52 protein-coding genes and 2 pseudogenes (2 of these 54 cut by a window edge) are annotated in these 57,671 nt (G+C 32.1%); 39 read left to right on the top strand and 15 right to left on the bottom strand.

What is annotated here, in order from left to right:
* The 4 genes from HNP35_RS20800 to HNP35_RS20815 form a co-directional block, all read left to right on the top strand.
* A protein-coding gene (locus tag HNP35_RS20800) for an alpha/beta hydrolase (protein WP_184167054.1) crosses the window boundary here: on the top strand, positions 1-173 show its 3' end. The gene continues 625 nt to the left of window position 1, outside the view; 173 of the gene's 798 nt are visible here — the last part of the coding sequence; its start codon lies off the left edge, out of view; it ends in the stop codon at positions 171-173.
* Between the two features lie 26 nt (positions 174-199).
* On the top strand, positions 200-1,210 hold the full coding sequence (locus tag HNP35_RS20805) for a dipeptide epimerase (protein ID WP_184166756.1): 1,011 nt from the start codon (positions 200-202) through the stop codon (positions 1,208-1,210).
* A 2-nt stretch (positions 1,211-1,212) separates the two neighbouring features.
* On the top strand, positions 1,213-2,235 hold the full coding sequence (locus HNP35_RS20810) for an aminotransferase class I/II-fold pyridoxal phosphate-dependent enzyme (RefSeq protein ID WP_184166759.1): 1,023 nt from the start codon (positions 1,213-1,215) through the stop codon (positions 2,233-2,235).
* Positions 2,236-2,425: 190 nt separating this feature from the next.
* Entirely contained in the window at positions 2,426-2,893 is a 468-nt protein-coding gene (locus tag HNP35_RS20815) for a DUF1456 family protein (protein ID WP_184166762.1), read from the top strand.
* Between the two features lie 154 nt (positions 2,894-3,047).
* On the opposite strand, the gene HNP35_RS20820 is transcribed toward HNP35_RS20815, so the two are convergent.
* Complete coding sequence (locus tag HNP35_RS20820; protein ID WP_184166765.1) at positions 3,048-3,755, bottom strand: LytR/AlgR family response regulator transcription factor; 708 nt, start codon at positions 3,753-3,755, stop codon at positions 3,048-3,050.
* Between the two features lie 3 nt (positions 3,756-3,758).
* Positions 3,759-4,799 (bottom strand): sensor histidine kinase, encoded by a 1,041-nt coding sequence (locus HNP35_RS20825; protein WP_184166768.1) that lies wholly within the window; start codon positions 4,797-4,799, stop codon positions 3,759-3,761.
* A 221-nt stretch (positions 4,800-5,020) separates the two neighbouring features.
* Between HNP35_RS20825 and HNP35_RS20830 the strand changes: the two genes are divergently transcribed.
* Positions 5,021-5,818 carry a DUF5694 domain-containing protein gene (locus HNP35_RS20830; RefSeq protein WP_184166771.1) on the top strand — a complete coding sequence of 266 codons (798 nt, stop codon included), beginning with the start codon at positions 5,021-5,023 and terminating at the stop codon, positions 5,816-5,818.
* A 218-nt stretch (positions 5,819-6,036) separates the two neighbouring features.
* Here the strand turns inward: HNP35_RS20830 and sucC are convergent, their stop codons facing one another.
* Positions 6,037-7,230 carry an ADP-forming succinate--CoA ligase subunit beta gene (sucC, locus tag HNP35_RS20835; protein ID WP_184166773.1) on the bottom strand — a complete coding sequence of 398 codons (1,194 nt, stop codon included), beginning with the start codon at positions 7,228-7,230 and terminating at the stop codon, positions 6,037-6,039.
* A 416-nt stretch (positions 7,231-7,646) separates the two neighbouring features.
* On the opposite strand from sucC, the gene gltB reads away from it, so the two are divergent.
* The 21 genes from gltB to HNP35_RS20940 all read left to right on the top strand — a co-directional run bounded on the left by gltB (position 7,647) and on the right by HNP35_RS20940 (position 29,045).
* The gene (gene gltB, locus HNP35_RS20840; protein ID WP_184166776.1) at positions 7,647-12,164 is read left to right on the top strand and encodes a glutamate synthase large subunit; all 4,518 of its coding nucleotides are present in this window, start codon (positions 7,647-7,649) and stop codon (positions 12,162-12,164) included.
* A 122-nt stretch (positions 12,165-12,286) separates the two neighbouring features.
* Complete coding sequence (locus tag HNP35_RS20845) at positions 12,287-13,741, top strand: glutamate synthase subunit beta (protein WP_184166779.1); 1,455 nt, start codon at positions 12,287-12,289, stop codon at positions 13,739-13,741.
* A gap of 628 nt (positions 13,742-14,369) precedes the next feature.
* Positions 14,370-15,593: a diaminopimelate decarboxylase gene (gene lysA / locus HNP35_RS20850; protein WP_184166782.1), complete on the top strand. Its 1,224-nt coding sequence runs from the start codon at positions 14,370-14,372 to the stop codon at positions 15,591-15,593.
* A 200-nt stretch (positions 15,594-15,793) separates the two neighbouring features.
* Positions 15,794-16,333 carry a hypothetical protein gene (locus HNP35_RS20855; RefSeq protein ID WP_184166785.1) on the top strand — a complete coding sequence of 180 codons (540 nt, stop codon included), beginning with the start codon at positions 15,794-15,796 and terminating at the stop codon, positions 16,331-16,333.
* A 29-nt stretch (positions 16,334-16,362) separates the two neighbouring features.
* The gene (locus tag HNP35_RS20860; RefSeq protein WP_184166788.1) at positions 16,363-17,151 is read left to right on the top strand and encodes a hypothetical protein; all 789 of its coding nucleotides are present in this window, start codon (positions 16,363-16,365) and stop codon (positions 17,149-17,151) included.
* Positions 17,152-17,494: 343 nt separating this feature from the next.
* Positions 17,495-18,451, top strand: a complete 957-nt coding sequence (locus tag HNP35_RS20865) for a hypothetical protein (protein WP_184166791.1) — start codon at positions 17,495-17,497, stop codon at positions 18,449-18,451.
* A gap of 52 nt (positions 18,452-18,503) precedes the next feature.
* Positions 18,504-18,884, top strand: coding sequence for a DUF5071 domain-containing protein (locus tag HNP35_RS20870; RefSeq protein ID WP_184166794.1), 381 nt, complete (start codon positions 18,504-18,506; stop codon positions 18,882-18,884).
* A 53-nt stretch (positions 18,885-18,937) separates the two neighbouring features.
* On the top strand, positions 18,938-19,387 hold the full coding sequence (locus HNP35_RS20875) for a hypothetical protein (RefSeq protein WP_184166797.1): 450 nt from the start codon (positions 18,938-18,940) through the stop codon (positions 19,385-19,387).
* A 56-nt stretch (positions 19,388-19,443) separates the two neighbouring features.
* Complete coding sequence (locus HNP35_RS20880) at positions 19,444-19,806, top strand: hypothetical protein (protein ID WP_184166800.1); 363 nt, start codon at positions 19,444-19,446, stop codon at positions 19,804-19,806.
* Positions 19,807-20,044: 238 nt separating this feature from the next.
* A complete protein-coding gene (locus HNP35_RS20885) occupies positions 20,045-21,205 on the top strand; it encodes a DUF1624 domain-containing protein (RefSeq protein WP_184166803.1) in 1,161 nt (386 codons plus the stop codon).
* A gap of 93 nt (positions 21,206-21,298) precedes the next feature.
* Complete coding sequence (locus HNP35_RS20890) at positions 21,299-21,862, top strand: hypothetical protein (RefSeq protein WP_184166805.1); 564 nt, start codon at positions 21,299-21,301, stop codon at positions 21,860-21,862.
* A 70-nt stretch (positions 21,863-21,932) separates the two neighbouring features.
* Positions 21,933-23,123: a hypothetical protein gene (locus HNP35_RS20895; protein WP_184166808.1), complete on the top strand. Its 1,191-nt coding sequence runs from the start codon at positions 21,933-21,935 to the stop codon at positions 23,121-23,123.
* A gap of 27 nt (positions 23,124-23,150) precedes the next feature.
* Positions 23,151-23,618, top strand: a complete 468-nt coding sequence (locus tag HNP35_RS20900) for a DUF1572 domain-containing protein (RefSeq protein WP_184166811.1) — start codon at positions 23,151-23,153, stop codon at positions 23,616-23,618.
* Between the two features lie 191 nt (positions 23,619-23,809).
* Complete coding sequence (locus HNP35_RS20905) at positions 23,810-24,175, top strand: hypothetical protein (RefSeq protein WP_184166814.1); 366 nt, start codon at positions 23,810-23,812, stop codon at positions 24,173-24,175.
* Positions 24,176-24,398: 223 nt separating this feature from the next.
* Positions 24,399-25,586, top strand: coding sequence for a hypothetical protein (locus HNP35_RS20910; protein ID WP_184166817.1), 1,188 nt, complete (start codon positions 24,399-24,401; stop codon positions 25,584-25,586).
* Between the two features lie 153 nt (positions 25,587-25,739).
* Complete coding sequence (locus HNP35_RS20915) at positions 25,740-26,066, top strand: ArsR/SmtB family transcription factor (RefSeq protein ID WP_184166820.1); 327 nt, start codon at positions 25,740-25,742, stop codon at positions 26,064-26,066.
* A complete protein-coding gene (locus HNP35_RS20920) occupies positions 26,056-26,556 on the top strand; it encodes an SRPBCC family protein (RefSeq protein WP_184166823.1) in 501 nt (166 codons plus the stop codon). The genes HNP35_RS20915 and HNP35_RS20920 overlap by 11 nt, the downstream gene beginning before the upstream one ends.
* Positions 26,557-26,603: 47 nt before the next feature.
* Positions 26,604-27,107, top strand: coding sequence for an SRPBCC family protein (locus HNP35_RS20925; protein ID WP_184166826.1), 504 nt, complete (start codon positions 26,604-26,606; stop codon positions 27,105-27,107).
* A 105-nt stretch (positions 27,108-27,212) separates the two neighbouring features.
* Entirely contained in the window at positions 27,213-27,572 is a 360-nt protein-coding gene (locus HNP35_RS20930) for a hypothetical protein (RefSeq protein WP_184166829.1), read from the top strand.
* Positions 27,573-27,595: 23 nt separating this feature from the next.
* Positions 27,596-28,465 carry an alpha/beta hydrolase gene (locus HNP35_RS20935; RefSeq protein WP_184166833.1) on the top strand — a complete coding sequence of 290 codons (870 nt, stop codon included), beginning with the start codon at positions 27,596-27,598 and terminating at the stop codon, positions 28,463-28,465.
* Positions 28,466-28,496: 31 nt separating this feature from the next.
* Complete coding sequence (locus HNP35_RS20940; protein WP_184166837.1) at positions 28,497-29,045, top strand: hypothetical protein; 549 nt, start codon at positions 28,497-28,499, stop codon at positions 29,043-29,045.
* Between the two features lie 69 nt (positions 29,046-29,114).
* Here HNP35_RS20940 and HNP35_RS20945 read toward each other — a convergent pair.
* A pseudogene (locus tag HNP35_RS20945) lies at positions 29,115-29,825 on the bottom strand (YifB family Mg chelatase-like AAA ATPase); the annotation flags it as partial.
* Between the two features lie 609 nt (positions 29,826-30,434).
* Here HNP35_RS20945 and HNP35_RS20950 point away from each other — a divergent pair.
* Genes HNP35_RS20950 through HNP35_RS20970 form a run of 5 tightly spaced genes read left to right on the top strand, consistent with a single transcriptional unit; the run spans position 30,435 to position 34,157 of the window.
* The gene (locus HNP35_RS20950) at positions 30,435-31,664 is read left to right on the top strand and encodes a tetratricopeptide repeat-containing protein (protein ID WP_184166840.1); all 1,230 of its coding nucleotides are present in this window, start codon (positions 30,435-30,437) and stop codon (positions 31,662-31,664) included.
* Positions 31,665-31,666: 2 nt separating this feature from the next.
* The gene (locus tag HNP35_RS20955; protein ID WP_184166842.1) at positions 31,667-32,071 is read left to right on the top strand and encodes a TIR domain-containing protein; all 405 of its coding nucleotides are present in this window, start codon (positions 31,667-31,669) and stop codon (positions 32,069-32,071) included.
* Between the two features lie 7 nt (positions 32,072-32,078).
* Complete coding sequence (locus tag HNP35_RS20960) at positions 32,079-32,663, top strand: TIR domain-containing protein (protein WP_184166845.1); 585 nt, start codon at positions 32,079-32,081, stop codon at positions 32,661-32,663.
* On the top strand, positions 32,663-33,547 hold the full coding sequence (locus HNP35_RS20965; RefSeq protein ID WP_184166848.1) for a DUF4231 domain-containing protein: 885 nt from the start codon (positions 32,663-32,665) through the stop codon (positions 33,545-33,547). The genes HNP35_RS20960 and HNP35_RS20965 overlap by 1 nt, the downstream gene beginning before the upstream one ends.
* A gap of 4 nt (positions 33,548-33,551) precedes the next feature.
* Positions 33,552-34,157, top strand: coding sequence for a toll/interleukin-1 receptor domain-containing protein (locus HNP35_RS20970; RefSeq protein ID WP_184166851.1), 606 nt, complete (start codon positions 33,552-33,554; stop codon positions 34,155-34,157).
* Positions 34,158-34,178: 21 nt separating this feature from the next.
* Here the strand turns inward: HNP35_RS20970 and HNP35_RS20975 are convergent, their stop codons facing one another.
* Positions 34,179-35,345 (bottom strand): TIR domain-containing protein, encoded by a 1,167-nt coding sequence (locus tag HNP35_RS20975; protein WP_184166854.1) that lies wholly within the window; start codon positions 35,343-35,345, stop codon positions 34,179-34,181.
* A gap of 101 nt (positions 35,346-35,446) precedes the next feature.
* Positions 35,447-36,859: a hypothetical protein gene (locus HNP35_RS20980; RefSeq protein WP_184166857.1), complete on the bottom strand. Its 1,413-nt coding sequence runs from the start codon at positions 36,857-36,859 to the stop codon at positions 35,447-35,449.
* A 216-nt stretch (positions 36,860-37,075) separates the two neighbouring features.
* Between HNP35_RS20980 and HNP35_RS20985 the strand changes: the two genes are divergently transcribed.
* Positions 37,076-38,164, top strand: coding sequence for a hypothetical protein (locus HNP35_RS20985; RefSeq protein WP_184166860.1), 1,089 nt, complete (start codon positions 37,076-37,078; stop codon positions 38,162-38,164).
* Positions 38,165-38,203: 39 nt separating this feature from the next.
* Here HNP35_RS20985 and HNP35_RS20990 read toward each other — a convergent pair whose 3' ends face one another.
* On the bottom strand, positions 38,204-38,479 hold the full coding sequence (locus HNP35_RS20990) for a helix-turn-helix transcriptional regulator (protein WP_184166863.1): 276 nt from the start codon (positions 38,477-38,479) through the stop codon (positions 38,204-38,206).
* A 119-nt stretch (positions 38,480-38,598) separates the two neighbouring features.
* On the opposite strand from HNP35_RS20990, the gene HNP35_RS20995 reads away from it, so the two are divergent.
* Together HNP35_RS20995 and HNP35_RS21000 are read left to right on the top strand one after the other, a co-directional pair.
* Positions 38,599-39,327, top strand: coding sequence for a hypothetical protein (locus HNP35_RS20995; protein ID WP_184166865.1), 729 nt, complete (start codon positions 38,599-38,601; stop codon positions 39,325-39,327).
* Positions 39,328-39,338: 11 nt separating this feature from the next.
* Complete coding sequence (locus HNP35_RS21000) at positions 39,339-40,004, top strand: hypothetical protein (RefSeq protein ID WP_184166867.1); 666 nt, start codon at positions 39,339-39,341, stop codon at positions 40,002-40,004.
* Between the two features lie 55 nt (positions 40,005-40,059).
* Here the strand turns inward: HNP35_RS21000 and HNP35_RS21005 are convergent, their stop codons facing one another.
* Together HNP35_RS21005 and HNP35_RS21010 are read right to left on the bottom strand one after the other, a co-directional pair.
* On the bottom strand, positions 40,060-40,587 hold the full coding sequence (locus HNP35_RS21005) for a tyrosine-type recombinase/integrase (protein ID WP_184166871.1): 528 nt from the start codon (positions 40,585-40,587) through the stop codon (positions 40,060-40,062).
* Positions 40,588-40,728: 141 nt separating this feature from the next.
* Entirely contained in the window at positions 40,729-42,045 is a 1,317-nt protein-coding gene (locus HNP35_RS21010; RefSeq protein ID WP_184166874.1) for a BT4734/BF3469 family protein, read from the bottom strand.
* Between the two features lie 438 nt (positions 42,046-42,483).
* Here HNP35_RS21010 and HNP35_RS21015 point away from each other — a divergent pair, with 438 nt between their 5' ends.
* Together HNP35_RS21015 and HNP35_RS21020 are read left to right on the top strand one after the other, a co-directional pair.
* Positions 42,484-43,296 (top strand): hypothetical protein, encoded by an 813-nt coding sequence (locus HNP35_RS21015; protein ID WP_184166877.1) that lies wholly within the window; start codon positions 42,484-42,486, stop codon positions 43,294-43,296.
* A 14-nt stretch (positions 43,297-43,310) separates the two neighbouring features.
* The gene (locus tag HNP35_RS21020) at positions 43,311-43,880 is read left to right on the top strand and encodes a hypothetical protein (RefSeq protein ID WP_184166880.1); all 570 of its coding nucleotides are present in this window, start codon (positions 43,311-43,313) and stop codon (positions 43,878-43,880) included.
* 589 nt (positions 43,881-44,469) lie between these two features.
* Here the strand turns inward: HNP35_RS21020 and HNP35_RS21025 are convergent.
* The 5 genes and pseudogenes from HNP35_RS21025 to HNP35_RS21045 form a co-directional block, all read right to left on the bottom strand.
* On the bottom strand, positions 44,470-45,636 hold the full coding sequence (locus tag HNP35_RS21025) for an IS3 family transposase (protein ID WP_184166883.1): 1,167 nt from the start codon (positions 45,634-45,636) through the stop codon (positions 44,470-44,472).
* Positions 45,637-45,711: 75 nt separating this feature from the next.
* Positions 45,712-46,812 (bottom strand): IS3 family transposase, encoded by a 1,101-nt coding sequence (locus HNP35_RS21030; RefSeq protein ID WP_184166886.1) that lies wholly within the window; start codon positions 46,810-46,812, stop codon positions 45,712-45,714.
* Positions 46,813-47,275: 463 nt separating this feature from the next.
* Positions 47,276-49,078 carry a recombinase family protein gene (locus tag HNP35_RS21035; RefSeq protein ID WP_184166889.1) on the bottom strand — a complete coding sequence of 601 codons (1,803 nt, stop codon included), beginning with the start codon at positions 49,076-49,078 and terminating at the stop codon, positions 47,276-47,278.
* A gap of 51 nt (positions 49,079-49,129) precedes the next feature.
* Positions 49,130-49,978: pseudogene (locus HNP35_RS21040) on the bottom strand (YifB family Mg chelatase-like AAA ATPase); the annotation flags it as partial.
* A gap of 72 nt (positions 49,979-50,050) precedes the next feature.
* Positions 50,051-51,028 carry a Gfo/Idh/MocA family protein gene (locus HNP35_RS21045; RefSeq protein WP_184166892.1) on the bottom strand — a complete coding sequence of 326 codons (978 nt, stop codon included), beginning with the start codon at positions 51,026-51,028 and terminating at the stop codon, positions 50,051-50,053.
* Positions 51,029-51,164: 136 nt separating this feature from the next.
* Here HNP35_RS21045 and HNP35_RS21050 point away from each other — a divergent pair, with 136 nt between their 5' ends.
* From HNP35_RS21050 to HNP35_RS21060, 3 genes are all read left to right on the top strand, one after another.
* Positions 51,165-54,164 (top strand): amidohydrolase family protein, encoded by a 3,000-nt coding sequence (locus HNP35_RS21050; protein ID WP_184166904.1) that lies wholly within the window; start codon positions 51,165-51,167, stop codon positions 54,162-54,164.
* A 37-nt stretch (positions 54,165-54,201) separates the two neighbouring features.
* A complete protein-coding gene (locus tag HNP35_RS21055) occupies positions 54,202-55,509 on the top strand; it encodes an amidohydrolase family protein (RefSeq protein ID WP_184166918.1) in 1,308 nt (435 codons plus the stop codon).
* 340 nt (positions 55,510-55,849) lie between these two features.
* Positions 55,850-57,166: an ammonium transporter gene (locus HNP35_RS21060; RefSeq protein ID WP_184166921.1), complete on the top strand. Its 1,317-nt coding sequence runs from the start codon at positions 55,850-55,852 to the stop codon at positions 57,164-57,166.
* 397 nt (positions 57,167-57,563) lie between these two features.
* Here the strand turns inward: HNP35_RS21060 and HNP35_RS21065 are convergent, their stop codons facing one another.
* Positions 57,564-57,671 carry the end of a protein-disulfide reductase DsbD family protein gene (locus HNP35_RS21065; protein WP_184166924.1) on the bottom strand. Its footprint extends 1,974 nt past the window's final position, so the window shows 108 of its 2,082 coding nt (coding positions 1,975-2,082); its start codon lies off the right edge, out of view — the gene reads right to left on this strand; it ends in the stop codon at positions 57,564-57,566.

The following is a 57,671-nucleotide window of genomic DNA, read 5'->3' on the forward strand; positions in this document are numbered from 1 at the left end:
ATAAAGAAAGTGACGATATGGTAAACGATTTAAACAAAATGAAACGTTTATTAGATACCAAACGCTGTTATTGCCTTCATTTAGACAAAACCAAAATTGTAAAAGGCGGAGAACATAACGAAAAACTTTGGCGTGATCATTTTGCTGAAGCTTTAATTTGGTTAGGTTATTAATAAGAAATAAAAAAACATCACTATAAATGAAACTAATTTTAAGAGAATACAATCTCAAATTAAAACACACTTTTACAATTTCACGAGAATCTATTGATTTTCAGCCTTCCTTAATTGTCGAATTACAAAGTGAGGGTTTCTCTGGTTATGGAGAAGCTACTTCTAATCCGTATTATAATATCACAGTTCCAATGATGATGCAGGATTTAGAAAAAATCAGAAGCATTATCGAAAATACCGAAGACGAAACTCCTGAGATATTCTGGGCAAAAATTCATCCGTATTTAAAAGAGGATATGTTTGCTTTGTGCGCTTTGGATCTTGCTTACAATGATTTATACGCTCGCAAAAAAGGCAAGAAATTATACGAATTATGGAACTATACGACTGAAAGAAATCCGATGACGGATTATACTATCGGAATTGCTTCTATAGATAAAATGGTTTCTAAAATGCAGGAACTTCCTTGGCCTATTTATAAAATCAAACTGGGAACCAAAGAAGATATTGAAATTGTAAAAGCACTTCGAAAACATACCAACGCTGTTTTTAGAATTGATGCGAACTGTGGCTGGGGCGTTGAGGAAACCATCAATAATGCCGTTGAATTAAAAAAACTCGGAGTTGAATTCTTAGAACAGCCTATGAAAGCGGATAATTGGGAAGGTCATAAAGAAGTATTCAAACATTCTGTTCTTCCTGTCATTGCAGATGAAAGCTGTATTATTGAAGAAGATGTTCAAAAATGTCACAATCATTTTCATGGCGTGAATGTAAAATTGGTAAAATGCGGAGGCTTAACTCCAGGAAAACGCATGATTGAAGAAGCTAAAAAATTAGGATTAAGAACGATGGTAGGCTGTATGACAGAATCTACAGTTGGAATTTCTGCAATCGCTCATTTACTTCCTCAATTGGATTATGTTGACATGGATGGCGCACTTCTTTTAGCAGAAGATATTGCAACGGGAGTAACCATTAAAGACGGTGTCGTGAGTTATTCTAATTTAAATGGAACAGGAGTTACACTTTTATAAAAATGATAGTCGATAAATTTCCTGACCGAATTATTGAAATTAACCAAAAACAGTATTTGTATTTCGGTGGAACTGCCTATTTGGGCCTTTCAACAAATAAAGCATTTCAAGATTTAGTCGTTCAGAATATTTTGAATTGGGGAACGACTTACGGAAGCTCCAGAACAGCTAATATTCAATTAAAAGCTTATGATGAAGGTGAAAGTTTTTTGGCTTCTCATATTGGCTCAGAAAAAGCTGTTACGGTTTCTTCGGGAATGCTCGCCGGAAAATTGGTTATTGATTTAATGAAAAAACAGACGGATTGTTTTTTTCATTTGAATGATACACACAATGCTATTCAAACCGAAAACAGTTTTCCTATATTTTTAAATGGAAATTTAAACGAACGTTTATTAAATTCAAAACCAGAAAAAATAGCGATTTTAACTGACGGCGTTCCTTCTTTTGAAACAAAACCTGTCGACTTATCATTTCTAGAAAAGATTTCAAAAAACAAAGAAATCACTTTAGTTATCGATGAATCTCATTCTTTAGGAATTACAAATAAAAACGGTTCTGGAATATACTCTTCCGTTTCTTTTCCTATAAAAAGAAAAATCATGGTTTCCTCTTTAGGAAAAGCTTTTGGACTAACAGGCGGTGTTATTGCAGGTGATTCTGAATTCATTAATCAAATAAAAGAATTGGAAACTTTTACCAGCGCAGCCGGAATGAATCCAGCTTTTGTGCAGACACTTTCTGATGCTAAAGAAATTTATAAAGTACAGCATCAAAAACTGTTAGATAATTTAAATTACATTGACTCTATTTTAAACAAAAATGACAGTATTAAATTTGACAAAACTTATCCGCTGATTTATTTATTATCCAATGAATTAGTAGAGAAACTAGAACAGGAAAATATTATTATCGCCAGTTTTAGATACAAAAAAGAAGCTGAACCATTAAATAGAATTGTAATTACAGCCAATCATTTAAAAGAAGATTTAGATAAATTAGTTGACGTTTTCAATAAAAGATAGCCACAAATTCACGAATTATTTTTTGATAATCTTTGAGAATAATAATTCGTGAATTGTTTCACCTATTCGCTATCACTCGAGCCATGGCTGAAAAATAAACCGTACATTTGCAAAAAAGTAATGAGCTTTGGCTTCAAGTAAAGATTGGAAAACTTGAAACCTGAAACAAAAAAACTTGAAACAAAAAACAATGACAAATAACGATATACTTAAAAAACTTCGCGTGGCTTTGATGCTCCGTGATGATCAAATAGTTGAAATTTTAGAATTAGTAGATTTTAGAATTTCGAAATCAGAATTGGGTGCTTTTTTCAGAGCTGAAGATCATCCGAATTATATGGAATGCGGTGATCAGGTTTTACGTAATTTCTTAAACGGATTGGTAATTCATTTAAGAGGAACGAAAGAAAACCCTAAAAACCCAAACGAAGTTTTAGCCAAACATAAAGCTGAAATCCCAAAAAGAGAAACTTCTAAGGAAAGACCGGAATTCAAAGCGAGTCCAAAAGATTCTGAAAAATACAGAGGCGATAAAAGTCCGTCAAAATCTGGTTCAGCTACTGGGAAACCTAAAAAGAAATCATTCCCAAAAGGAAATGGAAAACCGGTTGTGGTAGAAAAAGTGGTTTTTAAAAACGGCAATAAGAAAAAATCGTAACCGGGGATTTAACCGCAAAGAACGCAAGGATTTTTACTTAAAAGACTAAATATAAACGCAAAGTTCGCAAAGCTTTATCCATTATAGCTTTGCGAACTTTGCGCTTATATTCTCAATCCTAAATAAAAAATCCTTGCGTTCTTTGCGGTTAAAATCAAATCTTATTCTCTTCTATTTTATAAAAAAAAGCATCTTTAAACGTTGCTCCAATCGGCAATTCTTTTCCATTTACAAAAACAGAAAAATTATCAGTTGATTCAATGTGCTTCAAAGAAACAACATACGATTTATGAGTCTGGATAAATTCATTTTCAGGAAGAGATTCAATTACATTTTTCAACGAAGAATGTGTAATAATCTGCTGTTTTTCGGTATGAATGCAAACATAATTCTGAAGACTTTCTACATACAGAATGTCACTTAAAAAAATCTTTTGAAACTTATTCTTTCCATCGGTTTTAACGAACAGAAAATCAGGCAGATTACTTTGATTGGAAACCACTGTTTTAGGTTCTGAATTCAGTTTCGAAACAGCTTGATAAAAACGTTCAAACGAAATAGGTTTTAACAAATAATCAACTGCATTGAGTTCAAAACCTTCTAAAGCAAAATCAGGATAAGCAGTTGTAAAAATGACTTTTATATTTTTCGAAATAATTCTGGAAAGCTGCAAACCTGTTAATTGAGGCATTTGAATATCTAAAAAAATAACATCGACCGTTTGGGTATTCAAAAATTCTAATGCTTTTAAGGAATCATTAAAAACTCCCGCTTTTTCAAGAAAATTTACTTTTCCGATATAGTTTTCCAATATTCTCGTTGCAGGCGGTTCATCATCTACAATAATGCATTTAAAAGCCATAGATTAGTTTTTTAGTGGTATTTTCAAGTAAGTTTTAAAGGTATTATTTTCTTCTGTTTTTTCAAGGATAAATTGATCCTTATACATGTATTCCAGTCTTTTCGTCAAGTTCTCAAAACCGATTCCGGTAGAAGAATAATTTTCTCCGTTGACATTATAATTAAAAGTAGAAATCTCTAAAAGCCCTTTTTTGATCTGAATGGAAATCAAAGCTTTCTCTTCTTTATCATTCAGTTTTCCATGTTTAAAAACATTCTCCACAAAATGAATTAAAGCCGACGAAAGAATTCTTTCATTTGAATATTCTCCTTCAACAGAAAAATCCAGATATAACTGATCTTCAAAACGTTTTTTCTGCAAATGAATATAATTCTGAATAAACTGAATTTCCTTTGAAAGAACTGCTTCATCCTTATCTGTTTCGGTAATAACATATCGAAGCAAATCGGAAAGCACTAAAATATCATCAGCCATTTCATCTTCTTTTAAAACCAACTGACTGTAAAAAGAATTCAGCGTATTAAACAGAAAATGCGGACTAACCTGTGCTTTCAGCATTTGAAACTCTGCTTTTTTGTTTTCCAAAAGCAATTCCTGATTTTGTTTTTGAGAATATTGAGACTGCCAAAATAAATAGCTTAAGGCACTCAGAATGATAGCCGGCAATCCAAAGAAAAAATTGTCTTTTATATAATATTTTATTTCTCTTGCTTCTTCATAATAATTATGTTCTCCTGTAATTTCAAACATAATTACTTCCTGAAAAAAATACCTCACACCAGCGAAAATCAGTAAAGAAACTGGAATACTTAAAAAGTAAAAATGGATTTTCTTTTTATTTAAAAACCGATCACAAACCGTATAAAAGTTCAATATATAAACTACAAAAACAGACAGCATAAAAGTGCACATAACCCATAAATAAAGACTCGTCTGCTGCACCATTGCAATTCGGTTATTTATTCCGTAATCCCAAAGGATGTAAGTTAAAAACAATCCGAGAAAGAGAATAATGTGATAGTAAAAAGGTATTTTAAGTTTCATAGAAATCAGTTATAAGATCAAAAATACGATTATGACTTTAAAAGAAAATGGTATTTGTATGAAACCTCATTTTTTATAGGATGAACGGCCAAAAACTTTACATGAACATTTTTAAAGTAAGTTTTTAATCGTTGGTCAACTGAAATTCAGTCTTCATCAAAAATGAAAATAAAGCCCAAAATCTGCTGATACATTTGCAATGAATTTAAACACAAAACGTCATGCAAAAAATCATTTTATTACTAGCAATTATTACATTAAACTTAACGTCTGCACAAACTAAGAAAAAACAGATTTTATTGGTCGGAACATTTCATTATGCAAATCCAGGTTATGATGTTACTCAACTAAACAGCTTCAATATCATGTCTGAAAAAAGCCAAAAGGAACTCGAAATAATGAGTGAAAAAATCAAAAAATTTGGCCCAGATAAAATATTTGTAGAATGGGAATTTAGCAAACAAGCTGACTTAGATAAATTGTACAATAAAAATACCGACAGCCTTTTTAAGAACAACAAAAATGAAATAACACAACTGGCACTTAGAACTGCTAAAAAACTGAATCACAAAAAATTATACGGAATGAATCTCTATACTTCTTTTCCATATGACAGTTTAATGATGTCAATGGAAAAAGCAAACCAGAAAGATTTAATGGAGAAAAACAAATTGATTACTCAAAATTTTGAAAAACAACATAACGAAAGAATTAGAAAAAGCTCATTACAAGAAATGATGTTATATTATAACACCAAACAAGCCGAAAATGAAAATCTGCAATGGTATTTGGAAATAGCCAATAGAGCTGGAAATCCGGACGATTTTACAGGGCCATCTTTAGTATCAAATTGGTACAAGAGAAATTTATATATGTATTCTTTAATTCAGAAATTAACCGAAAGTACAGATAACAAAATAATGGTTTTAGTCGGCGCAGGTCATGCTTCAATCATTAGAGGTTTTATAGAAAATGATCCTACATTTGAAATTGTGGATTTGGCAACTGTTTTGAAATAGTGTTTTTTTAACCGCAAAGCACGCTAAGATTTCTTGAGTATTAGAATCTACAAAAACGCAAAGTTCGCAAAGCTATATAGATGAAGCTTTGCGAACTTTGCGTTTTTATCTAGTCTTAAGAATAAAAATCTTAGCGTACTTTGCGGTTAAATTGACTGCAAAAAAAATCCCTCCAAAACATGAAGGGATTTTCTATATAAATTGATTTCTTATTTTAATTAAGAAAGAGCAGCTTTAACTTGGTCAGCAGCTTCTTGGAATTGAACTGCAGATAAGATTGGCATACCAGAGTTGTCAATTAATTCTTTTGCAATTTCAGCATTAGTTCCTTGCAAACGAACGATAATTGGCACATTGATAGCGTCTCCCATGTTTTTGTAAGCGTCAACAACACCTTGAGCAACACGGTCACAACGAACAATACCTCCGAAGATGTTAATCAAGATAGCTTTTACGTTTGGATCTTTCAAGATAATTCTGAAAGCAGTTTCAACACGTTTTGCATCAGCAGTTCCTCCTACGTCAAGGAAGTTAGCAGGCTCAAAACCAGCGTATTTAATTAAGTCCATAGTTGCCATTGCAAGACCAGCTCCGTTTACCATACATCCTACAGTACCGTCAAGGTCAACATAGTTAAGACCAACTTCTTTAGCTTCAACTTCGATTGGATTCTCCTCACGGATATCTCTCATTTCAGCATATTTAGCTTGTCTGTATAAAGCGTTATCGTCGATATTTACTTTAGCATCAACAGCTAAGATTTTGTTATCAGATGTTTTTAAAACTGGGTTGATTTCGAACATAGAAGCATCAGAACCAATGTAAGCATTGTATAATGCGTCGATGAATTTAATCATTTCTTTGAAAGCGTTTCCAGAAAGACCTAAATTGAAAGCAATTCTTCTAGCTTGGAAACCTTGTAATCCTACAGAAGGATCAATTTCTTCAGTAAAGATTAAGTGTGGAGTGTGTTCAGCAACTTCTTCAATATCCATTCCACCTTCAGTAGAATACATAATCATGTTGCGTCCTGTACCTCTATTCAATAAAACAGAAACATAAAATTCAGACGTTTCGCTTTCTCCAGGATAGTAAACATCTTCAGCAACTAATACTTTGTTTACTTTTTTACCTTCTGGCGGAGTTTGAGGCGTAATCAATTGCATTCCGATGATTTGTTCTGCTAACTCTTCAACTTGTTGTAAGTTTTTTGCCAGCTTAACTCCACCACCTTTTCCACGACCACCTGCGTGAATTTGTGCTTTTATTACGTGCCATCCTGTACCAGTTTCGGCAGTTAATTGTTTTGCAGCAGCTACAGCTTCAACCGCATTGTTAGCCACAATTCCGCGTTGTACGCGTACTCCGTAACTCGCTAAAATTTCTTTTCCTTGATATTCGTGTATGTTCATAATATTGAATTTGTCTGGTTCTGAATTTATTTCAGAATAAAAGTGCGACAAAAGTAACAAATAACAACTTAATAGGAAAATCTTTTTCAATTAAATAAATGTTATATATAGGTACTAAGCGTTGATAATTTTTCAAAGCAAACAAATTGTTAACGGAATAATTTGTTAATGTTAACACAAATCATAGAAAACGTTTGATATTTAACAAAAAATTCACTGGTTTTATTGGCCTCCCGACGATTTTTCCTAATATATTTTAAGAGTAATTATATTTTTAGCAATTCGGGATGCTTTATATAATATTATTAATAATTAAGAACCCATTTTCTAATATTACAACAAAAATGAAAGCAAAAGCACAATTCTAATACATTATGTTTAACGAAATCTTTATTTTTGTAAAAAAAATATCAAGAATGAGAGTTAAAGAACAAGGGCTTTATCTGCCTGAATTTGAACACGACAATTGTGGTGCAGGATTTATTTGTAATTTGAATGGTATTAAGTCAAATGATATTATTCACAAAGCATTAGACATCTTAATTAAATTAGAACATCGTGGTGCCGTTAGTTCTGATGGAAGAACTGGAGACGGAGCCGGAATTTTATTCGACATTCCTCATGATTTTTTTAAGAAAGTTTGTGACTTTGAAATCCCTGAAGCGCGTGAGTATGCAGTAGGAATGGTTTTTTTACCAAAAAGCAAAAACCAAGTTTCTTTTTGCATCAATGCATTTGAAGCAACTATCAAAGACCAGAACTTAAAAGTTTTAGGTTGGAGAGATGTGCCAGTTGACGTTGAAAATTTAGGTGAAATTGCCGCAGAAAAAGAACCAACAGTTAAACAGGTTTTCGTTTCTAAAAACGGACAGGATTTAACTGAACAAGAATTTAATGCAAAACTTTTTGCAGCTAGAAAAATTGCAGAACATGCCGTAAGAGGATCTAAAACTTCTGAAAGCCATATGTTTTATTTTACTAGTTTATCGACAACTACTATTATATATAAAGGTCTATTGATGCCAGAAGACATCAGCCGTTATTATATAGATTTGAAAGATCCAGACTTGGTGACTCGTCTTGCACTTGTACACCAACGTTTCTCTACTAATACATTCCCATCTTGGGATCTTGCTCAACCATTTAGATACATGTGTCACAATGGTGAGATCAACACGCTTCGTGGAAACGTAAGCCGTATGCGTGCTCGTGAAGAGCTTATGCAGAGTGCAGTTTTTGGCGATGATATCAAAAAATTATTCCCAATTATCTTAGAAGGAAAATCAGATTCTGCTTCTATGGATATGGTGGTTGAACTTTTATTAATGACTGGCCGCTCACTTCCAGAAGCAATGATGATGGTAGTTCCTGAAGCTTGGGAAAAACACCAGACTATGTCTCCAGAAAAAAGAGCTTTCTATGAGTACAACGCTTGTATCATGGAGCCTTGGGATGGTCCTGCTTCTATTCCGTTTACAGATGGTAACGTAATTGGAGCTTTACTAGACAGAAATGGTTTACGTCCTTCTCGTTATACTTTAACGAAGAGTGGATTTGTAATTATGTCATCTGAAATTGGTGTATTAGACATCGATCCAGAAGATGTAATTCAACATGGACGTTTGGAGCCAGGAAAAATGTTCTTAGTTGATATGAATGAAGGTCGTATCATCGAAGACGAAGAAGTTAAGAAAGCGATAGTTACAAAACGTCCTTACCAGCAATGGGTTGACGAAAATTTATTACCATTAGCAAGCGTACCTTATACAAACAACCCTACTCCTGTTGAAAAATTAGATTTCTTAACAAGACAACGTTTGTTTGGTTATACTATTGAAGATTTAAAAACAATCATCAACCCAATGGGAAGCGATGGAGCTGAAGCAATTAGTTCTATGGGTAACGATACGCCTTTGGCAGTTCTTTCAGATCAGCCACAGTTGTTGTACAACTACTTCAAACAATTGTTTGCTCAGGTTACAAACCCACCTTTGGATGGTATTCGTGAAGAAATCATCACTGACATCAGTTTAGCAATTGGTGGAGATTTCAATATTTTCGAAATTGAATCTAAACAATGTAAAAAACTAAAAATCCAAAATCCGGTTATCTCTAACGAGGATTTGGATAAAATTAGAAATATCGATCACGCAGATTTCAAATCGGCTACTATTTCTACTTTATACAAAATAGAAAAAGGAGTTAACGGTTTAGAGCGTGCTCTTGAAAAATGTGTTCAGGCTACTTTTAAAGCAGTTGAAGAAGGATGCAACATTATCATTTTATCTGATAGAGGTGTAAGCGAAGAATTAGCTCCAATTCCAATGTTATTGGCTTGTTCTTACATTCACCACTCATTAAACATTTTACAGGTTCGTTCTAAATTCGGAATCATTATCGAATCTGCAGAACCACGCGAACCTCATCATTTTGCTTTATTGTTCGGATACGGCGCAAGTGCGATCAACCCTTACATGGTAAACGAAATCATTCACGATCAGGTTGAAAAAGGTTTCATTACAAAAGTAAAAGCAGATTATGCAGTTGTAAACTATAATAAAGCAATTGCAAAAGGAATCGTGAAAATCATGAACAAAATTGGTATCTCTACTTTACATTCGTACAGAGCTGCTCAGATTTTCGAGATTTTAGGTTTAAACAAAACATTTACATCTAAATACTTCCCTTACACTCCATCAAGAATTGAAGGAATTGGTTTAATGGAAGTGGAGAAAGAGGTTAAAAAACGTTTCCAAAAAGCTTTCCCAAATTCAAAAATTGCAAACTTGCTTTCTCTTGAAATTGGAGGTATTTACAGATGGAGACGTGGTGGAGAAAAACACATGTTTAATCCAACTACGATTTCTAAATTACAGCAAGCAGTTCGTTTAAACAGCCCAGAAAGCTATAAAGAATATGCAAATGCTGTAAACGAGCAAAGCTCAAACTTAATGACTATTAGAGGTTTATTTGAATTCAACAATTTAGATCCAATTTCTATTGACGAAGTTGAGCCTTGGACAGAAATCGTTAAGAAATTCAAAACGGGTGCAATGTCTTACGGATCTATTTCTAGAGAAGCACACGAGAATTTAGCGATCGCAATGAACAGAATTGGTGGAAAAAGTAACTCTGGAGAAGGTGGAGAAGATCCAAAACGTTTCCAGAAAGAAATTAACGGAGATTCTAGAAACTCTGCCATCAAACAAGTTGCTTCAGGACGTTTTGGTGTTTCAATCAACTATTTGACAAACGCTAAAGAAATCCAAATCAAAATGGCTCAAGGTGCAAAACCTGGAGAAGGTGGACAGTTACCTGGAGAAAAAGTAGTGCCTTGGATTGCTGAAACTAGAAACTCTACTCCTTATGTAGGCTTGATTTCACCTCCGCCTCACCACGATATCTACTCTATTGAGGATTTATCTCAGTTGATTTACGATTTGAAAAACGCAAACCGCGAAGCTCGTATCAACGTGAAATTAGTTTCTGAAGTTGGAGTTGGAACTATCGCTGCCGGTGTTGCCAAAGCAAAAGCTGACGTTATCCTGATTTCAGGTTATGACGGAGGAACTGGAGCAGCTCCATTAACATCTTTACAGCACACAGGTATTCCATGGGAACTTGGTTTAGCTGAAGCACAGCAAACACTTATCTTGAACGACTTAAGAAGCCGTGTAGTTTTAGAATGTGACGGACAATTGAAAACAGGACGTGACGTTGCTATCGCTGCTTTATTAGGTGCAGAAGAATTCGGATTTGCTACTGCTCCACTTGTAGCTTCTGGATGTATCATGATGAGAGCTTGTCACTTGAATACTTGCCCAGTTGGTATTGCAACTCAGGATCCTGAATTGAGAAAAAATTTCAAAGGAACTCCAGAGCACGTAATCAACTTCATGTATTTCATTGCTGAAGAATTAAGAGAGATTATGGCTCAATTAGGTTTCAGAACTTTAAAAGAAATGGTAGGTCAGTCTCAAAAATTAAACGTAGACAAAGCTATCAAACATTATAAAGCTAATGGTTTAGACTTATCAACTATTTTATACAAACCGGAAAAAGCTAAAACAGTTCCAAATCATAATACAACAACTCAAGATCACGCTCTTGAAAACGTATTGGATTTCGACATCATTAAAGAAGCTATTCCGTCTATCTATAGAAAAGAGAAAACGAGAGTTACATTCAAAATCAAAAATACAGACCGTTCTGTAGGTGCGATTTTGAGTAACGAAATCTCAAAAATTTATGGCGCACAAGGATTACCATCTGACACTATTTTAGTTGATTTTGAAGGTTCTGCCGGACAAAGTTTTGGTGCATTTGCAACAAACGGATTGTCATTTAAAATTCACGGAAACTGTAATGATTACTTAGGAAAAGGTCTTTCTGGAGGAAAACTAATTGTAAAAGTACCTCCTACTGCGACTTTCAATCCTGAAGACAACATCATTATCGGAAACGTTGCCCTTTACGGAGCTATTACCGGAGAGGCTTATATTAATGGTATCGCAGGAGAGCGTTTCTGTGTGAGAAACTCTGGAGCAACAGCAGTTGTAGAAGGAATTGGAGATCACGGATGCGAGTACATGACAGGTGGTACAGTTGTAGTTTTAGGAAAAACTGGAAGAAACTTCGCTGCTGGTATGAGCGGTGGTGTAGCTTACATTTACGATCCAAACAAAAAATTCGATTCGACAGTATGTAACATGGAAATGGTTGCATTCGATCCGATGGAAGAAGAGGACGTTACTAAACTAAGAAAACTGATCAAAAATCATTCATTGTACACTAGCAGTCCATTAGCAAAAAGAATTTTAGCAGACTGGGAAAATGAACAACAGCACTTCGTAAAAGTAATGCCAACTGATTACAAAAAAGCATTAAAACGAATTGCAGAAGAAAAACAAATAGAAGAATTAATAGCAGGATAAAAATCAATTTCAAAAAATAAAATTCCAAATTCCAATCGCAATATCAATGGTAATGTCTTCCTGAGTGAAGTCGAAAGATTGGAATTTGGAACTTAAAGAAATTGGAATTTAATTTAAAAGTCATGGGTAAAATAGGCGGATTTAAAGAATATAACAGAGCCGACGAAAGTAATTTAGCAGTAGCTGAGCGTGTTGCGAACTACAACGAATTTACTATTCCGGTACCAAAAGATAAATTAAAAGAACAAGGATCAAGATGTATGGACTGTGGTATTCCTTTTTGCCACAGTGGCTGTCCGTTAGGAAATTTAATTCCTGACTTCAACGACATGGTACATCAGGAAGAATGGCAGAGCGCGTTAGAGATTTTACAATCTACTAACAACTTCCCTGAATTTACAGGACGCTTATGCCCTGCTCCATGTGAGAAATCATGTGTATTAGGAATCATCAAAGATCCGGTTTCTATCGAAAACATCGAGAAAAGCATCGTAGAAAGAGGTTTCGCAGAAGGATGGATTAAACCACAAGCACCAAAAACAAGAACTGGTAAAACAGTTGCTGTTATTGGTTCAGGACCTGCTGGATTAGCTGCAGCTCAACAATTGAACAGAGCCGGTCACACTGTAACTGTTTTTGAAAGAGACAACGCAATTGGAGGTTTATTACGTTACGGAATTCCAAATTTCAAATTAGAAAAAGGAATCATCGATCGTCGTGTAGCTATTCTAGAAGCAGAAGGAATCACTTTCAAAACAAATGTAAATGTTGGTGTTAACTTCAGCGTTGAAGAATTAAACCAATTTGATTCTATCGTTTTATGCGGAGGAGCAACGGAAAGAAGAAGCCTTCCAACTAAAGGAATTGAAAGCAAAGGCGTTGTTCAAGCAATGGATTTCTTAACACAGCAAACTAAAGTTTTATACGGAGAATCTATTCCAGATCAAGTAAAAGCTACTGGTAAAGATGTAATCGTTATTGGTGGTGGAGATACAGGTTCTGACTGTATTGGAACTTCTAACAGACACGGAGCTAAATCGGTAACTAACTTTGAAATTTTACCAAAACCTCCAGTTGGAAGAAGCGAAACAACTCCATGGCCTTTCTGGCCGTTACAGTTAAAAACATCTTCTTCTCACGAAGAAGGTTGTGACAGAAACTGGCTAATCAATACTAAAGAATTCATTTCTAACGAAAAAGGTGAATTAACAGGATTAAAAACGGTTGAAGTGCAATGGAAAATGACTCCAGGTCAGCGTCCAGAATTAATCGAAAAAGAAGGTTCTGAGAAAATCTGGCCTTGCGATTTAGCTTTATTGGCTCTTGGATTTACAGGTCCTGAGAAAACATTAAGCGAGCAATTAGGAATCGAAACTGATATAAGAAGCAATTACAAAGCACACAATTATCAGACAAACGTTCCTCACATCTTCACAGCTGGAGATATGCGTCGTGGACAATCATTAATCGTGTGGGCTATTTCAGAAGGTCGCGAAGCAGCAAGAGAAGTAGATTTATTCCTTATGGGATCTACAAACTTGCCTACTAAAGGAAAAGGAGATTTACCGAGTCTATAATTTTTTAAGATTCTAAGTCGCTAAGGTTCTAAGATGCTAAGTTTTTTTTCTCAGCCTTAACCTTAATTTCTATACAACATAACTACTAACAAACCCTTGAATTTATATTCAGGGGTTTTGTTTTTTTAGCCACAGAATATTTTTTTTCGCCACGAATTCACGAATTTCTCTAATTTCTATTTTTTAATTTCTTTTAATTCGTGAAATTCATAGCAAAACAATTTCAACAGCATTTTAGAATTAGTCAAATTCGTGAATTCGTGGCGGAAAAATTTTCTCACTTTAAAGCATCACAAAAGGCATTTTAATAAACATAGTTCCCGCTTTCGGCTATATCTCTCCTCCCGATAGCCATCGGGATGCGAGGATACCGCCTCAATCGGGGCTAAATACAAACATTAGGCTTCTTTTAAAAATTGATAAAATCCTTTAAATCTGTGCAATCTGTGGCAAAAAAACTTAGTATCTTAGCATCTCAGAACCTCAGCACCTTATAAAAAGGTTACAAAATTCCAAAAACAGCAACTTTTTGTTTAAAAACAAACAATTTGTTACAATTTGTTATTTTTCTACAAATTATTTGCTGGTAATCAAAAGTGTAATAACTTTGCCCAAAATGATTTATAAAATGCAAGCAAAAGATTTACTGCAGTTAGCAGACCAATTTGGAAGTCCATTGTATGTTTACGATGCTGAAAAAATCCAATCACAGTACAACCGATTAACTAAAGCTTTCTCAAAGGTTGAGAACTTAAGAGTTAATTATGCCATGAAGGCATTGTCAAACATTGCGATTCTACAGTTATTAAAGAACATGGGGTCTGGCTTAGACACTGTATCAATTCAGGAAGTTTTGTTAGGACTTCATGCTGGCTATGAACCCGAAAGAATTTTCTTTACACCAAACGGCGTTTCTCTAGAAGAGATCGAAGAAGTTGCCGCAATGGGTGTACAAATCAATATCGACAATTTATCTATTTTAGAGCAATTCGGAACAAGACATCCTAATATTCCGGTATGTATCCGTATCAACCCACACGTAATGGCGGGCGGAAATGCTAACATTTCTGTTGGACACATCGATAGTAAATTTGGAATTTCTGTTCACCAGATTCCTCATATCTTACGTATTGTTGAAAACACAAAAATGAGCATTGTCGGAATTCACATGCACACAGGATCAGATATTTTAGATATCGAAGTTTTCTTGTATGCTGCTGAAATCTTGTTCGATACCGCTAAACATTTCAAAGATTTACAATTCTTAGATTTCGGAAGCGGATTCAAAGTACCTTACAAAAAAGACGATATCGAAACAGATATCGAAGAATTAGGTAAAAAATTATCTAAAAGATTCAATGCTTTCTGTGCTGAATATGGCAGAGATTTGACACTTATTTTCGAACCAGGAAAATTCCTTGTATCAGAAGCAGGTCATTTCTTAGTAAAAGTAAACGTAGTAAAACAAACAACATCAACAGTTTTCGCTGGAATCGACAGTGGTTTCAACCACCTAATCCGTCCAATGTTTTACGGATCTTCACACCATATTGAAAACATTTCAAACCCAAAAGGAAAAGAGCGTTTTTACTCTGTTGTAGGATACATTTGCGAAACAGATACTTTCGCCAACAACCGTAGAATTGCAGAAATCACAGAAGGTGACATTTTAGAGTTTAGAAATGCCGGAGCATACTGTTTCTCAATGTCTTCGAACTACAATTCAAGATACAAACCAGCTGAAGTGCTGTGGAAAGACGGAAAAGGAATCTTAATTCGTCAAGCCGAAACATTCGAAGATTTACTTAAAAATCAAATTCCGTTGCCAGAAGAAGTTGCTGCTGCGGTTTAACAATAGAAAAAAAAGGAATATCACCCTAATCCCGTTTCTTAATTGAGGCGGGATTTTTTTTATTGTAGATTTTTAAGTTTAGATTTTAGATTTTTATACAACAGTCTCGCTGAGCAAAGTCGAAGTCCGCGAAAAGTAATCATACTCTCAAAAAATTAAATAAATTTAATATCTTTCCTACTTATTAATAGATCTCTAAAATGAACTTTAAAGTAATTAATATACGTAAAATAGAGCCTGTAACAGGAAATTTCAAATTACATGAAGATTATATTCTTTCTTATGATCATTTTGATGGCTGGAGCAATCGATTATTACGTTTAGGTTTTTATATTGATATTATTTTTGATTGTAAAGTTGAGATAGATTTTCATCAGGAAAATCAGGATAAATTTGAAAAACAATTAGAGTGTGAACTACCCTCTGAAATTAAAAATATGATTTCAGAAATAATGAATCTTGATCATCTGACATTAAAACATTATTATGCCGATATGACTATGGAAGACATGAGCCATCAACATATCGTCATTAATCATAACAATATATCTCATAATATCGGAGTAGGTATTTTATTGAAAAAACCACAGCCAGAAAATCCATCCGAAAAATTGTTTTTTGATTTAATTGAACTTTTTGAAAAATGGAGAGAAGAAATTTATCAGGAGTGTTTAAAGGAATTAACAACATCAAATCAGATTTCTGACGAGAAACACGACCTTCGCCCTAAAAGAAGATAAAGTTTTATAAAAACACATTTTCCATAATTATGCTAAAAAAAATTACACTCTTACTATTATCTTTTACAGGAATATGTTTTGGACAAGAGTTCCCTGAAAAAGATAAAAAATACGATGTTGATATATTTGAGTTTCTAATGAAGTCTATAGAAAAAGATTCAGTCTCATTCGAAACGTTTTTAATAAACAGTAAGCCATTTTCAAAATGGGATATAAGACCATTAAAAAGACAAAAAGTTTGGGCTCTTGATACTGTTCATAATGCTAGCGAAGTACCTAATTTCATCTTCGGGGCATTCTCTCACAAGTATGATGTATTACAAAAAACGGCAATGGATATGCCAAATCAATTTTTAGAAAAAGGTAAAAGCAGGAAAAACCCTTTAGAAATTTATCTAAATGAAAACCTGAAAAAATTTGAGAATCTTACCAAGCTCATTTTGGAAAATAAAAATGATATTTTTACATCTTATCAGGGAATTCAAAGAGTGGATAATGTATATAAAGAAAATGATTTTTATTGGAAATATACAATTCCTACAGATTCTCCTTTTCCAATATCAAATAAGATTGAAAGTAATTTAAAAAACAGCTTTTCGAAACAGCAAATCAAAATTCTTGATTTACTTCAGGAATTAAATATTTATTCGGCTGTTAAAACAAAAAAAGGAATTTTCTATTTAGTTGATGGACTTACGGATAATTCGTATGGCTTCTATTTCAATTTAAAAGGAGAAATGGAAACAGATAATTTTCTTTTCGAAATCCTAAAATTTGAAAAGATTAATACAAATTATTTTTACTATATCGCCAATTGATTTTATAGCATTTACATTGCCCCCGCTAGCGCGAGCGTCCCGCTCGTGAACACAAGCCAGAGAATCAATATTAAAAACCTTTAAATGCACGAGCGAGACGCTCGCGCCAGCTTTGGGTAAATAGGAACAATAGATGCAGGCAAATATGTAAAAATTAGTTACATTAAAACAAATTACTCTAATCAAATTTTAAAATTAGAAGTAAGAAAATAAAACCTTATTTTTAACGTACAATAGATGAGAAATCTTAAATTAAAATAAAATCACTTTTATTATAAAATTTTGAAATCATAACTATTGCCTGTCTAACTAAAAGCTATTTTTAATTTTATATCCATCGTACATGAAATTGATTAAACCAATACTAGCGTTTATTTTCTTTTTAAGTTTTTCAATTCAACTCTCCGCAGAAACATGGAATGAACCTTGGCAAAAAGAAATAATAAAAAAAGCCGAATACTTTGTATTGGGAAAAGTAATCAAAAACGGTGAGAATGGTGTCGAAATAGAAATCTTAAAATCATTTGGAAATTCAAAAATAGAATCAAAAAATATATTGATATCTGGTTTTTCAATGCTTCGTATGACAAGTTCATCTGGACATGGAATTCATTTAGATTTTGATCCTAATCAAACATTTTATCTCTTTTTAGTCAAGAATAAAGATGGTAATTATGACATTCCTACTCCAACCTCTGGTTTTGCGCTTCTCGACGAAAAAAACACTGTTACAGCAACTTACAGACACAGTTATCATCAGGCATTGATTCCTCAAGATGCTTATGAAAAAACTTATTCTGCAATATGGGATTATTACAAAACAGGAAAATACGATCAAAAAATAGTTTTAGATTTTATCAATGAAAACATAGATAAAGCTCCGGCAGGATTTGAAGAAAACGAAATATCAACTTTCTTTTTACAGCACGCTGCATTAGAAACGGCTTATTTATTAGACATTTCAATCGATTTTAAAAGAATTCAAAAATTTTTTGTTTCAGATAATTTTCACTCCAGAGTTTCAACTTTACAGCTTTTGGCCAATTCAAAAGATGCTTTTACAAAAGCCTTTTTATTAGAATTTATTAAAAATGCAGAAATGCCAAATTTTGAAAAAGTAATTGCTATTAAAAGTCTATGGAATATTGGGGATATTGATTATCAAAAGAAATTAATTGCTCTAGAAAATTCCGTATCAGATGAAGAAACAGGTTTTGGAGGCAATATTATGGATCCAAGAATAGGAACTTATTTTCCAACTCCAAAAGGTGCTATTCAAGATTTAAAAAATAAGAAATAACAATCTAATCTTTTAATGTTTGTTTGAATCTAAAAGCTCAAAACCTAAATACATGAACATTAAAAATTTAATTCCTAAAGATAAATTTGATTTTGAAACAGTTGAAAAGCTAAAAGGCTATTCTTTTGATGATATAGAACCAATAATTCCAGATTTGTTAGAATGGTTACAAGATATGAATTGGCCAATTAGCAAACCAATTGCAGAAATTTTGATTCCGTTCGCAGAAAAGATTTCACCTCAAATCTTGAAAATTTTACAAAGTGAAGATCAAGTCTGGAAATATTGGATTCTTCTCATTTTTGGAAAAATCATTAATGACAAATCGGTTTTAAAAGAAATCGAACGAATTGCAAAAAATCCTACTAAAGGAGAAGTTGAAGACGAGGTCTTTGAAATTGCTAAAGAAATAATTAATAAAGATTCCCTTTGATTTCTGTATAAAATAAAACCCTATTTTTAACATCCCAATTAAATCCCAAAATCATGAAACCTACAATTCCCCTATTCATTCTCTTCTTCCTACTAACAACAAATCTATTCAGCCAAACGCTAACAGATTTAAAACTAAAACCAAAAGAAATTCCGAAAGGCTATATTGCAAGCGATGGCAATATTTGCATTTCGCCACAAGCTTGTACATTTTATAACGATATTCAAACCTACAGTAACATTGTGGGAACAGTAAAAAGTAAAGCCATTCAAAGTTTTAAAAGCAAAGGAGATAAAGGCTCAATAATGTATTTCGAATTTGATCATGTTTTTAAAGGCGATCGTTTTCTGCAAGGTTTATTATGGGGAAAAGACGGTCAGCCAACCGATGAGCATCCAGAAGAATATGTTGCGAAAGGCAAATTCTTAGTTATTTGGAGTTTAAAGGCAGAAAGTCCTTTAAAGGAAAAGTCGGAGACTAAAGTCGAAACGCTTTTACAATAAAACCTAATCACAGCTTCATTTTAATTGCTTAATTTTGCTCGATAAAATAATACAAAATGAAACCACAAATACGAATCCTACTTTACTCCATCTTATTCTTTTTATATCTAACAGCAACTTCTGTTTTGCTTTCTATCGGAGAAAAATTACAAACCGATCCGTACATTACTTTAGGTTGTGGTTTTGCAGTTTTTAATCTTATTTATGCGTTTTTGGCTTTAAAATGGAAACCGCTTTTAAATATCATTTTCGCTGTTGGAATTGCTGCTTTGTCTTTATTTTTAGCGTTGCAATTTACCAATTTACACCTTTTGGTTAATTACGATCCTTATCAAGTTAAAACTGCGATATTTGCTAATGCTCTTATAGCAATTATTTTTTGGGAGATTGTATATCAAATAAAAAGCAGAATAAAATAAGTAAAATATCAATTGCGTCCAGCTTTAGCTGGATGTCAATAAAAGTCTTTCTAAAAAGGTTTTAGCCAAAAACTTTATACGTTTGGCTAAAGCCTTTTTCCTTTTTCCCACAGACCTCCAGCTAAAGCTGGAGGCAATTTATCTCACTTCCTAAACTAGTTTTACATTTAGTTAGTGATTATAAATACTTAAAAAATAATTCATTAGTTTTACTCTTAAGTATTTAAAAATCAAACCCATGAAACGACAACCATCAATAGACATTGTTCGCGGAATTGTAATGATTATTATGGCTCTTGATCATGTGCGGGATTTGATGCATGTCGATTCGATTACACAAAGTCCAACCGATTTATCGACTACTTCGCCTTTGTTGTTTTTTACACGTTTTATCACTCATTTATGTGCGCCTACTTTTGTTTTTCTGGCAGGAACTTCGGTTTATCTTTCACTTCAAAACAAAAACAATGTAGCCGAAATGAGAGCGTTTTTATTCAAAAGAGGACTTTGGCTAATTCTACTTGAATTTACAATTATCAACTTTGGTTTATTTTTCGATATTGGTTTTCATTCTATTTTGTTTGAAGTTATTGCTGCAATAGGTTTTGGTTTTATCATTTTAAGTTTATTGCTCAAAATCCGTTCTCAAACTTTGGGAATCATTGGGATTTTCATAATCGTTTTTCATAACCTAACTCCACTTATTCCTTTTGCAGAAAATTCGGTTATAAAAACTGTTTTAGCACCGCTTTTTAGTCCGGTTGTATTTCCATTTTCTGGAAGAGCTTTTATTATGGGTTATCCGCCAATTCCGTGGTTTGGAATCATGTTGGTCGGTTTTGCAACAGGAAAATTCTTTGAATTGTCAGATGAGAAAAGAAAAAAACTTTTCACCAAAATTGGTTTAAGTGCTTTAGTATTATTCGTCATACTTCGATTTGTAAATATTTATGGAGATCCCGCTTTATGGACAACACAAAAAGATGTCGTTTTTACCTTTTTGTCTTTTATGAATGTGACTAAATATCCACCTTCGCTCCTATTTTGTCTGGTTACTTTAGGCATTATGTTTTTGTTGCTTGCTTTTGCAGAACGATTCTCAAACGGGATTCAAAAAGTAGCTTTGGTTTACGGAAAAGTGCCTTTGTTTTATTTTGTAGTTCATTTTTATGTGATTCATATTCTAACGCTAATTATGCTTTTTGCCCAAGGTTTCAACTTTTCTCAATTTGAATTTGCAACAGGAACTTTTGGAAGACCTAAAGGTTTTGAAAGCGGTTTTCCTCTTTGGACAATTTATCTCATTTGGATTTTTGTTGTAACTCTTCTCTACAAACCTTGTTTATGGTTTGGAAAATATAAAGCAGAGAATAAAAATTGGTGGCTGAAATACATTTAAATTTTGTCAAATGTTAAAATACAAATCTTTCAAATACTGTACGTATTTTTTTATATTCGCTTTCTAAATTCTCGAAGCCAAAATAATGAAATAATGAAAATCAAAATTTTATTTCTTGTATCCTTAATTACTATATCTTGTAAAAACGAAACGAAAACTGAAACTCCTTCAAATACCCAAAAAGACATTTTAGAAACAGCATTAAAACCTAAAGTTAATGCTGAAATAAACATTGAAGAAGCTGATACTCTTGCACTTTCTAAAAAACATAAAATCAACCAAATTCAATGTGATTTGGATGGAGATGGAAAAGACGAACTTGTAGAAATTATTAGAAGCACAAAAAATAACAAAAGCGGTTTAAAAATAACTTTTGGAAATAATAAAAGAACTGATTACTTCGGATTTGGAAATAATGTTCTAAATCAAGGTTTTGATGAAATTGATTGGGCCGCAATATTTGAAAAAGCACCAAAAGGACAAATTATCTGGAACAATGTAAATGATGACGGCGAAATTATGGGCGATGACGAAATAAAAGAAGAAAACAAAATAAAACTCCCAAATGACGGCATTTTTATTCATGCTGAAGAAAGTTGTGGCGGTGGCATTATTTATCTGAATAATGGAAAATACGAGTGGATCCAGCAGGAATAAAACGCCAATACTATTAAAAAAACAATCTATCTTTAATCAAATTCTCTACAAATAAAATCTCCAAATCAAAATGAAGAAAACCATAATTTTTCTATTATTTATTCTTACAACGCCTATTATGGCGCAAAAAGTAAAGTTTCCTGAATATCCGATTTACGATGACGTACTAAGACGATTGACTAATGATTATATAATGCTTATTGAAGAACAAACTGAAAATTTAAAAAGCAAAGATAATATCAACACAATGCTTCAAAATACACTGCATTATTATTCTAACAAATTCAACAAGACAAATTCGTCTCATATGAAAATGTATTTTTCTAAAGGAAAAGTTCATAAATATGTAAGGTATGCGGGTATTACAGAAGATTCTTTATACTCAGAAAGTACATTTAAAAATGATACTCTTGTAAGTTACATAGAATTTGAAAATAATCAGGATGTTGGATATGGTTTTCAACATCAAATTGAAAAAGGCAAACTTTTAAAAATTACAACTAATTACTCAGAGAAAAATAGAAAAAATAATAATTACACAAAATATAACAGCGGCATGCAAGTCACAAACTTTGTTTTTAAAGATAATAGACTTCTTAAGATAGAAAATCTGGAACAAGCTGCAGGTAAACCACGAGTAAATGTTGATTATTTATATAAAGGCAAAAATATATTAGAAGTAAAATATAGTAAAGGCATAAATAGCATTGAGGTCTATTCTATTCAAAAAATTAATAATGAAGAAAAAAACATTTTTAGTTACAGTTATGCCCGAGCAGAAAATCTACTTGTAGAAAATTTAGATTATAGTTTTCTCTTAAATTATGTAGAAAAAAATGCCACCGAAAAGAGCACAAAAGAATATGATACCGAAGGGAATCTTGTTTACAGAAGAGAAACAGACGATTATATTGAAAGAAAATTTTACAAAAATGATAAAATAGCAACAATTAAAGTCTTCGATAAAGATATCCCAAAAAGATCTATTATCTTTAAATATAATACTCGAAATCAAATTGAGGATGAAGCTGAAATTGATAATAATGGAGTGACAGATAAAAGAATACAAAGCGTATACAATAATTTTGGTGATCTTATATCGCAAAAAACTCAAATGTTTACTGATGGCAAACCTTTTCATACGTCAATTTATACTTACGAATATAAATATGACAAGCACAATAATTGGATTGAAAGAAAGACATCATTAAATGGAGAACCGAGCGATTTAAAAATAAGAACTATTGAGTATAATAAGTAAAGCCATAATATTTAAATTACTTTGAATATGAAAAATACAACTGAAATTGCCAGTCGTTTTAGAGAAGTAATCTTAAACGGAACTTGGATTGCTAATACCAATTACAAAGATCAGCTCGAAAATCTGGATTGGAAAATAGCCGTTACTTCTATTCAAAATTTAAATACGATTGCACTTCTGGCACAACATATTCATTATTATATTGATGGAATAAATAATGTCTTCAAAGGTGGAACGCTGGATATAAAAGATAAATTCAGTTTTGATTTTCCTCCAATAAATTCTCAGCAAGAGTGGGAAAATTTTCTATTTAAATTCTGGAATGATGCTGAAGAATTTGCTTTTCTAGTTGAACAAATAACAGATGAAAAACTAGACGAAAATTTTGTAGACATTAAATATGGTTCGTACAGAAGAAATATTGAAGCGATGATTGAACACAGTTATTACCATTTAGGTCAAATTGGGCTGATAAAGAAACTGCTTCTGAAATAAGTTTACACTCATTTTTATAAATATTATAAATCGGCTGCGCAGACAAAAAAACTGAATATTTTGATGTTGGAGACAATATTCCTTACAGTAAAAAATAATTAAAAACATTGATATACAAACTCTTAACATTAAAAAATAGTTTGGTTTTGAGTAAATTAGTAAATTTATAAATCAACTCTAATCTATTCAAAATGAAAAAACTAATCTTAGCTTTTATCTTTTTATTGGGTTTATCTGTAAATGCTCAGACTTCTAAAGAACTTATTGGAAAATGGCAATTGGTAAAATGGACTAAAAACGGAAAGGTAAAAAGCATTCAGGATCGCTTTAAGACCGATCAGGTTTTTCAGGTTTTTAGCGAAAATGGCGAATTTAATAGTTTAATTGGCGATGAGTCGCATAAAGCAAAATGGAAACTATCTAGCGATAATAATCAACTAACGATTATTTCTGTTTTAATGCCAATTAGATTCAATATTGATTATTTTGACAGCCAGAAACGGATTATTACCAATACCGAAGTTGGTACGTTTGAATACAAAAAAGTAGCAGATTAATCTACAGGATTTAAACACCACGTTTACATTACGTCTAATAAAACCAAAAAGTTCTAATCTAGCCCCGATAGAGCCGATATCCTCGTAATGAAATGGAGAGATAAAGGCGAAAGCGGGACTAAACGTTCTTTTGAAACCGAAAATTTCTGCTTCTAAAAATATTAAAAAAGGCATAGTTGTTGAAAGTTAAAAGAAATATATTTACACCTTCAAAAGAAACACTATGCAAAAAACTACTTTACTGATTTCTATACTTTTTTTGGTTCTTTCTTCATGTGGAGTAAAGACGACGCAGGCGCTCATAAGTGATGGAAATTATGATGGCGCGATTGATCGTGCCGTTGAAGCTTTAAGAACCAATAAAGACGCTAAAGGAAAACAAGATTATGTCTATTTGCTCGAAGAGGCTTTTGCAAAAGCGAAAGATAGAGATTTGCGTAATCTGGAAATGTTGAACAAAGAAAGCAATCCTGCCAATGCAGAACGTATTTACAATACTTATTTACAGCTAAATAACCGTCAGGAGAAAATTGGTCCGCTTTTGCCATTGAAATTATTGAAGCAAGGCAAAAATGCTAATTTCCAATTTGATAGTTATTCGAATGAAATTGTAAGCAGTAAAAATGCGCTTTCGAAATATTTATATGAAAATGCTTCTGGCCTTTTAAAATCAAACAATAAAATGGATTTTAGAAAGGCTTACGATGATTTTGCTTATCTGGAAAGCATTAATCCTGGATATAAAAATGCCAAAAAATTAATGGATGACGCACTTTTTAAAGGAACCGATTTTGTTGATGTTTATGCTAAAAACGAAACAGATATGGTGATTCCGAAAATGCTTCAAAATGATTTGTTGGATTTTAAAACTTATGGTTTAAATGACAAATGGACGGTTTATCACAGTACAAGACAAAAAAATGTAACGTACGATTATAGTTTGATTCTTAACTTTAGACAAATCGCGATTTCGCCAGAACAGATTAAAGAGAAAGAATTTATCAAGGAAAGACAAATTAAAGATGGCGTAAAAACGCTTTTGGACAGTCGCGGAAGACCTGTAAAAGATAGTTTAGGAAAAGAAATCAAAGTTGATAATTATAAAATTATCCGCGCGACGGTTTATGAATTTAGACAATTTAAATCTTGTCTGGTAACGGCTAAAGTTGATTATGTGGATTTGAAATCGAATCAATTGGTTCAGACGTTTCCGCTAAGCAGCGAATATATTTTTGAGAATGTTTACTCAAAATATAAAGGCGACCGAAATGCTTGCGATGATAATTATATACAATATTTCGAAAAACGCGCTGTGCCTTTTCCGAACAACGAACAAATGGTTTATGACACGGGCGAAGATTTAAAAGCAAAACTGAAAGACATAATCGTAAGAAACAAAATCAGACGATAATTATGTAACGTATAATTCTAGAAAAAGGCGCAATTTTAATGCACCTTTTTTTATTTACGGTCTTTTCTATAAAAAAAATTGCTTCTTTTTTATTGCGCAACCGAAAAGTTGCATATATTTGCAACTGATTAGTTGCTTAATTTTATTTAAAAGATGAAACGAGATATTTTTCAGGCAATTGCCGATCCTACACGAAGAGCGATTTTAGTTTTGATTTCTTCGACCGCATTGACACCAAATGCGATTGCAGAACAATTTCAAACTACAAGACAAGCCGTTTCTAAACACATTAAAATATTGAATGAATGTGATTTATTGGAAGAAAAAAAAATGGGCAGAGAAATATATTATCAGCTCAAAATTGAAAAAATGAAAGAAGTTGATCAATGGCTGGAACAATTTAAAGCAATTTGGGAACAGCGTTTTAGTCAGCTGGATCAAGTGTTATTAAACTTAAAATCTAAAGAAAATGAAAACTGATTTGCTAATGAATTTTTCTGTAGACAAGGAAAATAAAGCTGTAAATGTAAAACGTGAATTTGCCGCACCTTTGTCAGACGTTTGGTCTGCTTGGACTGAACCTGAAATTTTGGATTTGTGGTGGGCGCCTGCTCCTTTTAAATCTAAAACCAAAAGTATGGAATTTAAAGAGGGCGGAAAAAGATTATACGCCATGGTTGGTCCTGACGGTACAGAACGCTGGAGTTATTTTGATTATAGTTCGATTTCTCCGAAAACAAATTTTAAACATTCTGCTACTTTTTGTGATGCTGACGGAAATCCGAATTCTGAATTTGGAAGTTCTTACTGGGATATTACTTTTTCTGAAAAAGGCAATTTAACTGTTGTTGATATTCATATTACACGCGACAGTTTTGAAGAATTACAAAAAATAATCGAAATGGGATTCAGAGAAGGCTTTACGTCTGCAATGGACAGCTTGGAGAAAATCTTCGAGGCTCGAAAATAACGGCATTTCAATTAAATTAACTATTAACGAATTAAAATCTAAAGAAAATGAAATCAAATCTTTTAATGAATTTTACTGTAGATAAAGAAAATAGTACTGTAAATGTAAAACGCGAATTTAATGCATCACTAGCAAACGTGTGGTCTGCTTGGACAGAAGCCGAAATTCTAGATCAATGGTGGGCGCCTGCTCCGTGGAAATCAAGAACAAAAAGCATGGATTTTAAAGAAGGCGGACGCAGATTGTACGCAATGGTTGGGCCAGAAGGCGAAGAACATTGGGCTCTTGCAGATTTTAAATCGATAAATCCGAAGAGTAATTTTAAATATTTGGATGCATTTTGCGATAGCGAGGGAAATCTAAATACCGAATTTCCGCGTTCTGACTGGGATGTTACTTTTTCGGAAAATGGCAACTCTACTTTTGTAGACATTGCAATTAAACATGAAAAACTTTCAGATTTGGAAATGATTATTCAAATGGGCTTTAAAGAAGGTTTCACAATTGCGATGGAAGGCTTAGATGCCATTTTTGCTGGAAAGTCTAAATAAAAAGTTAAATAATTCAAAACACTAAATCCTGCAGAATTTGCAGGATTTTTTTTGTATTTTCGATTTACAAAAATTTACTTTTCTAACCATTAAACGCAAACAAATATGAAATTCTTCTCAGTGTTTTTTTTATTCCTTTCGATTACGGTTTTTTCACAAAACAGATATGAGCTTTCAGACGAAGGCAAAGACAAACTTTATCTTTCAGATCTGATTTCGGATTTGGCTAAAGCTGGAAAAATTACAGATCAACCAATAGTTGTTGTTGATGGCATTCCGCATCGCTATCAGGATTTAGAAAAAGAGAAATTGGTTCTTTCTAAAATGGAAATCAAAAAAATTACTGCTCTTGATAAACAAGCTGGCGTTAAAATTTATGGAAATTACGGAGAAGCAGGCGTCTTGCTTGTTACTACAAATAGAAGCAGTTACCACAAGCCTGTACAAGAGGTTAAAATGGAATAACTAGAATTACATATTAAAAATTAATGAACAAATTTTATGCCCTGGCTTTTTTACTTTTTTCATCTAGCTTAGTATTCAGCCAAAAAAACAAAACTAAAATTACAGAAACTTCTAAACCTTTTGTTTTAGGTCGTATTGACGAAATTGAATCGAAAGAATTAGGAGAAAAGAGAATTTTAAACATTTATCTTCCTGAAGGATACAATGCAAATGATGCTACAAAATATCCTGTTATCTATTTGCTAGACGGTTCTGCCGATGAAGATTTTATTCATGTAACAGGATTGGTTCAGTTTAATAGTTTCGAGTGGATTAATCAAGTTCCAAAATCGATTGTTGTTGGTATTGCAACTGTAGACAGACGCAGAGATTTTACATATCCAACAACTGTAGAAAATGATAAAACTCGTTTTCCGACAACTGGTCATTCGGATCAATTTATAGCTTTTATCGAAAAAGAATTACAGCCTTTTATTGATAAAAAATATAAAACAAACGAATCGAAAATGATTATCGGTCAATCTCTTGGAGGATTATTAGAAACAGAAATCTTACTGAAAAAACCTTCTCTCTTTAATAAATATGTTATTGTAAGTCCGAGTTTATGGTGGGATAACGGTTCTTTGCTCAATTTAGATTCTGAAATATTAAAAGAGAGTTTCAATCAGAAAACTGAAATTTATATCGCAGTGGGCAAAGAAGGTTTAACTCCAACTGAAATTCCGCGTGTGATGGAAGTTGACGCTAATTTATTGGCCGAAAAAATAAAACTTTCAAAAAGCAAAAACATTAAAGTATATTTCGATTATTTTCCCGAAGAAAACCACGGAACAATATTGCATCCTGCGGTAGCAAATTCTTTTAAATTCTTCTACCCACAAGTTAAAGAGTAATATAGTTTTCCAAATCTAGCAACAACACAAAATGACTACCAATTATCAACTGGACGAAAATGATTTTCTGCAATATCAGCTTTATACAGCTTCAAAATCAGAACGAATTAAAAAGAAAAGATTAAAAAGTAAAATTATAATACCGATAATTTATGGTCTTATTGTAGCATTTGATCTTTATAAAGGAAATACGAACAGTGCAATTGTATTTTTAGCAATGGGTATACTATGGTTTTTCCTTTACCCTTTTTGGGACAAAAGACATTACATAAAACATTACAAAGGCTTTATAAAAGAAAATTATCAAAATCGATTTAACAAAGTTGTTGTTATTGAATTTGCTGACGATTTTATTTCATCAAACGACATTAGCGGAAGCGAAATGAAAATAGCTACAAGTGAAATTGAAGAAATAAATGAAATAAGCTCCTCAATTTTTATAAAATTCAATATCGGTAATTCACTTATCTTACCAAAAAATAAAATCCAGAATAACGATGATATCATACTATTTCTCAGGCAACTTGCTAATAGTTTAAATATAAAATACAATATTGAAAACGACTGGAAGTGGAAATAATTTCTTTGCGAAAAATAAATTGTGAAATGTAAAATGAAGATTTTCGTTTTACATTTCACAATTGCTATTTTATCCCAACCACCCTTCTCTATCTAAACTTCTATATTGAATTGCTTCTGCAATATGAGACGAAATAATATTTGGAGCATTATCTAAATCGGCAATAGTTCTAGAAACCTTTAAAATTCTGTCGTATGCTCTAGCAGAAAGATTCAATCGCTCCATTGCATTTTTTAGCAATTCTTTTGAAGGTTCGTCCAAAACGCAATATTCACGAATCAGTTTACTGCTCATTTGCGCGTTGTAATGAACATTTTCTACTGTTTCAAATCTTTTAGTTTGAATTTCTCTCGCTGCTGTAACACGTTTACGGATTTCTACACTGCTTTCTGCCTTTCTTTCATCGGCTAATTTTTCGAACGGAACTGGCGTAACTTCAATATGAATATCAATTCTATCCAATAAAGGTCCAGAAATTTTACTCATATAGCGTTGCATTTCGTGTGGCGAAGTCGTATTAGGCATACTCGGATCATTAAAAAAACCACTCGGACTCGGATTCATACTCGCAACCAACATAAATGAAGATGGATAAGTAATCGTAAATTTTGCTCGCGAGATTGTTACTTCGCGATCTTCCAACGGCTGACGCATTACTTCTAAAACATCTCGTTTAAATTCGGGCAATTCATCCAAAAATAAAACCCCATTGTGTGCCATTGAGATTTCGCCTGGTTGTGGATAACTTCCGCCACCTACTAACGCAACATTATTTATAGTAGTAATGTTGGTGGTTTGATGTTTAAGATTATATTTAAAAGATTATGCCATAATTATTGTGCCATTAGGAATTGATGATACACTTCAGAAAAATACTAACTTGCATATTGGAAAAAGTTTATGGTGAAAAGATAAAGATTCAGAATGGAAGGATTGGGAATAAAAAACTATTTAAACATGAAAAATCAAGGATAGGCAATTGCTTATCCTTTTTGCTTTTAGGTATTTATAATTTAAAATCAGTTCTAATTACTGCTCACATAATTTTTTTAGATTATGGTTTTCCGTAATAAATGAATATAAAAATGATTGTTATTTGTTTCTAAATAAATTTTGATATGTAATTATAAGAATTTAATAATATGAAAATATTAAATCTAGGTAAAAAACATTAAGAACGAAAAATGATAAGCAGAATAGGTTTTACAGGTACAAACCTAAAAAAGTAAATAGCTTGCAAAATACAGTATAAATACGTATTGCGTTTCATTATTAAAATTATTTCCTTGTCAAATCTTACGGATTTTAAACAATTAGTTTTCATTATTTGAAAACAAAGGAATGTAGTATTTTTTATAATTTATTTTAACTAAAATAACTAATAAGTAAATGAAGAAATTGTGTTTTGTAATAATGGGTTATGGAAAAAAAACGGATCCGACATTAGGTAAAACTTTTGATTTAGATATAACTTATAATAATATCATTAAGCCAGCTGTAATAAAAGCGGGCTATGATTGTGTTCGAGGGGATGAAATTTTAGAAGCTGGAATTATCGATAAAAGCATGTACGCTCTTCTTATACACGCAGATTTAGTAATTGCTGATATCACTACTTTCAATCCTAATGCTATCTATGAACTTGGAATTAGACATGCAGCGAAGCCATTTTCAACTATTATAATGAAAGAAAAGGACGGGAATATTCCATTTGATATAAATCATAACAAAATATTTACCTATTCACATATGGGGGAAGATATTGGTTTTAGTGAAACTGAAAGATGCGTTACATCCTTATCCTCTTTAATTTCTTCTATAGGGGGAACCGAGGAAGTAGATAGTCCGCTATTTCATCATATTAGAGGTGTTACTCCTTATTCTTTACCTCAAGAAGAGTATACACAAATCATTAAAGAACTGGCAGATAAAGAAAAAAGTATTTTTGCTTTAGTTGAAAAAGCTAGGATAGAAATGCAAAATGACAATTTTGCATCAGCATCTCAGTACTGGAAAAAAGTGTGTGAAAAAGTTGAAAATGATGCTTATTTTACTCAGCAACTTGCTTTGTGTACTTATAAAGATGAAACTATTGATCCCCATTTAGCTTTGACAGATGCCTTACAGATAATTGGAAAACTAGAACCTGATAACAGAAATACTACAGATCCTGAAACATTAGGAATAACAGGGGCCATATATAAGAGACTTTGGTTGTTGGATAAACAAGAAGCTTATTTAGATAGAGCAATTGAATATTATGAAAGGGGCTTTACTATTAATCAGGATTACTACACAGGTGAGAATTATGCTTTGTGTTTAGGTTTGAAATCACAAATTACCAAAAATCCTGAAGAAAAGATTTATTTAAAATTTTTGGCGAAAAAAGTTCGAAATGAAATAATTCAAATTGTAAAAAAACTTGAAGAAGATGAAGACTACAACATCAGAAGTGATTTGAAATGGATTTTTGCTTCTTTAGCAAATTGTCATCTGGCATTAGACAACAAAGACGAATATGAAAAAAATGAAGCTCTATTTTTAGCTAAAGAACCTCAATCCTGGGAATTTAAAACTTATAATGATTCGAAGGAACTAACTTTAAACTTAATCAACTAACTATGGCAAAAAATTACAATATCTTCATAAGTCATTCTTGGGCTCATTCAAACGATCTTGAAGACCTAAGAGAACTTCTCAATAATAGAGGTTATTTTAACGTCGAATTTACTGAAGCTTCAAAAGATGTTCCCATTAATTCATCGCACGCCCCTTATATAAAATCACGGTTAAAAAATAAAATCCAATCTTCAGATATAGTTCTTGCGTTAGCTGGTATATATGCATCTCACAGCGAGTGGATGCCTTGGGAATTAGATACTGCCAAGAGTTTTGGTATTCAAATAATTGGTATTATACCACGTGGACAAGAAAGGATTTCTCAAGAAGTATTTTCCAGATCAATAGTTGATGTCAGATGGAATACCGAGAGTATAGTAGAAGCAATAAGAAATCACGCTAAATAATTAAATTATGGCACATAAATGTTTTATATCTTTCAAAACGGAAGATATGCCTTATAAAGTTTATATTCACGACAAATTAGATGTGGACATGATAGATAAGTCATTGCATGATCCTGTAGATTCTGAGGATGAAGACTATATTATGAGAGTAATCCGAAGAGATTATTTGTCAGATTCAACAGTAACAATTTTTTTAATTGGTGAAAAATCTGCTGAAAATCTTCCTTTTGAAAATCAAAATTTTTTGAAGAGAGAATTGCAAGCTTCCATATTCCATGGCGAGGGAAATACAAAGAATGGGATTTTGGGTGTTGTTTTACCAAGTATGTATGAAAAAATCTATGGTGGCAGCTATTCATGTACTAAGTGTGGTGGATCTCATAATACTGTTCGAATTAATGATAACACTGTCATTTCTGAGTTTTCTTATAATTACTATATCCCTAATTCAAAATGTGCTTGGGGCGAGGAAGATCGATATTGTGTTCTCGTAAAATGGGATGATTTTTGCAAAAATCCTAATTATTATATTGATAAAGCTTTTAATAAAAGAAATGAGCCTATTGCCTCTAAGACTAAAATGAAACCATAATGGATAATAATAACTACCCTAATTATTTTTTAGCAGGTGACACAGCTTCTCAAAAATCGCAAAATTGGTATATCCGTTTATTTGGGTTGGATTTACTATTGATGATTTTTTCTGCCTTCCTTTCAGCATACAATTATGAGACTGAAGACTCTAAAACAATTGTTTATTCTGTTTCTGGAATATTTCTTCTTGGGGCATTAATGATATCAATTTTTCTAAAAGTCAAGAAATATGAAGATATTTGGTATCGAGGACGAGCACTTGCTGAATCTTGCAAAACTTTAACTTGGCGATTTATAATGTGTTCAGAGTATTTTGAAAATATTTTGTCTGTTGAAGAGGCTGAAAAGAGATTTATTCAAAGAATTAAAGAAATTAGTAAAGAGTTCACCGATCTAAATGATGTATTAGATTCAAAACAATTGAATACAGATGTTATAACAACAGAGATGAAAAGAATACGCAGCTTTTCTTTGGGTGATAAAAAGGCTTATTACATCAATAATAGGATTCAAAATCAAATTATCTGGTATTCTTCAAAAGCTGAAGATAGTAAATTAAAGTATGATATATGGTTCGTTGTCATAATTTTTCTTCAATTTTTAGCTTTAATTTCTATAGTTTTTTTGGTGAAATATCCATCTTCAAGCTACAACTTTGTGGGGCTATTTTCAACAGTAGCTGCTAGTGGTTTCAGCTGGTTACAAGTAAAAAAATATCAAGAGAATAAAGAAGCATATACAACAGCAAATTCCGAATTGAATTTAATCAAGGCTCAAGGGAATAGAGACTTCAGTGATAGCGAATTCTCAAAATATGTTCTTGATTCAGAAAATGCAATGTCAAGAGAGCATACATTGTGGTTGGCACAAAAAAGAATGTAATATTATGGAAAAAGGATTTAATAAAGCTAATTTAATAGAAAATGCCACATGGCTAATTAAATCATTGAAAGATGATGAAGTTAAAAAGAGACCATGTGTGTTTTTAAGTCACAAGAGAGAAGATAAACAAGCATGTGTAATTATAGCTTCATATTTGAAAGATGCTGGTATAGATTATTACTTGGATGTGGAAGATGATGCTTTACAATCCGCATCTTCTTCGGGTGATGCTATTAAAATTACTGAGAGTATTAAAGCAGGAATCAAAGCCAGTACACATATGATGGTTGTAGTGTCTGATAAAACATATAAATCACTTTGGGTTCCTTTCGAGGTGGGATACGGACATGCATCAATCTTAGATCAAGAAAAGCTAAAGTTCAAAATCGATCGTATTAAGTTGTCAGTTTTAACTTTAAAAGATGTAGCTGAAAAAACTCTGCCGGATTATTTACAAGTTGGATATATAATTAAAGGCACAAAAAGTCTTAATGATTACATTGCGAAAATAACTAGTAAAACCGAAAGTTCATTAATATATGAGCATAAGATTTCTTCAAATAGTGAAAGTAATCACCGTTTAGATAATGTTTTAAATTGGCAATTGTAAAATTGCCAATTTAAATTTCACTTAATTATTTACTTTTTCAATTATTTTTTTTAGATACTTTGGCTTTGTTAATAAAGGTATTAATTTATCAAAAGTGACAGGAACAATATGAAGACCAAATGCATAACTCGATACAGAGTAAGTATTAAATATTATTTCTATTCCAGTTTTTGAAAGAAAGTAATGTTGGAAGTTTTTCCAATCAGGGTCTAGACTGTTTTCCCAAAAAATTTCTTCATTTTTCTGGTTGGCTATCTCATCTTCGGAAGCCCCGAGCCATTCATTGTAATTTTTTTTCAATTCTTCAAAACAAAATGAAGAAAGAAATTCCAGAACATTTGAATGATCTGTATAATCAAAGAGGTTTTCTAAAGTTATTTCAAAAACTGGATTTACATGATAATTCAGTCCACGCACATAATAATTACCATGCACCCCACCTGTATATGTTGAAATGCTTTGATTAATACTAACGATAGATTTAGAAATATGATTGGGCATATACGAAATATCGAACATCCAATTTCTTTCACCTTTCTTTGTTTTAATTAGATTACCTGAACTTTTGTGAAAAAGTTTTCTAAATCGAATTGTTTCTTCAACTTTACTTCCTAGAAGAATTTGATTTAATTCTCTTAAATTTGGATTACTTTCATCTAAAAACCTAAAATAAGTAATATCTATGTTAAACGTAATTTTATTTGCGTATTCATGCTGCTCAGTTATTTCTTCATATTGAAATAATTGCTTAGCAGCAATTTGTTTCCTTTCATATTCAAAATATTTGTCTCTCTGAAAGCTTAAAGATGTATATATTAGATTAAAAGAAGTATCATCGATAAAGTCTATCCACTGAAATTTAGACAGGCTTTCAGGAATTATACAGTCACCAATTTTTAAAGGAATTAAGTATATATCATCTTCTAATTTTTCTTCATAATAGTCCAGTGCCAATTTAAATTCACGCTGAATATACCCCCTTTTTTGTACAGAAGTATTTGATAATAATAATACAATATAATTAGCTTCTCTGAGTGCTTTTCGCAAAGTAAAATTCCAATCTTGGCCAGGCAAAATGGATTTTTTATCAAGCCAAGGTCGAAAATCATTTTCCTCAAGATAGTCATATAATTTTTCAGCAAAATTAAAATCTTCTTTTGCGTAACTTATAAAAACTTTATTATGCATAATTTTTTTAATAGTTTTTATTTAAATATTTCGTTTGAAGTAAAATTATAATGAAATATTATTGGTTTTAAATAATTTACAATTATTTTTCATGTATGAAATTATTGAGTTTCTATACGCTCTTGTACACTAGGAAGCTTTTGACCTCTTCTTACTTGTAATATGAGGTTTTTCTCGGCATATTCTAATATCACAACGATTTCTTCATACGCAGTCCAGCTCGCACCATAAAAATGATCACCTACTTTGTTTGCTTCAATTTCAGGTGTTCCAAAAAGCTCAGATAGCTGATCACGAACTGAAGTGACTTCATTTATAAAATTGGATATTCTATTGGGCGATCCGTATTTGTGCAGGATAAAATGCTCTTGATCATTTGTTGGTATTGCTACTAAATTAAAGTATTCCAAAATATATGAAGGAACATAATGGTATCCAAATTCGTTTGTAACTACGGATGGCTCATTATCTCTTAACCAAAAGAGATAGTCTAAAAATTCGTTTCCATCCTTAATTTTGCTTCCATTGTTTTCTAGAAATTCTACGAACTCTTTCGGTGTAAATACTTTTATATCGATATTTAAAAGCTTGTACGCGAGTTTCGCTTTTTCCCTAGTATTATTATCGGCGCTAATAAAAATATCACAAGTTGATGCGTAGCCGATATGTTGATAATCAGTTTCAATATTGTCTAAATGATGTCCAGGTTTTATTACATCCGAGAAAAAACCATTAAAATCCAAATGACGGCATAATTCCTGAATTTTTTTGAATAGGCTTATATTGTCGTTTTTACTCAGAAAGTTTTCATGTAATGCAATGAAATTTTCCATTTTCATTTTCTTTGCATTCTCATCCAGTGATTCCAAAGGATCGAAACGCTTATCTCTCATACGACCTGTGTTTGTTTTTAAGTCCTTTTGATACGCATCTCTAAATTCACTATAAGAATCATCTTTATGAATTGTGCTTGCCATTTTTATTAGATTCTCTATAAGACCTGCCATTGAAGTCGTCTCTGAGGTTCCTATAAGTTTTTTAACTGCTTCTGCGGTTCTTGGTGTACTGCTTATAAGTTTTTTGTATTCAGTGTCATCCAAATCTTCAGAAGGTTTTGCTAAAGGGTTAGGAATTTGAATGTCAAGCAAAGGCTTTAGAAGCTCTAATGGTTCTAATAATTCTTCAATGCTGATATTTAATTCTTTGTGACGATCAAAATTTTCGATATGAATTTCCATTGCCTTTTTAGAATCAATTGAAACAAATTCCAATTGATCCTCATTGGTGTCTGTAATTAACAAACCTTTTGAATATTTTTGAAGTATATCAAGTTTACCAGCTATTCCATCCATGCCAACTTTGAGATAGCCTCTATGTAAATCCAATAGATGTGCATGAGAAAATGGAATAATGAATTTAGAATCATCTATTAATGATGCAGATGCTTTTTTATAGATTTCATCCCGGTCATCCAATCGGCTAAATGCATTCCAGTCTAAGTATACTCTAAGCATAAAATATAGTTTTTAATAAAGTTAAATTTCTATTTGCCTATACTGGCTCTTAAGAAAAGTATTTATTAACATTTTTATCATCATTCATTAATTATTTTAATAGAAAAGCAAAATTCTAATAAGATTATTTTGTGTTGATATCCTTTATTTAATGTTTAAAAGTTACGTTGTATGCTAATATGTTTATGGTTAAATTTGTTGTAAACAATTGAAATCATGATGAAAGAAAGAAGATTTGACTCAATGTCAGCGTATAAATTGGTAAGTGATATGATTGCACAAACAGACAGAATAATTGAAAGAAATACAAGTGTTTCAGCTGCAATTGTAAAATCAGCTAGTTTTATACGCGATATTGAAACTCCGGCAAAATATGTAGCTAGTGTCATGCCAATGCTAAATAATTCTTCATGGCTACAAAATAATTCAATTCAATCTGCTGTAGCTTCTTCTCTAGCAATTGAATATCCAAGATTGCCGACAATACCACAATGGATTCATAATATAAATTCTGCTACTAATAGATCTTTGCGTAATCATTTTATTGCTCAAAAAAGTTGGCAGGTCAATATGCCGGCTATTTATGAAAATTCAGCTATAAAGAATGCAATAGATATGGTTTCCATTTTCGAAAGAATAACTGAGACTAACAAATCTATGGGATGTATGTTGGATATAGCTCAATCAATAGCAAGATTCGATCATAGTGTAAATCATTTATATAAATTTATAAATGGCCTAAATGAAGAAGATGAAGATTTAATAGACATCCAATCTCAATTAACAAATACTTTTGCGCTCGATCTTGAAAGTGTTATAAGTGAGGATAGGAAAGTTATCGTGACTAATGTATTTCTAAATTTGTTGGATACTTTAAGCACAATATCCCTTGATTTCTCAATTAAGGAAGAGCAAAAAATATTCTTGCAGAAAATTAAAAGTTTTTGTGATCAGTGGAAAAAAGAAGGATTAATTTGTAGTTCTCTTACTTTATTATACCTTTTATTTCAGCCGGTAATTCAACATTATCATGAAAAGTTATTTGATATGGATGATGATATACCAACAGTAGTCATCAACAATTCTAAAGTTGAAAATAATTATATTAATGAGAGTTCATTCCAAGTAACTACTACTGAAATTAAATTCTTAAAAGAAAAACCTGACAATAGGTTGAAAGTGAAACTTAAAATTCCTGCGGGTACAAAAATGAATATAATACAGGACAAAGGAAAATGGATAAAAGTAAAACTTGTATTAGATGGTGTTTATTATAGTGGTTGGACACTAAATAATAAGTTATAATTTTATTAACCCCAAAAGAGTATCGAAAGAATTTATATTTTATTGTTTATCTGGAAGTGACGTTAATTCAAAGTTAAATAGTTCGTTTAGCGGAACGTCTAGGGTTCTAGCGATTTTAAAAATAGTACTTATAGTAGGATTAATTCTTACAGTCTCAATTCTAGCAATTTGAGACAATGTCATCTCAGAACGATATGCTATTTCTTCTTGAGATAGTCCCTTTTCTGCACGTATTTCCTTTAGCCGCTTGGCCAGCAATTCTAAGCCTTCCTGATCGAAGATCAGCTTTCTTTGTTTTAAATTTTTCTTTTCCACATATCAAAGGGACTACATAAAAAAGAAAATTATTATAGCACTTGTGCTATAATTTATATATTTGTATTAATTCCATATCGGAATCAGACAAATAATTAATTAATTTATAAAATTCAATTATGAAAAACTTTGCAAGAAGTAAATGCCTCATACTTTTGGTTATGATATTTTTTAGCTGTTCAAACGAGGACTCAGCAGACAATCCACAAACAGATGGCGGTAAAGAAATTCTAAGCCTTAAAACTTATGAAGCAAGTGATATTATGCCAACTACAGTATTGGTTTCATCACTAATTAAATCAGATACTGAGAAATCTTTAAAATCAAGAGGGGTTTGTTATAATACCACCGGAAATCCAACAATAAATGATTTTAAAGTAGAAGACAGCGAGGTTATCCTTGGGCCATCGAGTACCTTACTAATTGGTTTACAGCAAAGCACTATTTATTATGCCAGACCATTTGTTTTAACTAATTCAGGGAATGTGTATTACAGTAATGAAATAAAATTTAAAACTTCTAAATTAACAATTACGCCAACGCAATTTATAACTTATGACCCATCCAATATAACTTCAAATTCAGTAATTCTTAGCGCTGTAATTTTTAAAAATGGCAACCTAAGGTGGGACAATATAAGAATAGGAATATGTATTTCTGCGACCAACACAAACCCGAATATAAATGACGTCGCTATATATGCTAAATCAGAAGTGACTGAGCCGTTCAAAATATCGGTAAAAAATCTTAATTCAAAAACCATCTATTACTTTCGCCCTTTCGCTTCAAGTTTGGATGGAAGTGAGATATACTACGGCGATATTAAATCATTTACAACAACAAATTAAAAATTATATAAATGAAAAACATTACTATTAGAGTTCTAACTTCTGTAATCGCAGTTACTTTATTTACTAATTGTGACAATAAAAGAAAAATTTCAGAAGAGACAGAAACAGCCAAGATTGTCGATACTACAAATGTTCAAATAGAAAAAGAAGAAAGAGAATTACAAAGCAACTTAAATTACGAATCTTATTTATTTGCCGAAAACTTAAAAAATGATTCTTTTTTCGAATCCGACAACACTAATAAAGTAGTTGAGCTAAAGAATGTTGGAATAAGCGGTTATATCATAAATGGAAACGAAGTTATATTAAATGGTATCTTTTATGACAAAGAACATAATAAAGCCATTCCACGCCTCAACAATAATCCTTCTGGTAGAAGTTTTGTTTCCGAATATTTTGATAAAAAAGAAATAGGTTATGATGAAAAATACAAATCAACTTATTCAGCAGTCTTATTTATTACATTAAAAAATGCAAGAGATGTTAAGAAATTGAAAATGTACAACCCCTCAGAACCAGTATTAAACTATGAATATAAAGTTGAGGGAACCATAGACGAGTTTAGGTCGGGTTTTGTTGATTTAGTGAATATTAAGGGAAAATTTATTGGACTAAGTCCTACAAGTAATTATCCCGATAAAATGTATGAAATTAAAGATGTAGAATTATATTAAAAATTAATCCCGAACTATGAATTCGGGATTTTTTATTGCTATTCTTTAATGTACATTACAGATTTATATAAATATTATCTAATTCTTCCTGCCTAATCCCTAAGTATATGCGGGTTATACTGATGCTCGAGTGCTGAAATAATTCCGAAAGATAAACTAGACTTCTTTCGCTTTGATTATCATTATTCCAGACTCGTCGGCCAAAAGATTTTCTGAGACTGTGAGTGCTGATTTTTCCTTTGAAATACTTCTTGAGAAGCCTGTTAACATGCTGAGGGGAATAGATGGTATCCTTTTGACTTTTAAATGCATAACCGTTGTACTCATTTTCAAATAAAGCCATAGCTATGCGTATATTGTCATTTATGACAAGAGTCCTTTTTTTGCCAGTCTTTCCTTCAATGATAGTTACATTTTCCCGTCTTAAATCTTCAAATTTAAATCGTAGTAAGTTTTCAATTCGTACACCTAAATTTATTCCCACAATAATTAACAATCCTAGCCTTGGATTTTCTTTGGTCTTAATTAATTTCATTCCGGTATTTAGTGCTTTATCAAAATCAATATAATTACTTCCTGTCATATTTTTCTGGCTTTATATTTTTGCAAATATATGTTCTTTTATATACCTATAAAAGTATAAAAGAACATTATTTTTTTAAATTACAACTAAAACCAAAAGAAACATTGATAAAGTTCTATCTTATGGTAAACGAACATTTTATTAATCGTTATCACTACCAATTCCATTATTCCAGAAATCAAAATCATCATCGATGAAATTTTCCTTGTTATTTTCTACAATATATTCTTCAACGTAGTCATGCTCAGATAGATTATCTCTTATAGCCTTTGTCTGCTTACAAAGTGTGAAATCCAGATCAGAAATATCAGTTAATTCCTTTTTCCAATTGCGCTGCACGGTTTTTTGGCTTATACCTAATTTCTCAGCAATGTTCTTTCTTGTTGGTTTAATGTTATTTACTTCTAAATCAGTAATTGCCTGTTGAATTGATTCCTTCGTCTTATTAGATTTCAAAGCGCCATTTATCTTTCCTGCCATGCTCTGTTTTTGACTTTTGGTCAGAAAAGAATTTTTATTAAAATGTATTTTCTTAATTCTGGTTTTAATGCGAATTTCGCCTGTTTGTTCGATTTGATCGCAAATTCTTCCTACCAGCAATTTCAATTTACTTATCGACATTTTTGCTTCTGCTGAAGAATTAATATAAAATAGATATGAAAGAATTTGCTGTTGGGTAATCTTGGGATTTAAGTAGTATAATGCATTAATTATGCGAACATATGTCCTGTGCTTATTGCCGTCCTTAATAATGGCGGGATAGATGATTTTATAATATTCCATCTCTTCAATTGTAAAGTCACCTTGTATTTCTTTATTGAATTCAGATTCGATTTTTATGATTTTACAAAGATCACTGAAAGGAATTATCTCGTCTAATTCATCCTTTGATTCTAGATCTTCTTTTCTTTTTTCTCTTTTTTTTGCGGTTGTTTTTCTGCTCTCGATAAACTCTTTATATGATGTTTGATCAATTATAAATTCATTGTCATGATTAAATATCACGTCTGGATCGTAAGTAATGATCCATTTTCTTGCCAGCCCGCCTGCCGCATCGTCAATCTTATATCCATTGTTTTGAAAATCCTGACGGATAAATGCATGGATGCTATCGAAATTCTCAATTGTAACACCACTCACTTTCAGAAGGAATGCCAAGCCTCTGCCACCAACGCTTCTGCATATTAATGAAATGGGAAATGAATCGAATAGCTTTTTAATTACTTGATTGACATCTTCGGAATTGTTAAAACCGTCGATATCAAAATACATATAGTTGGATAGAGAATTTAAACTTTCTTTTTTCAAACTTCCGAATGAACCATGAGGGGTTATTGCGGGCAGTTGTAATTTAATTTTATTATATTCTTCAGACTTATATTCCGCATTTCTCAGCCTGGTTATTTCCAACTTATGTGGATTTTGACTAATTGTGGTGATAAGCTGTTCAAGGCTCATTTTTTCGTTTGAGAATTTCGTGCAATTGCTGTATTTGTTAAAAATCATTTATATGCTATTTATTTTATCCAATCTTGACACAAGATTGAACCAATCAGCAGTGTTATTATTTAGATACTTATGCTTTGGTTACTGTATATATAAAAAACTGATGTCCCTCTTTTCTACTTTGTGTATTTTTTTAAAGTATTTCTATTAGGAAAAGAGAAAAACATAAGGGTACATTTACTTTAATATATCTCTCTTCTTTCTTCTCTCATTTAATCTTTAAGTATTTAAGTATTTTAACCTTAGAGTCATAAGTATTGAGCATGTTTAGATTAGTATTTGATATTTTGATCTTAAAAAGGATGTATCCACAAAAAAGAGAAAAATATTCGTGATGAGACTGGCATATCACCGCTCAGCGGTTTATTTTAGCTTGAGAATTAGACTTATATGAGTGTGAAAAGAGATTTGACAAAAAAAGAGGTGCATTTTATTGCAAAAAAGTTTAATATCAGAATTACAGGTACCTATTCCATTAAAAATGGCTTGGTTGATATTGATGGTGATTTTTATCTAACGCATACATCGCTTCAGAAACTTCCTTTAAAATTTGGAAAAGTAAGCGGTGATTTCATTTGCAGTTCTAACAAGCTGAAAACTTTAGCAGGTGCACCATTCTATGTCGGTCGAAATTTCAATTGTCACGGCAACAAATTGAAATCTTTAAAATATTCGCCTGTAGATGTAGGCGGGGATTTTTCTTGTCATGAAAACAGTCTTATTTCTCTAAATGGATCGCCAAAAAACATTAAAGGAAACTTCAATATATTTTTGAACCAGCTTAAAAATCTCAAAGGCGGGCCAGAAAAAGTGGCAGGAAGCTACCATGCTTTTCATAATAGATTAACTGCCTTAGAAGGTGCACCATGCTATATTGGTGGGTCTTTTCACATATCGAACAATCGGCTTAAAAATTTAATTGGCGTTCCAAAAAGCATTGGCCAAGTTTTATCGATTGATGATAACCTTTCTTTGTTTATGGCAAGTCAAAATTGTACTGTAAAAAAAATTGAGATTGAGATTGCAATCAAGAAATACAATCAAGCCAAACCCCAGTTACCTTTAATATTGATTAAGAATAAAAAGCATCTGCCAGCTGTTTTTCGTTATATGTCTTATCTCGACATTTTTTCTGAAGAAGGAATTTTTAATGAGCGGAATTTTCTTGACATAATATATGATTTGAATGGCGGATTGCGCTAAAATAAAGTTAAAAGATGAACAATATACTTGTTCCTGCTGATGATTTCCTTCATCAAGAAGATGAAATTTATACAATAATCAGAAATCATTGGATCATTATATTAGGATACATTACAATTAATGATGATAGAACTATAGATGTAGATGGCAGTGTCAGATTTCCTGAATCTTCATCTTACTTAATAGAACTGCCTTTGCAATTTAATAAGGTAAGCGGGGATTTTAACTGTTCGGGCCTAAATTTAATGACTTTAAAGGGCGCACCTGTTGAAGTTGGGGGCATCTTTGATTGTTCTTACAACAGATTGACATCTTTGGAATTTGCCCCGATACATGCAGCCGGATTCATTTTCGACAACAATGTAGCTTGTTTATCGACAGGAAATTCTAACTATTTCGATAATGTGTCGGTGATATTTCGCAGTAGTGAGCCAAAAATTCCAGAAATAATAGATGATCATCAAGAGATGCTAGCTACGATTTTTAAGTATCAAGATTTCTTTCAGGTGTGGGATAATAAAGATTCGGTTAATATTGCGGGTATACATGAATTGATACAAGAAATTAATGAAGGTTTGGAATAGTTAATAATTGGAAGCTAAAAAGCGTCAATTACGAGAAAAAAAAAAGCCGAATCCACTTTTTTAGAGAATTAGAAGAGAAATTGATTTTATAAGCAAATGATTCTATAAAAAGCCTGCTATCATTGAGACAGAGAAAAAAATGATTTTTTTTTTATTACTTGAAAACGATCAAGAACATGTAAAAATATACACAAATATCCTTTTTTCAAGGGTTAGCAAAATGTAGAATCTTGCATCTAAACGAAAAAATACTCGAAATACAGTTTTACAAAAGGATAAACTTTACATCTGAACGAATAGGCTAATATTTTCTGAAAGATAAAATATTTTCAATTTTTGGATGAAAAATATCAGAAGAAAGAAAACCAACCAATCTATTCAGTAAACTAAAACTAAAGGTCTTAAAAGATTAGTGAGATTTTTCGCCTTGCGTTATGAATTACTTTATGGATGCAATCAAAAATAATATAAACTACTTATTTTCAATAGAAAACAGGAAAACAAAATGTACATTTCATTTTAATTTTGTGTTCATTTCGTTATTTCGCTTATATATTGTTTTCAGATAGCTTTTAAAATTTAGTTTTTATCAAAGTTCGTCTTCTAAAATCATATTATTAAATTCTTCAATTGTTTTATAATCTAAAAATGAATGTCTCCTTTTTTTATTATACCAATTCTCAATGTATTGGTGTACTTCACCTTTCATCTGTTTTCTAGTTAACAGCTTATTACCCGCAAGTAGTTCACCCTTGAAAGAAGTAAAAAAACTTTCGCAGACTGCATTGTCATTATGATTTCCTTTTCGACTCATACTTCGCCTAACACAACTATAAGAGTCTAGAACGTCAGTAAAAATTCTATTAGCATATTGAACACCCCGATCCGAGTGGAAGATTAGTTCATTATTTATTTTTCTGTTATTAACTGCCATTTGCCACGCAGGAAGAGTGGTTTCTTGAGTACTCATTTTAAAACTTAAATTCCATCCTACAATTTTCCTGTCAAATAAATCAATAACAACTGTGAGGTATGCAAAGCCTTTTATTGTTTGTATATACGTAATATCTGAAACCCAGACTTTACCAGGTTGACTAGCAGTAAATTCTCTATTCAAAATATTAGGTACTACATAGTGATTATGACGAGAATCAGTTGTTGCTATAAATTTTCTTTTAATTTTTCTACGTAAACCTAATATTCTCATGTATTTTTTTACGGATGAGTTTTTTATTTTAAATCCTCTATTTTGAAGTTCTTTTGTAATTTTTGTACACCCATATCTTCTCTTAAACTCATGATATACTTTTGTAATTTCTTGTTTTATTAAAATTACTCGAGATTCTGTATCTGTTATCTCTTGCTTTTTTCTTCTGTAATAAGTGGTTTCTGACACTTCTAATACAGCTACCATTTTTGCAATTGAAAATTCAGATTTATTATTTTCAATAAATTGCTTAGTCATTGCTTTTCCTTGAGAAACATATTTGGTTCCTCTTTTTAAAATTTCTAAAGCAATTTTGGAATCTTTAATTTTCTTTTCAAGATTAGAGATTACAGTTTGTTCAGGCGTTAACTTTGGATGTCCTATTCCGCAAAAACTTCCAGATCCATAAGTTTCAAAGTCTTTTCGCCAGCTATACAAATAACCCGGGGGAATTCCCAATTTTCTTGCGAAACTTGCCAATTCACCTTTCCGACACTTACAACTTAATTTTACGGCTTTCACTTTAAAACTTCGTTCATATCTTTTCATATCTTTTCATATCTTTTCATATCTTTTCATATCTTTTCATATCTTGAAGTTTGCTGATTTATATAAGAATTTCGTTTAGTGCATTTTATTCAGATATTCTAATATTTTTTCTCTCATCTTTTCTTTTGATAAAAGCATGTTTAAATCTAATAAATCACATTTTAAGGAATTAAAAAAGCTTTCAGCTATAGAACTATCCGAATAATTGCCCTTTTCACTCATACTTATCTTGATGAACTTATAAGCTTCTAATTTACGAGTAAATATCTTGTTAGCATACTGAGCACCGTGATTAGAATGGAAGATTAATTCTTTATTTATTTTTCTATTTTTAACTGCCATTTCCCATGCCGGAATAGTGGTCTCTTTAATGGACTGACCATCACTCAAACTCCATCCTATAATTTTCATGTCAAATAAATCCATAATAATTGTTAAGGCTAACAGTCCATTTGCCGTTTTGATTCTATTTATGCCTGAGACCCAAACTCTAGACGATTCTTCAACTGTAAATTGCTGATTTAAAATATTAGGAAAAGCATAAGGATTATAACATATACTTGTTTTGGGTCGGCGATCTTTTCTAATTTTACTAATCAGTCCTAGTTGTTTCATATACATATAAATTCGTCCCTCTTTCACTTTAAAACCACGACTTTGCAGTTCCGCAGTAATTCTTGGCACACCATACAACTCCTTATATTCATAAAAAACAGAGCTTATTTCTTCCTTTAACAATTGATTTCTACGTTGCCTTGGTGAAAGAATCTGATTTTTCCATTTGGTATATGATAGGTAAGATATTCCAAATGTTTTGCATATTTTTCCAGCCGTATATTTATCTTCATTACTTTCAATAAATTGATAAAGCATTAATCTTCCTTGTGAAATATATTTAGCACCATTTTTGAAAATCTCAAGCTTTAGTTCTGATTCTTTAAGCTCATTTTTTAGTTTTCTTTTTAGTTTGGAAAATTTTGTTTGCTCTTCATTTAGTCTTGTTGAACCACGACCGCAAAAACTTGATGAACCAAATTTAAGATACTCCTTTTTCCATTTAACCATAGAATAATAACGAATGCCAAGGTATATCGCTGCCTTTTTGAGACCTATTTCAAATCCTAATTGGACTGCTTTCTCTTTAAAATCTTTGTCGTAAATTTTTGGCTTTTCCATTCCTTAAATTTCAAATTAAGTTTTGTTTGATATTAACAAATATAAAGATAATCAGATACTTAAGTTTTTACTATGTTGCTGGATGTAATTGCTCATAAGTAGATTTCTTTTTTTATATTTTAGAGACTCAATATTTATTTACACTTTATTTAAAATAAAAAAAACCGCCTTTTTGAAGCGGTTTTTAATTTTTGTTAGTTAGTGATGAAGCTTATTATCGCCAAGACAGCCGCTGTAAACTCGACAATCTTAACAACCACATCAAACCAATTACACGGACAATTTTTATTTTCCATTACCGTAACATGTTTAATTTACGTTATGTCTTTAAAAGACAGCAGATAAGCGTTTCAGTTTTAAGTGATGTCTAAAACCCGCGCAGCCATTCGCTGCTTATCCTACTTCAATAATAATGATGGAACGTATAAAATAAAGTCTATCTATATATTTTTTTTCAATAAAATCACAAAATCAGTAAATTTCTCTCTTCTACCTCATAAATAGTCTTACTCATATGTTGTGAAAAAATACTGTAGATATCTTCCTCACTGTTCAAAAGAACGCCTTTTTCATCATACTGTGTAACCAATGCATATGAATAACCCAACTTATAAGTATATTTTATTTTTTGTTTTGCACGTGTTGCGAATTGGTCAATCATTATCTTTAAAGTGGATTCGGGCCTGTTGTTTCCAATCTGAAAATGAACATCTAGCAATATGTCTTTGCCAACAGATAACTTAGTAATGTAAATTTTTTTAATAAATTGTTTGAAAATCAATCGAATTTCTGGGCGGTCTTTCGCTAATTTCTTTATAAAATCTTCGTCTTTGTCTTTATTTGCAATCTTCTCTAAGGTTTCATTTTTTTCTCGCAACGAGTTTTTCAGTATTTCAATTCTTTTCACGATGGTCGACAGATCCTTCTTATCTTGTGAAGCCATTCGATTATATTCTTCTGTGTCCATTTCTGTTTCCCTAAACAATATAAACAATTTCTGCATTCGCTTATTTTGTTTACTAAGTTCAGATTCAGCAAGCGACAATTCTTTTTTCAGTTTTTCGATTTCCAATTTAACTGTCGGAATTAATTTATCAGATTGATCAATCTTATCCAATAAAGCATTCTGCCCAATTAACAAATCATATATTACACTGTCCAAATAAGTGATATTTACGCCAGCATTCCCACAATTACCGCCCTTGATTAAACGCGAAGAACAAATGTAAACTTTATCTCCGCCAACAACAGGTTTATACTTCGCAAACATGTTTCTTCCACATCTTCCACATGAAAGTAAATCTTTTAAAATATACTCATAATGTACAGCAGAATTTCGATGAGTTTTAGTTTTTACAATTTTATTGCACTCATCAAATAATTCAGCTGAAACAATCGATGGTGCATCAAGTATTATCGCTTTGAAAAGATCCTTACCACGTTTAATAATTATACCTTCATAGACTTCATCTTTGTTCAATTTTTCGCCTTTATACCTTCGAAGCCCTTTGTAAAGTGGATTTGTAACAATGTCATTTATTGTCTTGTCCGACCAAATTACTTTATCAGCAGTTTTATTGGTATTAAATTTCATTAACTGATTTCCAAATGCCTTATTAGTGCGGGTTGGGACTTTTCTTTCATTTAAAAAACCAGCAATTTTTTTAAATCCAAAACCATTTTTATAGTTCTCAAAAATCTCTTTAATAATCTCAGCTTCTTCTTCATCAACTACTAATTTTTTATTTTCATCTTTTCTGTAACCATATGGATAGTTTCGTGAACCGTTTGCATTTCCTGCCCGTGCTGACTGCAACAAACCAGATGCACTTCTTTTTTTGAAAGTATCCGCCTCGACATCGGCAAACTCCATTAGTAGTTGAAAAACGGCAATACTAATTTTGTCGGGTTCGCGATACTTATTTAACATCTTAGCCCCAGTCGTTGTTACACATACTTGTATTTTTTTAGCAATTAGTCCCTCAATGATTAATCGGGTTTGAACAGGATTTCTTCCAAGTCGGCTAAGTTCGGTAACATAGAGGCAATCATAATAAGAAGGATCTTTCTCAACCAAATCTAAAAATTTAGTAAGTTCAGGTCTTTTTGCAGCTTCTCTATATCCACTTAAATTTTCACTATAAATGTCAATTTCAAATTCCTGTCCACGATGCTCAATGTGAATATAATTTTTCACATCAGCAATCTGCCTTTCAAATACCTGGTCCATTGTACTTACACGAACATACACAGCAACTCTTTTCATTAATTATCATTAAATTAAAGCAAAGTTACTAAAAAAAATGACCACATTATTTACTAGTATTATATTTGAAATAGTATGATGCGGACTCCTAAAAGGTCGCTGATTCATTAATCCAACTTCTTTTAATTTTCCAGCGACGCTATGAATTTTAGTGGTTTCTAAAGCCTCACGCAAAGTCATAGGTGGCAAAATACTTGGAACACGTTTTGCCAACATTGTCTTTCCTGCTCCAGGCGGACCAATTAAAATAATATTATGACCGCCAGCCGCCGCAATTTCCATACATCGTTTGATGCTTTCTTGACCGCGAACATCGGAGAAATCAAATTCTGGAAAATCTAATGTTTTGTAGAATTCTGCTCTTGTGTCAATTACTGTTGGCTGTAAAGTTCCTTTTCCAGAGAAAAAATCGATAATTTCTTTTAAATTTTCAACTCCATAAACATCTAAACCAGAAACAATAGCCGCTTCTTTTACATTTTGAATGGGAAGAAAAAATCCTTTGTAACCTTCTTCTTTGGCTTTAATAGCAATTGGTAAAGCTCCGCGAATGGGTTGCAGACTTCCGTCGAGAGAAAGTTCTCCCATTATAATATAGCGTTCAATTTCTGGCGCTTTTATCTGATCTGAACCAACAAGAATTCCCATAGCCAAAGTCAAATCATAAGATGAACCTTCTTTTCTAAGATCAGCAGGCGCCATATTGATTGTGATTTTCTTTCCAGGAAGACTAAATCCGTTGTTTTTTAATGCCGCAGCAATTCTATAACTGCTTTCTTTTATAGCATTATCTGGTAATCCAACTAAATGATAACCAATCCCTTTATCCATGTGAACCTCAACTGTAATTGTTGTGGCTTCAACTCCAAAAACAGCGCTTCCGTAAACTTTTACTAACATAAATTACTTTCATTAAATCTTTTTTAAAACTAATGAAAAATAATTAATTGTAAATATTTTATTACAAATAAATTAAAATAGTAATTTAATTTGAGTTTTAATTTCCTCCACAATCAAACTCAAATCTAAACAATTTTGATGCGACCAAAGTTCACTCTCAATTTGATAATTTCTGATACAATTTTGACATTCGATAATTTCATGAGCATATCCTTTTCCTAAAGTTGGCAAAGTAAAAGTTGCTTCTTTTTCTTCATTTATAAATAAAGAATATCCATCGGCAACAAACCAAGGCGCATTTAATTCAATTCTACCTTCGGTTCCAGAAATAACGGCTTTCATATCAGATTCTGAAACTATAGAAGCATGTAAAATAGATTGAGCTGATTCGTATTGCAAAATCATAGAAGTCTGCAAATCAATATCATTTTTATGTTTTATAGCTTTCGCAATAATCTCTTTCGGATTTCCTAATAATATATAAGAGAGGAATAAAGGATAAACGCCAATATCAAAGAGAGCGCCGCCTCCTAATTCTTTATCAAAAAGCCTTTTGTTTTCGGTTTCACTTCCGTGAAAGGCAAAATCGGCTTTTACGTAATTTATTTGACCAATTGCGTTATTGCTTATTTTCTGCAAAACATCTTGAACCGATGGAATAAATCGTGTCCAAAATGCTTCCATAAAAAATTTATTGTGTTTTTTAGAAGCTTCAATCATTCGCTGAGCATCTTTATGAGATAAAGCCATTGGTTTTTCACATAAAACGTGTTTACCGTTTTCTAATGCTTTTATAGAAAGTTCGGCATGAGAATTATGTGGCGTTGCAATGTAGATTATTTCTACTTCTGGATCTTCAAAAATCAAATCATACGAATCGTAAACTTTTAGAGCATTAAACTTTTCAGCAAATTCTTTTCCTTTATTAATATCTCTAGAAGCGACTGCGGTAAGTTCTGCATCTTTTAGCAAAGATAAATCAGCCGCAAACTGGCTTGCAATATTTCCAAGTCCAATAATTCCCCACTTTATATTATTCTCTTTTCCCATTTTTAGTCAAATTCAGCTTTACAAAGCAACATGTTTTAATTCAATATCTAAAATAAGCCAAAAAACTATTTTCAAAAAAAATAAAACCGTTGTAACATATATTTCATATTTTTAGCAACAAAATTGTAAATACTATATGAAAAAAGCCCTACTACTACTCTTTTTGAGCCTTTTTTTAACAAAAATGCATGCTCAAGACTACTTCCCTGTTAATGAAAGTGTGCATAATAAAAGTAAAAATTACACTGTTTTTACTAATGCCACAATTTATGTTACTCCAACTCAAAAAATTGAAAAAGGAACTTTACTTATTCAAGACGGAAAAGTAATTGCTGTTGGAACCAATGTTACCATTCCTAAAAATAGCATCAGTATAGATCTAACAGGAAAAACTATTTATCCGTCATTTATAGATATTTATACCAATTTTGGAATTGAAACTCCAAAAAGCAATCTTCCACCGGGAAGAAACCGAAATCAAATCTACGATACTAAAAAATCTGGTTATTATTGGAATGAAAGCATCAGACCAGAAGTAAATGGTTACGAATCTTTTAAATACGATCAGCCAAAAGCAGACGAGTTATTAAAAGCAGGTTTTGGAGTTGTGGGAACTCATGTTATTGACGGAGTTGCTCAAGGAAGTGGTGTTTTGGTTGCCTTAAATAATGAGGATAAAAGCAAACAGATTATTGCTAATAAAATTTCTAATCATTTTGCGTTTACCAAAAGTGCACTGACTAGTCAAGCGTATCCAAGCTCTTTAATGGGTATGATGGCTTTATTGCGCCAAATGTATTTAGATTTAGATTGGTACAAAAAAGGAAATTCTGAAACCAAAGATTTATCATTGGAAGCATTGGCAGCCAACGAAAAATTGATTCAAATATTTGCAACAGAAGACAAACTAAACAGTTTAAGAGCTTCAAAAATCGCAAAAGAATTTGGCTTAAACTATATTCTTAAAGGAAGCGGAAACGAATTTGAAAGAATTGAAGAAATTAAAAATACGAATGCAAAATTCATTATCCCGATAAATTTCCCTGAGGCTTACGATGTTTCAAACCCTTATCTTTCTAATCAAATTGAATTGGCAGATATGCGTTTCTGGAATCAGGCTCCAACCAATTTAAAAGTATTATCAGATAACGGGGTTGTTTTTGCTTTGACAACTGATAAATTGAAAAAAATAGAAGATTTTAAACCTAATTTATTAAAAGCGATTAAATACGGTTTTGATAAAACAAAGGCTTTAGAAGCTTTAACTACTGTTCCCGCAGCTCTTTTAGGAAAAAGTAATGAAGTAGGAACTTTAAAAACAGGCAGTTTTGCCAACTTTATTATTACTTCTGGAGAAATATTTGACGAAAAGACTGTTTTATACGAAAACTGGGTTCAAGGATCGAAATTTATTGTAAATGATCTTAACGCAAAAGATATTCGAGGCAATTACGACTTAACTATTGGTAAAGACACTTACAAATGGAAAATTGACGGAACTGCTGAGGCTCAAAAATCTGATATCACAACCGCAGATTCTAAAAAAGTAAAAAGCACTTTCTCTATCGCTAAAAACTGGATTACATTAGTAATTAAGCCTGTTGATACGATCAAATCAAATTTTACTCGTTTGACAGGATTTATAGAAAACCAGCAAAATTTATCTGGCAAAGCAACTTTATCCAACGGAGAAGAATTGGTTTGGAATGCCGTAAAAACGAGTCCTTTTGTCGCTGTGAAAGATACTGCCAAAGCAGAAAAACCAAACCCTGTAATGCCTACAACGTATCCAAACGTTGCTTTTGGAGATACAAAAAAACAAACTGCTCAGACTTTATTATTTAAAAATGCGACGGTTTGGACCAATGAAAAAGAAGGTATTTTAACAGAAAGTGATGTCTTAATCAAAAATGGTAAAATCGCTGCTGTTGGTAAAAATCTTTCTGACGCAGGCGCAACTGTAATTGATGCAAAAGGAAAACATATTACAAGTGGGATTATTGATGAGCATTCTCATATCGCAATCTCAAAAGGTGTAAATGAAAGCGGACATAATTCTACTGCCGAAGTAACGATTCAAGATGTTGTAAATTCTGAAGACATTAATATTTATAGAGATTTAGCTGGAGGTGTTACAATTTCACAATTATTACATGGATCTGCAAACCCAATTGGAGGCCGTTCTGCAATTGTAAAATGGAAATGGGGTTCTTCTCCAGAAGAAATGTTATATAAAAATCAGCCAAAGTTTATCAAATTTGCTTTGGGTGAAAACGTAAAACAAGCCAATTGGGGAATAGATAATCCAACTCGTTTTCCACAAACCAGAATGGGTGTCGAGCAAGTATTTACCGATTATTTCCAACTTGCTAAAGAATATGATGAAAATTGGAAAAAATTCAATTCAGGAAATAAAAAAGGAAAAGCTCCAAGAGTAGATTTAGAATTACAGACTTTGGCCGAAATTTTAAATAAAGAACGTTTTATCACTTGTCACTCTTATATAGAATCTGAAATTTTAATGTTAATGAATGTTGCAGAAAAATTCAATTTTAGAGTAAATACTTTTACGCATATTTTGGAAGGATACAAAGTTGCAGATAAAATGAAACAACATGGCGTAGGCGCTTCGACTTTCTCAGATTGGTGGGCTTATAAATTTGAGGTAAACGATGCGATTCCTTTCAACGGGCCAATTATGCATAATGAAGGATTGGTTGTTGCCTACAATTCTGACGATGCTGAAATGTCTAGACGTTTGAACCAAGAAGCTGCAAAAGCTGTAAAATATGGTAATATTTCTGAAGAAGATGCTTGGAAATTTGTAACGCTAAATCCTGCAAAACTTTTACATATTGACGACAAAGTAGGAAGTTTGAAAGTTGGTAAAGATGCTGATGTAGTTTTATGGAGCGAAAATCCATTATCTATTTATGCTAAAGCTGAAAAAACAATTATCGAAGGTGTAGTTTATTTTGACATTGAAAAAGATGCCGAAAAACAAACTGCAATCAGCAAAGAAAGAAATGAATTGATTGGCCAAATGCTGCAAGAAAAAAATAAAGGAAACAGCACGCAACAGCCAACTAGAAAAGAGAAAAAAGAATATCACTGTGATACTCTAGAACAATGGTAGGAACTTTAGGAAATTCATAATGATTAAAAGAGAAAAGATGATACATAAAAATATATTTAAGCTGTTTTTACTAGTTTGTGCTTCGGCTCAGCTTAATGCTCAGCAGATCCCAGCTCCGAAACAATCCAAATCGGTTTTAATATTAAACGCGACGGCTCACTTAGGAAACGGGACAATTATTGAAAATAGCGCGATTGGGTTTAAAGACGGAAAATTGACATTAGTAGCCGATGCGTCGACGATAAGATTGGCCGATAACGCTTACGATACTACCATTAATGCAGCAGGAAAACACGTTTATCCAGGTTTTATTTCGCCTAATTCCACTCTTGGTTTGGTGGAAATTGATGCCGTAAAAGCTTCAAACGATGATGAAGAAATTGGCAGTTTTAATCCGAATGTGAGAAGTATTATTGCTTATAATTCTGAATCTAAAGTTGTAGAAACTGTTCGTCCGAATGGCGTTTTAATTGCACAAGTAACTCCAAGAGGTGGCAGAATATCAGGAACATCATCTATTGTGCAATTGGATGCGTGGAGCTGGCAAGATGCTATTTTGAAAGAAAATGATGGAATTCATCTGAACTTTCCATCTAGTTTTAGAAGAACTGGAAATTGGTTTGAACCTGGAATTATTGAAGCTAACAAAGATTATCCAAAGCAATCAGAAGAAATTAATTCTTTTTTCGTCAACGCAAAAACATATAACCAAGCAGTTTCTAAAGAAAGAAATATTGTACTTGAAGCCACAAAAGGTTTGTTTGACGGGACGATTACATTATATATTCATGCAGATGAAGAAAAACAGATTGTGGATGCAATACAATTAGCAGCAGATAATGGTATTAAGAAAATTGTAATTGTTGGCGGTTTTGAAGCTTATAAAGCGGCATCGACTCTACAGAAATACAATGTTGGTGTTTTATTAAGACGTGTTCACGATATGCCGACGAGCGCAGACCAAGATGTTAACTTACCTTATAAAATGGCTAAAATATTAACTGATAAAGGTATTCTAGTAGGTTTAGAAAACAGCGGTGATAACGAACGTATGGGCGCTAGAAATCTTCCGTTTCTCGCTGGAACTTGTGCCGCTTTTGGTTTAGACAAAGAAAAAGCAGTTCAATTAATTACATCAAACACCGCTAAACTATTAGGAATTGATGCTATCTGCGGTACTTTAGAAACAGGTAAAGACGCTACTTTATTTATTTCTGAAGGTGATGCGCTAGATATGAGAACAAACAAACTCTCTACAGCATTTATTCAAGGAAGAAATATCAATTTAGAAACTTTTCAAGTTAAGCTTAGCAATAAATTCAAAGCAAAATACAACCAGAAATAGTCTCAAAACTTCAATTTAAAAATGGCATCAGACGTTTATTCGTTTGATGTCATTTTCTTTTAGAAAAACAATTGTTTTTAGAAAATCACAAAGAATACTGCAATAAATATTCAAAAACACCTAATTATTACCTTAAATAAAGGCTCAAAAGTGGCAAAAAACACAAACCGACTCCATTTTCGATTAAGAAATTGTAAATTTTAAGTCATTTTTAACACATACACTCAAAACTGAGGGGGTTAAAATGAAAAATTAACAAAAATTAAACAGCAGACTATATTTTTTTAGGGGGTATCAAATCATTTTATACTTTTATCAAAAATTTTAAAACTAAATAACTATGCGAAAAATTATTTTAAGTGTGATTCTTATCACGATTTTAGTACTAACCTTTATTTCAAACTTTATCATTGCAGATAACCCAATTCCAGCAGAAGCTGTAAAGTTTGATACAGGAGACACCGCTTGGATGATCGTTGCAACTGCATTTGTATTGTTAATGACACCTGGATTAGGTTTCTTTTACGGAGGTATGGTAGGTAAGAAGAACGTAATTAGTACTATGCTACAAAGTTTTATGGCAATGGTAATTGTTACAATTTTATGGGTTGTTGTTGCTTTCGGATTAGCTTTTGGACCAACTATTGGAGGTATTATTGGTAATCCATCTACTAATTTATTCTTTGAAGGTGTTGGAACAAACACTGCTTGGAGCCTTGCACCAACGATTCCTTTTATGTTATTCGCATTATTTCAGGCAAAATTCGCTATCATTACTCCTGCGTTAATCACTGGAGCATTTGCAGAACGTATCCGTTTCTGGGCGTATTTGTTATTTATGGTTTTATTCATCATTTTAATATATACTCCGCTAGCTCACATGACTTGGCATCCTGATGGAGTTTTCTTCAAAATGGGAGTTCTTGACTTCGCTGGAGGAACTGTAGTACACATGAGTGCTGGATGGGCTGCATTGGCTGGAGCTATTTTCTTAGGAAAAAGAAAAGTACAAAAAGCTAACCCTGCTAGAATTACTTATGTATTATTAGGAACAGGTTTACTTTGGTTCGGATGGTTTGGTTTCAACGCTGGTTCTGCTTTAGGAGCTAATGGTCTTGCAACTCAAGCTTTAGGAACAACTACTGTTGCTGCTGCCGCTGCTGCTATGGCATGGGTTTTCCTTGACAAAATCTTAGGACACAAATTATCTGCTCTTGGAGCTTGTATCGGAGCTGTTGTAGGTCTTGTTGCTATTACACCTGCTGCTGGTTTCGTAAGTATTTCTCATGCAATCTTTATCGGTTTATTCTCTGCAATTGTTAGTAATATCGTTGTGAGCAAATTCCCTAAAGGAAAAATTGATGATGCATTAGACGTATTTGCTTGTCACGGTGTTGGTGGTATGGTAGGTATGTTGTTAACTGGTGTTTTTGCTTCAAAAGCTATTAACCCAGCAGTTGGAGACAATCAAGGTTTAATCTTCGGAACTCCAACATTGTTCATCAACCAATTAACTGCTTTAGTTGTGGTTTCTATCTTTGCTTTTGTTGCTTCTTATGTTTTATTCTTCATCGTTAATAAAATTACTCCTCTAAGAGTTACTGAAGAAAAAGAAGAATTAGGATTAGACATCTCTCAACACGGAGAATTCTTATAAGAAATTAATTTTCACTTTCGCTTGATAAATAAAAGGGGCTGTCTTTATAAGAACAGCCCTTTTTTTATAATATAGTTATGAAAATATAAAGCACATCGCAAAAAATGTCGCTCCGCTGGAGCTTTTTAAACTCGTATTAATTATTAAACTCCTCTGGAGTTTCTCTAATAACAGAAATGAGTTTTTAAAGCTTGCATAAAAAAACGCCCTAAAATTAATTAGAGCGCTTTTGTTTGAATTAATTTCAACCCCCAAGAAAATATATTATATCATTTAGAATAAAGATTTTAAAACCAGTAATTCTTAATTCTTAATTCTTAATTCTTAATTCTTAATTCTTAATTCTTAATTCTTAATTCTTAATTCTTAATTCTTAATTCTTAATTCTTAATTCTTTTTATTTAAAATTAGAAATCCCTTCTTTTAGCCATTTTAAATATTCGTCAGCACTTACATAACTAATAGTTGGTTTAGAAGTGTTCAAATTATTTCCTTCCAAATCTGT

It is taken from the genome of Flavobacterium notoginsengisoli, from assembly GCF_014207905.1.
Lineage (GTDB): Bacteria > Bacteroidota > Bacteroidia > Flavobacteriales > Flavobacteriaceae > Flavobacterium > Flavobacterium notoginsengisoli_A.

What these genes read in the sequence shown, in the direction of transcription:
- HNP35_RS20960 (WP_184166845.1), top strand. Translation starts at nt 32,079, where the DNA reads ATGGCACATAAATGTTTTATATCTTTCAAAACGGAAGATATGCCTTAT.
- gltB (WP_184166776.1), top strand. Translation starts at nt 7,647, where the DNA reads ATGAGAGTTAAAGAACAAGGGCTTTATCTGCCTGAATTTGAACACGAC.
- HNP35_RS20895 (WP_184166808.1), top strand. Translation starts at nt 21,933, where the DNA reads ATGAAGAAAACCATAATTTTTCTATTATTTATTCTTACAACGCCTATT.
- HNP35_RS20940 (WP_184166837.1), top strand. Translation starts at nt 28,497, where the DNA reads ATGACTACCAATTATCAACTGGACGAAAATGATTTTCTGCAATATCAG.
- HNP35_RS21035 (WP_184166889.1), bottom strand. Translation starts at nt 49,078, where the DNA reads ATGAAAAGAGTTGCTGTGTATGTTCGTGTAAGTACAATGGACCAGGTA.
- HNP35_RS20885 (WP_184166803.1), top strand. Translation starts at nt 20,045, where the DNA reads ATGAAACGACAACCATCAATAGACATTGTTCGCGGAATTGTAATGATT.
- HNP35_RS20985 (WP_184166860.1), top strand. Translation starts at nt 37,076, where the DNA reads ATGATGAAAGAAAGAAGATTTGACTCAATGTCAGCGTATAAATTGGTA.
- HNP35_RS21030 (WP_184166886.1), bottom strand. Translation starts at nt 46,812, where the DNA reads ATGGAAAAGCCAAAAATTTACGACAAAGATTTTAAAGAGAAAGCAGTC.
- HNP35_RS20970 (WP_184166851.1), top strand. Translation starts at nt 33,552, where the DNA reads ATGGAAAAAGGATTTAATAAAGCTAATTTAATAGAAAATGCCACATGG.
- HNP35_RS20830 (WP_184166771.1), top strand. Translation starts at nt 5,021, where the DNA reads ATGCAAAAAATCATTTTATTACTAGCAATTATTACATTAAACTTAACG.
- HNP35_RS20930 (WP_184166829.1), top strand. Translation starts at nt 27,213, where the DNA reads ATGAAATTCTTCTCAGTGTTTTTTTTATTCCTTTCGATTACGGTTTTT.
- HNP35_RS20915 (WP_184166820.1), top strand. Translation starts at nt 25,740, where the DNA reads ATGAAACGAGATATTTTTCAGGCAATTGCCGATCCTACACGAAGAGCG.
- HNP35_RS20865 (WP_184166791.1), top strand. Translation starts at nt 17,495, where the DNA reads ATGAAATTGATTAAACCAATACTAGCGTTTATTTTCTTTTTAAGTTTT.
- HNP35_RS21060 (WP_184166921.1), top strand. Translation starts at nt 55,850, where the DNA reads ATGCGAAAAATTATTTTAAGTGTGATTCTTATCACGATTTTAGTACTA.
- HNP35_RS20900 (WP_184166811.1), top strand. Translation starts at nt 23,151, where the DNA reads ATGAAAAATACAACTGAAATTGCCAGTCGTTTTAGAGAAGTAATCTTA.
- HNP35_RS20955 (WP_184166842.1), top strand. Translation starts at nt 31,667, where the DNA reads ATGGCAAAAAATTACAATATCTTCATAAGTCATTCTTGGGCTCATTCA.
- HNP35_RS20925 (WP_184166826.1), top strand. Translation starts at nt 26,604, where the DNA reads ATGAAATCAAATCTTTTAATGAATTTTACTGTAGATAAAGAAAATAGT.
- HNP35_RS20980 (WP_184166857.1), bottom strand. Translation starts at nt 36,859, where the DNA reads ATGCTTAGAGTATACTTAGACTGGAATGCATTTAGCCGATTGGATGAC.
- HNP35_RS20950 (WP_184166840.1), top strand. Translation starts at nt 30,435, where the DNA reads ATGAAGAAATTGTGTTTTGTAATAATGGGTTATGGAAAAAAAACGGAT.
- HNP35_RS20920 (WP_184166823.1), top strand. Translation starts at nt 26,056, where the DNA reads ATGAAAACTGATTTGCTAATGAATTTTTCTGTAGACAAGGAAAATAAA.
- HNP35_RS20905 (WP_184166814.1), top strand. Translation starts at nt 23,810, where the DNA reads ATGAAAAAACTAATCTTAGCTTTTATCTTTTTATTGGGTTTATCTGTA.
- HNP35_RS20995 (WP_184166865.1), top strand. Translation starts at nt 38,599, where the DNA reads ATGAAAAACTTTGCAAGAAGTAAATGCCTCATACTTTTGGTTATGATA.
- lysA (WP_184166782.1), top strand. Translation starts at nt 14,370, where the DNA reads ATGCAAGCAAAAGATTTACTGCAGTTAGCAGACCAATTTGGAAGTCCA.
- HNP35_RS21025 (WP_184166883.1), bottom strand. Translation starts at nt 45,636, where the DNA reads ATGAAAAGATATGAACGAAGTTTTAAAGTGAAAGCCGTAAAATTAAGT.
- HNP35_RS20890 (WP_184166805.1), top strand. Translation starts at nt 21,299, where the DNA reads ATGAAAATCAAAATTTTATTTCTTGTATCCTTAATTACTATATCTTGT.
- HNP35_RS20870 (WP_184166794.1), top strand. Translation starts at nt 18,504, where the DNA reads ATGAACATTAAAAATTTAATTCCTAAAGATAAATTTGATTTTGAAACA.
- HNP35_RS20875 (WP_184166797.1), top strand. Translation starts at nt 18,938, where the DNA reads ATGAAACCTACAATTCCCCTATTCATTCTCTTCTTCCTACTAACAACA.
- HNP35_RS20855 (WP_184166785.1), top strand. Translation starts at nt 15,794, where the DNA reads ATGAACTTTAAAGTAATTAATATACGTAAAATAGAGCCTGTAACAGGA.
- HNP35_RS20815 (WP_184166762.1), top strand. Translation starts at nt 2,426, where the DNA reads ATGACAAATAACGATATACTTAAAAAACTTCGCGTGGCTTTGATGCTC.
- HNP35_RS21015 (WP_184166877.1), top strand. Translation starts at nt 42,484, where the DNA reads ATGAGTGTGAAAAGAGATTTGACAAAAAAAGAGGTGCATTTTATTGCA.
- HNP35_RS20810 (WP_184166759.1), top strand. Translation starts at nt 1,213, where the DNA reads ATGATAGTCGATAAATTTCCTGACCGAATTATTGAAATTAACCAAAAA.
- HNP35_RS21010 (WP_184166874.1), bottom strand. Translation starts at nt 42,045, where the DNA reads ATGAGCCTTGAACAGCTTATCACCACAATTAGTCAAAATCCACATAAG.
- HNP35_RS21055 (WP_184166918.1), top strand. Translation starts at nt 54,202, where the DNA reads ATGATACATAAAAATATATTTAAGCTGTTTTTACTAGTTTGTGCTTCG.
- HNP35_RS20860 (WP_184166788.1), top strand. Translation starts at nt 16,363, where the DNA reads ATGCTAAAAAAAATTACACTCTTACTATTATCTTTTACAGGAATATGT.
- HNP35_RS20975 (WP_184166854.1), bottom strand. Translation starts at nt 35,345, where the DNA reads ATGCATAATAAAGTTTTTATAAGTTACGCAAAAGAAGATTTTAATTTT.
- HNP35_RS20845 (WP_184166779.1), top strand. Translation starts at nt 12,287, where the DNA reads ATGGGTAAAATAGGCGGATTTAAAGAATATAACAGAGCCGACGAAAGT.
- HNP35_RS20805 (WP_184166756.1), top strand. Translation starts at nt 200, where the DNA reads ATGAAACTAATTTTAAGAGAATACAATCTCAAATTAAAACACACTTTT.
- HNP35_RS21005 (WP_184166871.1), bottom strand. Translation starts at nt 40,587, where the DNA reads ATGACAGGAAGTAATTATATTGATTTTGATAAAGCACTAAATACCGGA.
- HNP35_RS21000 (WP_184166867.1), top strand. Translation starts at nt 39,339, where the DNA reads ATGAAAAACATTACTATTAGAGTTCTAACTTCTGTAATCGCAGTTACT.
- HNP35_RS21045 (WP_184166892.1), bottom strand. Translation starts at nt 51,028, where the DNA reads ATGGGAAAAGAGAATAATATAAAGTGGGGAATTATTGGACTTGGAAAT.
- HNP35_RS20820 (WP_184166765.1), bottom strand. Translation starts at nt 3,755, where the DNA reads ATGGCTTTTAAATGCATTATTGTAGATGATGAACCGCCTGCAACGAGA.
- HNP35_RS20825 (WP_184166768.1), bottom strand. Translation starts at nt 4,799, where the DNA reads ATGAAACTTAAAATACCTTTTTACTATCACATTATTCTCTTTCTCGGA.
- HNP35_RS20910 (WP_184166817.1), top strand. Translation starts at nt 24,399, where the DNA reads ATGCAAAAAACTACTTTACTGATTTCTATACTTTTTTTGGTTCTTTCT.
- HNP35_RS20935 (WP_184166833.1), top strand. Translation starts at nt 27,596, where the DNA reads ATGAACAAATTTTATGCCCTGGCTTTTTTACTTTTTTCATCTAGCTTA.
- HNP35_RS21050 (WP_184166904.1), top strand. Translation starts at nt 51,165, where the DNA reads ATGAAAAAAGCCCTACTACTACTCTTTTTGAGCCTTTTTTTAACAAAA.
- HNP35_RS20880 (WP_184166800.1), top strand. Translation starts at nt 19,444, where the DNA reads ATGAAACCACAAATACGAATCCTACTTTACTCCATCTTATTCTTTTTA.
- HNP35_RS21020 (WP_184166880.1), top strand. Translation starts at nt 43,311, where the DNA reads ATGAACAATATACTTGTTCCTGCTGATGATTTCCTTCATCAAGAAGAT.
- sucC (WP_184166773.1), bottom strand. Translation starts at nt 7,230, where the DNA reads ATGAACATACACGAATATCAAGGAAAAGAAATTTTAGCGAGTTACGGA.
- HNP35_RS20965 (WP_184166848.1), top strand. Translation starts at nt 32,663, where the DNA reads ATGGATAATAATAACTACCCTAATTATTTTTTAGCAGGTGACACAGCT.